Source organism: Alteromonas sp. MMG017 (assembly GCF_018100795.1).
Taxonomy (GTDB): domain Bacteria; phylum Pseudomonadota; class Gammaproteobacteria; order Enterobacterales; family Alteromonadaceae; genus Alteromonas.
Genome location: NZ_JAGJDY010000012.1, coordinates 115,343 through 157,225 on the forward strand (window position 1 = coordinate 115,343; position 41,883 = coordinate 157,225).

General features: G+C 42.7%; 38 protein-coding genes (1 of these 38 running past the window's edge). 20 read left to right on the forward strand and 18 right to left on the reverse strand.

Going from position 1 to position 41,883, the window contains the following annotated elements; genetic code table 11:
• On the forward strand, window positions 1-190 hold the end of the coding sequence (locus tag J8L84_RS17435; protein ID WP_211071808.1) for an SDR family NAD(P)-dependent oxidoreductase. Its footprint begins 620 nt before the window's first position; 190 of the gene's 810 nt are visible here — the last part of the coding sequence; the start codon falls outside the window, past its left edge; it ends in the stop codon at window positions 188-190.
• Between the two features lie 207 nt (window positions 191-397).
• Window positions 398-1,819, forward strand: coding sequence for a sodium-dependent transporter (locus J8L84_RS17440; protein ID WP_211071809.1), 1,422 nt, complete (start codon window positions 398-400; stop codon window positions 1,817-1,819).
• Window positions 1,820-2,022: 203 nt separating this feature from the next.
• On the opposite strand, the gene J8L84_RS17445 is transcribed toward J8L84_RS17440, so the two are convergent.
• The gene (locus J8L84_RS17445) at window positions 2,023-2,853 is read right to left on the reverse strand and encodes an NAD-dependent epimerase/dehydratase family protein (protein WP_211071810.1); all 831 of its coding nucleotides are present in this window, start codon (window positions 2,851-2,853) and stop codon (window positions 2,023-2,025) included.
• 237 nt (window positions 2,854-3,090) lie between these two features.
• Entirely contained in the window at window positions 3,091-3,891 is an 801-nt protein-coding gene (locus J8L84_RS17450; protein ID WP_211071811.1) for a DUF2884 family protein, read from the reverse strand.
• A 347-nt stretch (window positions 3,892-4,238) separates the two neighbouring features.
• On the opposite strand from J8L84_RS17450, the gene J8L84_RS17455 reads away from it, so the two are divergent.
• Window positions 4,239-4,430, forward strand: coding sequence for a hypothetical protein (locus tag J8L84_RS17455; RefSeq protein WP_013782633.1), 192 nt, complete (start codon window positions 4,239-4,241; stop codon window positions 4,428-4,430).
• A gap of 81 nt (window positions 4,431-4,511) precedes the next feature.
• Here the strand turns inward: J8L84_RS17455 and J8L84_RS17460 are convergent, their stop codons facing one another.
• Genes J8L84_RS17460 through J8L84_RS17470 form a run of 3 tightly spaced genes read right to left on the reverse strand, consistent with a single transcriptional unit; the run spans window position 4,512 to window position 7,605 of the window.
• On the reverse strand, window positions 4,512-5,798 hold the full coding sequence (locus tag J8L84_RS17460; protein WP_211071812.1) for a mechanosensitive ion channel domain-containing protein: 1,287 nt from the start codon (window positions 5,796-5,798) through the stop codon (window positions 4,512-4,514).
• Window positions 5,799-5,800: 2 nt separating this feature from the next.
• Window positions 5,801-6,694, reverse strand: coding sequence for an acyltransferase (locus tag J8L84_RS17465; protein ID WP_211071813.1), 894 nt, complete (start codon window positions 6,692-6,694; stop codon window positions 5,801-5,803).
• Window positions 6,691-7,605: an acyltransferase gene (locus J8L84_RS17470; RefSeq protein WP_211071814.1), complete on the reverse strand. Its 915-nt coding sequence runs from the start codon at window positions 7,603-7,605 to the stop codon at window positions 6,691-6,693. The genes J8L84_RS17465 and J8L84_RS17470 overlap by 4 nt, the downstream gene beginning before the upstream one ends.
• Window positions 7,606-7,729: 124 nt before the next feature.
• Between J8L84_RS17470 and fghA the strand changes: the two genes are divergently transcribed.
• Window positions 7,730-8,572, forward strand: coding sequence for an S-formylglutathione hydrolase (gene fghA, locus J8L84_RS17475; RefSeq protein WP_211071815.1), 843 nt, complete (start codon window positions 7,730-7,732; stop codon window positions 8,570-8,572).
• Between the two features lie 75 nt (window positions 8,573-8,647).
• On the opposite strand, the gene J8L84_RS17480 is transcribed toward fghA, so the two are convergent.
• The 4 genes from J8L84_RS17480 to J8L84_RS17495 are packed head-to-tail and all read right to left on the reverse strand — an operon-like array spanning window position 8,648 to window position 13,560.
• Complete coding sequence (locus J8L84_RS17480) at window positions 8,648-10,753, reverse strand: EAL domain-containing protein (RefSeq protein WP_211071816.1); 2,106 nt, start codon at window positions 10,751-10,753, stop codon at window positions 8,648-8,650.
• Window positions 10,754-10,762: 9 nt separating this feature from the next.
• Window positions 10,763-11,248, reverse strand: coding sequence for a Rab family GTPase (locus tag J8L84_RS17485; protein ID WP_211071817.1), 486 nt, complete (start codon window positions 11,246-11,248; stop codon window positions 10,763-10,765).
• Window positions 11,245-13,017: an OmpA family protein gene (locus J8L84_RS17490; protein WP_211071818.1), complete on the reverse strand. Its 1,773-nt coding sequence runs from the start codon at window positions 13,015-13,017 to the stop codon at window positions 11,245-11,247. The genes J8L84_RS17485 and J8L84_RS17490 overlap by 4 nt, the downstream gene beginning before the upstream one ends.
• A 6-nt stretch (window positions 13,018-13,023) precedes the next feature.
• Entirely contained in the window at window positions 13,024-13,560 is a 537-nt protein-coding gene (locus tag J8L84_RS17495) for a hypothetical protein (RefSeq protein ID WP_211071819.1), read from the reverse strand.
• A 321-nt stretch (window positions 13,561-13,881) separates the two neighbouring features.
• Between J8L84_RS17495 and dusA the strand changes: the two genes are divergently transcribed.
• The 7 genes from dusA (at window position 13,882) to J8L84_RS17530 (ending at window position 19,011) form a co-directional block, all read left to right on the forward strand.
• Entirely contained in the window at window positions 13,882-14,934 is a 1,053-nt protein-coding gene (gene dusA, locus J8L84_RS17500) for a tRNA dihydrouridine(20/20a) synthase DusA (protein WP_211071820.1), read from the forward strand.
• 228 nt (window positions 14,935-15,162) lie between these two features.
• Window positions 15,163-15,444 carry a hypothetical protein gene (locus J8L84_RS17505; RefSeq protein WP_211071821.1) on the forward strand — a complete coding sequence of 94 codons (282 nt, stop codon included), beginning with the start codon at window positions 15,163-15,165 and terminating at the stop codon, window positions 15,442-15,444.
• Window positions 15,445-15,797: 353 nt separating this feature from the next.
• Window positions 15,798-16,469, forward strand: coding sequence for a phage shock protein PspA (gene pspA / locus J8L84_RS17510; protein WP_063457797.1), 672 nt, complete (start codon window positions 15,798-15,800; stop codon window positions 16,467-16,469).
• An 88-nt stretch (window positions 16,470-16,557) separates the two neighbouring features.
• Window positions 16,558-16,758 carry a PspC domain-containing protein gene (locus J8L84_RS17515; RefSeq protein WP_211071822.1) on the forward strand — a complete coding sequence of 67 codons (201 nt, stop codon included), beginning with the start codon at window positions 16,558-16,560 and terminating at the stop codon, window positions 16,756-16,758.
• Complete coding sequence (locus J8L84_RS17520) at window positions 16,758-17,102, forward strand: hypothetical protein (RefSeq protein WP_211071823.1); 345 nt, start codon at window positions 16,758-16,760, stop codon at window positions 17,100-17,102. The genes J8L84_RS17515 and J8L84_RS17520 overlap by 1 nt, the downstream gene beginning before the upstream one ends.
• A 157-nt stretch (window positions 17,103-17,259) precedes the next feature.
• Entirely contained in the window at window positions 17,260-18,252 is a 993-nt protein-coding gene (locus tag J8L84_RS17525) for a DUF2333 family protein (RefSeq protein ID WP_211071824.1), read from the forward strand.
• Between the two features lie 3 nt (window positions 18,253-18,255).
• Window positions 18,256-19,011: a TIGR04219 family outer membrane beta-barrel protein gene (locus J8L84_RS17530; RefSeq protein ID WP_211071825.1), complete on the forward strand. Its 756-nt coding sequence runs from the start codon at window positions 18,256-18,258 to the stop codon at window positions 19,009-19,011.
• A 77-nt stretch (window positions 19,012-19,088) separates the two neighbouring features.
• Here the strand turns inward: J8L84_RS17530 and J8L84_RS17535 are convergent, their stop codons facing one another.
• Window positions 19,089-21,146: a TonB-dependent receptor gene (locus J8L84_RS17535; protein WP_211071826.1), complete on the reverse strand. Its 2,058-nt coding sequence runs from the start codon at window positions 21,144-21,146 to the stop codon at window positions 19,089-19,091.
• Window positions 21,147-21,508: 362 nt separating this feature from the next.
• Between J8L84_RS17535 and J8L84_RS17540 the strand changes: the two genes are divergently transcribed.
• Genes J8L84_RS17540 through J8L84_RS17550 form a run of 3 tightly spaced genes read left to right on the forward strand, consistent with a single transcriptional unit; the run spans window position 21,509 to window position 25,792 of the window.
• Window positions 21,509-23,335, forward strand: coding sequence for an assimilatory sulfite reductase (NADPH) flavoprotein subunit (locus J8L84_RS17540; RefSeq protein WP_211071827.1), 1,827 nt, complete (start codon window positions 21,509-21,511; stop codon window positions 23,333-23,335).
• A complete protein-coding gene (gene cysI / locus J8L84_RS17545) occupies window positions 23,335-25,053 on the forward strand; it encodes an assimilatory sulfite reductase (NADPH) hemoprotein subunit (RefSeq protein ID WP_211071828.1) in 1,719 nt (572 codons plus the stop codon). The genes J8L84_RS17540 and cysI overlap by 1 nt, the downstream gene beginning before the upstream one ends.
• Window positions 25,046-25,792 carry a phosphoadenylyl-sulfate reductase gene (locus tag J8L84_RS17550; RefSeq protein ID WP_211071829.1) on the forward strand — a complete coding sequence of 249 codons (747 nt, stop codon included), beginning with the start codon at window positions 25,046-25,048 and terminating at the stop codon, window positions 25,790-25,792. The genes cysI and J8L84_RS17550 overlap by 8 nt, the downstream gene beginning before the upstream one ends.
• An 89-nt stretch (window positions 25,793-25,881) precedes the next feature.
• On the opposite strand, the gene J8L84_RS17555 is transcribed toward J8L84_RS17550, so the two are convergent.
• Window positions 25,882-26,793: a TIGR03899 family protein gene (locus J8L84_RS17555; RefSeq protein ID WP_211071830.1), complete on the reverse strand. Its 912-nt coding sequence runs from the start codon at window positions 26,791-26,793 to the stop codon at window positions 25,882-25,884.
• Window positions 26,794-26,928: 135 nt separating this feature from the next.
• On the opposite strand from J8L84_RS17555, the gene J8L84_RS17560 reads away from it, so the two are divergent.
• On the forward strand, window positions 26,929-29,163 hold the full coding sequence (locus tag J8L84_RS17560; RefSeq protein ID WP_211071831.1) for an EAL domain-containing protein: 2,235 nt from the start codon (window positions 26,929-26,931) through the stop codon (window positions 29,161-29,163).
• 4 nt (window positions 29,164-29,167) lie between these two features.
• Here the strand turns inward: J8L84_RS17560 and J8L84_RS17565 are convergent, their stop codons facing one another.
• A complete protein-coding gene (locus J8L84_RS17565; RefSeq protein WP_211071832.1) occupies window positions 29,168-29,746 on the reverse strand; it encodes a uracil-DNA glycosylase family protein in 579 nt (192 codons plus the stop codon).
• Window positions 29,747-29,861: 115 nt separating this feature from the next.
• On the opposite strand from J8L84_RS17565, the gene J8L84_RS17570 reads away from it, so the two are divergent.
• Entirely contained in the window at window positions 29,862-30,176 is a 315-nt protein-coding gene (locus J8L84_RS17570; protein ID WP_057789421.1) for a hypothetical protein, read from the forward strand.
• A gap of 53 nt (window positions 30,177-30,229) precedes the next feature.
• On the opposite strand, the gene sthA is transcribed toward J8L84_RS17570, so the two are convergent.
• The 4 genes from sthA to J8L84_RS17590 all read right to left on the reverse strand — a co-directional run bounded on the left by sthA (window position 30,230) and on the right by J8L84_RS17590 (window position 35,382).
• Window positions 30,230-31,657, reverse strand: a complete 1,428-nt coding sequence (gene sthA / locus J8L84_RS17575) for a Si-specific NAD(P)(+) transhydrogenase (RefSeq protein ID WP_211071833.1) — start codon at window positions 31,655-31,657, stop codon at window positions 30,230-30,232.
• A gap of 167 nt (window positions 31,658-31,824) precedes the next feature.
• Window positions 31,825-32,952 (reverse strand): fatty acid desaturase, encoded by a 1,128-nt coding sequence (locus J8L84_RS17580; protein ID WP_211071834.1) that lies wholly within the window; start codon window positions 32,950-32,952, stop codon window positions 31,825-31,827.
• Window positions 32,953-33,086: 134 nt separating this feature from the next.
• A complete protein-coding gene (locus tag J8L84_RS17585) occupies window positions 33,087-34,004 on the reverse strand; it encodes an alpha/beta hydrolase (RefSeq protein WP_211071835.1) in 918 nt (305 codons plus the stop codon).
• Window positions 33,994-35,382, reverse strand: coding sequence for a DsbA family protein (locus J8L84_RS17590; protein WP_211071836.1), 1,389 nt, complete (start codon window positions 35,380-35,382; stop codon window positions 33,994-33,996). The genes J8L84_RS17585 and J8L84_RS17590 overlap by 11 nt, the downstream gene beginning before the upstream one ends.
• Before the next feature lie 90 nt (window positions 35,383-35,472).
• On the opposite strand from J8L84_RS17590, the gene J8L84_RS17595 reads away from it, so the two are divergent.
• From J8L84_RS17595 to fabR, 3 genes are all read left to right on the forward strand, one after another.
• The gene (locus J8L84_RS17595) at window positions 35,473-36,558 is read left to right on the forward strand and encodes an AraC family transcriptional regulator (protein WP_282100456.1); all 1,086 of its coding nucleotides are present in this window, start codon (window positions 35,473-35,475) and stop codon (window positions 36,556-36,558) included.
• Window positions 36,559-36,681: 123 nt separating this feature from the next.
• Complete coding sequence (locus J8L84_RS17600) at window positions 36,682-37,527, forward strand: SDR family oxidoreductase (RefSeq protein WP_211071838.1); 846 nt, start codon at window positions 36,682-36,684, stop codon at window positions 37,525-37,527.
• Window positions 37,528-37,613: 86 nt separating this feature from the next.
• Window positions 37,614-38,234 carry an HTH-type transcriptional repressor FabR gene (gene fabR / locus J8L84_RS17605; protein ID WP_211071839.1) on the forward strand — a complete coding sequence of 207 codons (621 nt, stop codon included), beginning with the start codon at window positions 37,614-37,616 and terminating at the stop codon, window positions 38,232-38,234.
• 64 nt (window positions 38,235-38,298) lie between these two features.
• On the opposite strand, the gene trmA is transcribed toward fabR, so the two are convergent.
• Entirely contained in the window at window positions 38,299-39,393 is a 1,095-nt protein-coding gene (gene trmA, locus J8L84_RS17610) for a tRNA (uridine(54)-C5)-methyltransferase TrmA (protein WP_211071840.1), read from the reverse strand.
• Window positions 39,394-39,550: 157 nt separating this feature from the next.
• On the opposite strand from trmA, the gene J8L84_RS17615 reads away from it, so the two are divergent.
• Window positions 39,551-40,828, forward strand: a complete 1,278-nt coding sequence (locus tag J8L84_RS17615; protein WP_211071841.1) for a DUF5610 domain-containing protein — start codon at window positions 39,551-39,553, stop codon at window positions 40,826-40,828.
• A 37-nt stretch (window positions 40,829-40,865) separates the two neighbouring features.
• Here the strand turns inward: J8L84_RS17615 and J8L84_RS17620 are convergent, their stop codons facing one another.
• Entirely contained in the window at window positions 40,866-41,330 is a 465-nt protein-coding gene (locus J8L84_RS17620) for an RNA-binding protein (protein ID WP_057789431.1), read from the reverse strand.
• Between the last annotated feature and the right edge of the window lie 553 nt (window positions 41,331-41,883).

The window sequence follows — 41,883 nt, forward strand, 5'->3', positions numbered from 1 at the left end:
CCCAGGCACTGTCGATACAGGGTTATCAGCACCGTTTCAGAAAAACGTAAAAGCAAAAAAGCTGTTTACGCCTGAATTTACGGCTAATCAACTGCTTACTCATTTGTCAAAATTGAGTGAATCTCGCCATCTAAACGGCAACGAAAGCTGCCACTTCATTGACTGGGACGGTAAAGTGGTAACTTGGTGATACGCCAATTGCCGCTTTCTGTAAGCCCAATATCAAGACTTTTTATTACACTGCTGTTACCATGCATTTCAGGGAATGGTGCAGTGTTTTGACTCGCTTAAAAAAGGCGAGCAATACGACGTAGTCGACGCCATTAGCACGATGAAATAATCATAAGTTATCGCCATCCCAGAAAACATAAAAATAAACTCAACAAGAGGAAGGGATATGAGCGGGGCCAGAGAACAGTTCGGATCGCGCATAGGTTTTATTCTAGCAGCGGCAGGATCGGCAGTAGGTATTGGTAACCTTGTTGGTTTTCCTGTGGGCGCAGCAAAAAATGGCGGTGGTGCATTCTTGTTAATGTACGCCATTTTTGTATTCGCTATTTGCTTACCTGTGATGTTAGCGGAAATGTCAGTGGGGCGTCATGCCAAAAAAGATCCATTAGGCGCATACAGTGCAATCAGTGGTAATTCTGGAAAGTGGAAAATCGCTGGCTGGTTAGCCATTGCTACGCCATTTATGATTGCCGTGTTCTACATGGTGATCACGGTGTGGATTTTCGGTTATCTATTTGAAACTGTCAGCGGTAATTTAGACATCTTAGCTAACCCAGATACCTTTGGGCTATTTATCAATTCATCGTCTATTTTTGCTTATATGGCTGTGGTTGTCGGTGTGGTTTATCTTATTCTGCAAGGTGGTGTTAAAGAGGGTATTGAGAAAGCCGCTAAGCTGCTAATGCCAGCCCTTTTTGTCATGCTAATTGGCCTTGTCGTATTTGTGCTTACTCGCGAAAACGCGATGGCAGGTGTGAAGTTTTATATTATTCCAGACTTCTCAAAGCTCACCGCAACTGTGGTTAATGGTGCGCTTGCACAAGCCTTTTTCTCCCTATCGCTAGGTATGGGGATATTGATTACCTACGGCAGTTATATCGACAAAAGAGCAGATGTACCTACGTCGGCAAAGTTAGTAGCCATAACCGATACCGCAGTGGCCTTCACGGCCGGCTTGATGATTCTACCGGCGATATTCTCATTCAACCCTGATATTAACCCTGATGAACTTAGTGAGTCATCGGTGAGCATGATCTTCACTTATTTACCTAACATATTTTTAGCGCTGCAAAGCTCTATTGGCTATGTTGGGGCATCTATCGTGGCAAGCCTGTTCTTCCTATTAGTGTTCTTTGCCGCAATTACGTCTTTAGTGTCTATCTTTGAAGTGCCAGTAGCGGCGTTAATGGACGAGAAGGGCGTAAGCAGAAAGTGGGCGTTAGCATCACTTGGCAGCGTAATGCTTGTGCTAGCGATATTGTGTACTTTGTCTTTTGGCAAAGTGGAAGCACTTACTCAGTTTGCCAGCTACGCGGGTGTCGATAAGTCGCTTTTCGACGTTATTATTGACGTATTTTACGAGACCATTTTGCCATTAAACGGCTTCTTGATTTGTATCTTCGTTATCTATCGTTGGAAGAGTGCAAACTTCAATGCATCCCTTGAAGAGGGAAGTTCAGGCTATCGCGGCGGATGGTTTGAAAAGTATGTTGATGTATCGCTTAAGACCTTTATCCCTGCCATCTTATTGGTTATTTTCATCAATACCGTGGCGGTTAAATACTTCGGCGTTAGCCTGTTTGGCTAGTCGTTATTCTCGGCTAATAGCTGTTCTCAGTTAGTCGTTAAACTAGGCTAATTGACGTAAAACGTATATCAATAATAAGGCGCTCAAATGTGAGCGCCTTATCTATTTATAACCCCCGCACCTTCTTTGCAAGCATGCATATTTCTTTGTAAGCCTGAACGTTCTTTATAAAACTAGTGTTTCTTTCACAACGTGCAATATGACTAAACCATGTCATCAGGGTTAGCATAGTCAGGGACTATTCCCAGTAAATCCCAACTCGCTTTTGCATCAATCACTTTGCCCGTAGGTGGTAATTCTGACTCACTAAACGTGGGTGCAGGTATCCCTTTTTTGTTTGCAGCTTGGGTATAGTATTCGCCTCTTTTCGGGTGCTGTAAGCTACATAAGTGATATAAGTTTGTGCTGTCAGCCTTGCTACTCGCGGAAAAAATAAGTGTCTTTAACGCGGCAACCACATCATGAATATGCACTAAGTTAATTCTTTTATTGCCTGCATTCAGGCTTCTGCCACTTAACGACTTCACAGGGTGACGATCTGGCCCTGTTAACCCCGCAAGGCGAACTATCTTAACGTCTGCCTTGGCATTCGTTTTTAAATCTAATAGGTGCTGTTCTATCGCGACATGGGCTTTTGCCGATGCGGTCTCAGGCTGGGTGCTGGCGTGCTCATTTAACTCTTCATTCCTAATGTCGCCGTATACCGAGGTGGTGCTGATAAAGATTATACGGGCTACGTTGGCCGCCACTGCCTTATCAATAAGGGCAAGCATGCTATTGGTAAAACCATCTAACTGGGTATTACGACGACCAGGTGGAATGTTTAGCACCAGTGTTGCGTCGCTAAGTTCATTACACAGCGCGGAGGTGTCGTTCCCCAGACTAAATACCAAACCTTGAATGTGTGTATTGCTAATTTGCTGCGCCTTTTCTTCGCTTCGCGTGGTGGCAATAATGGAGTGGGTAGCTGACATGGCTTCGCCTAGGTAGCGACCAAGCCAACCGTAACCGCATATAACGAGCTTATTATTCATAACGTCTTCTTAGATGAAAATGGGGCGTGAAAGTAAAGTATCAAAAATACGCGGTAAGGCGCAAAACGGATTGATTCAGGGGGCCAAAGCGAGGGCCCATAATTGATAAGGGTGAAAAGCGATTACAATGACATAAGTTAAAAAACAAAAACGCTAGCTGGAAAGCTAGCGTTGTAAGGCTATTAAACGTAATTGGAATGCAGTGGAGGGGGAGTCACTACACCAATAAAAACACACTTACATTTTCATTTCGCCACTGCGCATATCGATTAAGTCTAAGCCTCCTAACCCAGGAATGCTGGCTTGCATCTTGTTTTCTGCATAATTAGCTTCTTGCAATACCTCACACAGGGCATCGCCTTTTTCTTCAAGTGCTGCGGCTTGAGTTTCAACACGGTGTTCAATAGATTCACCAAAGCGTTCCATTTTTGCCTCGAACTCTTCCATGTCGCCACCGTTCCATAGCATTTGCGTACCAACAGCAATCAGAATGCGGCCAATTGATTCACTAACTAGCGACTCGAACTGCGCTTCAAATTCGTCTTCCCAGCTTTCGTCGAAAAAGCCTGGTTCGTCAAATTTAGTCGTATCCACTTTGATATTGCCGTTGTCGTCGTAAAAAGACGTTGCTAACTTTTCGTTAAGCGAAGTGAACATGGTATCGAAGTCTTCAGTAAGCTCATTATCGCCGCCAAGCAGTTCACCGAATACTTCAGAAACGGCAACACTCGCAATCTCTAACCCTTCACTTGCGATATTAAGGGTCATGGGGATGGCAGTATCGATACGGTCGTAATAGGTATTTACCCATTGTTGTTGCTCGTTGTTCAGCGTAACACTTTCGCCGTTAATGACTAAATGGTAAGTGTCATCAATCGACATGGTAGAACCATTTTGCATGTCGACAGTAATGAGGCCCTGGTGGTATTTAAGGTGGCCATCCAATTCGATGTCGCAGCTAGTCTCAAAAGCAAACGCTGGCACGCTAAGTAAAGAAGTAGTTACTAAGGCGAGTGGAAGAAATTGTTTGATTTTCATTTTTTGAAATCCTATTAACCATGATGCTGTCTGGAAGACTGTCTAGCGTGATGAGCTCACGCGGTTTTTATAACCTGTTATAACAACCCCAGTTGTAACCTCAGTGTTGCAACCTCAGTGCCATTTTAATAAATTATCATCATTTCAATGACTTAAGGTTTTGTGGGTAAGCTGTGGGATTCGCTATTTACCAAAAATTAGTAATTAGCTTAACTATTTGGCATTTTTGACTAAGATCAAAGAGGTAAGAAAAAGAGCGCATTACTCGTATTTAATGCTTTTTGAGGCATGTTCATCTAGATTGATTTCATGCATAATAACGCCAGAAAAATTAAAGGGTTTAGAGAATGACTGATTGGATTAACGCAATTGTATTTGGTGTTGCGCTAATTGCCTTCACTCTGGGGCTTAGCAGCATCGTAATGGGTTTCATGACAGCTGAAACTGGCGCAAAAGGCATGCAAGAAAAAATCGAGTATGGTTTCTTTGGTGTGTCTGGGTTAGTGGTTTGCTTGCTAATGGGTTATGCATTGGCTTAAGAAATGATTTCCATAAAAAAACCGGCTTAGGCCGGTTTTTTTATGTCTAGCGTTTAAATTTCGTTGCTACACGCGCAAGCGCTAGTCTTGTTCACTCTGGCTTATGTCCATAGCACTGGATAAGTAACCTAAGTGACCGTCACGCTGATAAGCAATTAGGTCAAACAATGATAGCATGGCCATCACATGGTCAAATATATCCGCTTGAACCTTTTCGTACTTCACCCAATCTTTTTCAATACTAAAACAATATAGCTCTAGTGGCAGTCCAATCTCATTCGGGGGAAGCTGGCGTACCATCAAGGTCATTTCTTGGTTCACACTGGGGTGTTTTCGCAAATAAGACTCTAAATACGCTCTGAATGTACCTATGTTAGTTAATTTGCGGCTATTCAATAAATCAGACTCATCAATAGAATAGTCTCTGTGGTAAGCACGCAGTTCATTAGTCTTCTTCTCGATATACTCGCTGATATAACGAATTTTAGAGAAACGTTCTAGCATTTCGTTGTCACATAATTTTATAGAATGAACATCGATATACACAGAGCGCTTTATTCTGCGGCCACCAGATTCTTGCATGCCTCGCCAGTTTTTAACTGCCTCGGTAGTCAAATTATAGGTTGGCAGCGTTGAAATGGTTTTATCCCAATTTTGTACTTTTACGTTGGTTAAACCTATCTCTTTAATTTCACCGTCTACTTCGTATTTCTGCATGGTGATCCAATCACCAGTATTAAACATGCGGTTAGCAGCAATTTGAATACCTGCCACAAAGCCTAATATGGTATCGCGGAAAATTAATAGCAGCACCGCGGCAATGGCAGTTAGCCCTGATACCAGCAGAAGCGGGCTTTTATCAACAATTAACGAGATGCTAAACAGTATGGTAAGAATGGCAAAGCCAAGCTTAGTGACTTGAATAAAACCCGTGATAGGCGCACGTTTAGATAACGCAGACGCGTTGTAAACATCTTCCACCGTACTTAAAATGGCATAAATACCCAGCAGCCCACTGTACAGCATGTACAACAAAGCACTTTTTATTAATAAGCCATACAACACAGAGGCTTCTTCAATAAGCACTGGGGTAGCAAGGAATATAAACAGGGCAGGGAATAAATGCATAAGACGGCGGAAGAAGCCGTGCTCCTGTAATGCGTTATCCCAAATGTTAGTAGTTTTTGATACCCACCTTGCTATTTCAGGGCGAACAATCAATCTTGCAAAGACATAAATAACAATTGCTATCGTTAAAATGGTGCCCAACGCTAGCGCATTGTATAGCGGGTCGTGCATGGTAAGTGATGGAAAAAAATCCTTCACTAAATGCATGAAGTTATCGCGTACAGTCGAACTTACTTCCACAATTACGACTCCAAAAGACGTTTAATACGGCTATCTTTATTTTTCCACATGGCATTAAGCCAACCTTGAAAAGTGGTGCGAAACTCAGGTTCACTCAATGTGGAGTGTTGCTGAAGTGCAGGCACTGGCATCACATTAACATCGATTATGATTTTGGTCATGGTGCCACTTAGCATAGCCATCATCGGGTGGCGCTTATTCTCTGGGTACAACAATGAAATATCGAGCACATTAGTAAACAACTCACCCATAGCTGCCAAAGTAAAAGACACGCCACCCGCTTTAGGCGGCAGTAAGGTTTCATAAGGACTTCGCTTTTGATGATGTTTTTGAGTGGTAAATCGCGTGCCTTCAACAAAGTTAATAACAGTGGTGGGCACCGTACGAAACTTTTCACAAGATGCTCTTGTCGTTTCTAAATCTTTGCCTTTTTTCTCGGGGTACTTTTCCAAATAGGCCTTAGTGTATCTGTGCATAAACGGCATATCTAACGCCCAAGCCCCTAACCCTACAAAAGGAAGCCAAATTAATTCCTTTTTAAGGAAGAATTTAGGTGCTGGTATGCGGTGAGTAGCAAATTCAATAAGCAACACAATATCAAGGTAGCTAAGATGGTTGGCGATAATTAAATACCATCTGTCTTTTGATAATTCACCATGCACTGCACACTCAATGTTTACACTATTAAACAGGCGAATGAGTAATACACTAACGCGGCCGAAACTAAACAAGCAAGCGTGCATCACGCTATTCCACGCCTCGGTAATTTTACCTGATGGGAGTATTAGTTTAACCACGCCGAACAAGATGATCAGTCCTCCCCACAGCGCCAAGTTAGCTATTTGAAGCGCGGTGTGAATCACGAAAGTTACAGGGGAAAACAAGGTACGGATCATAGTGGCTTCTGAGTTGCGTTAATCGATTCTAATTGGTCGTTTTTATCTTGCCAGCGGCTATTTAACCAACGCTGAAATTGGCTTCTAACTTTCGGGTCGTCAAAGTAATTATCATTAAAGTAGCCATTTTCGGTAATATCCTTAATGGGAGTGACTTTAATACTCACACGAATTTCACGTACTTTGCCGCTGACGAAATCCCAAAATGAGGGAACGCCACCAGGGTAATCAATCGTTACGTCAATTAGCTTGTGTAATTGTGAGCCCATAGCAGAAAGTACAAAGGCCACGCCGCCGGCTTTAGGCTTAAGCAGGTGGCTAAACGGAGAGTTCTGTCGATCATGTTTTTCTTGGGTAAAACGAGTGCCTTCCACAAAATTCATGATACTTACCGGCTTGGTTTGAAACTTTTCACATGCTTTACGGGTAGTTTCCATATCCTTCCCTTTTAAATGCGGGTTCTTTGCTAAGAAAGATTTTGAGTATCGACGCATAAAGGGAAAATCGAGAGCCCACCAGGCTAGGCCTAAAATAGGTACGTAAATCAGCTCTTTTTTAAGGAAAAACTTTAGAAATGGGATTTTTCGGTTGAATACGCGTTGTAAAACTAAGATGTCGACCCAAGATTGATGGTTGGCAATCACTAAGTACCAGTCATCGCGGGTAAGTTGATCAAGGCCGGTCACGTCCCATTTTGTTCTACTACTTACTCGCTGATTAAGATTATTAATCGTAATCCATGCGGTTGCGCAAGCGTCCAAAATGTACGATATAAATCGTCTCCATGGCGCAAGCGGAATAAGTTTGAAAAAAGACAAAATAATGATGGGCGTTGCCCATAAAACCGTATTTAAAAAATAAAAAATTACTGAAATGGTGCCAACCAGATGATGCATTAGGCTTCTTATCATCGTACTTACCTCAAAAATTAGGCACTTAGTGTAAACGAACTTGATTTAAAATCCGATAGACCCTTTACTGTTTGCTACAGCAAAGTGGTTATTTTTCTAAATTTATTAGTGTACAGGAGCCATTATGGAGCTTATTAGTGAAAATCGAGCGTTTGGCGGTAGGCATTTACGCTACAGTCACGATGCAAAGAGCACCAAATGCAGTATGACATTTGCAATCTATCTACCACCGTTTGCCTCCGCTGAAAAGCCAGTGCCGGTTTTATATTGGCTGTCAGGGCTTACCTGTAACGACCAAAACTTTATGCAAAAAGCGGGAGCGATGAAGTTAGCCGCAGAGCTTGGAATGGCAATTGTTGCGCCAGATACAAGCCCTCGGGGTGAAGGTGTTCCTGATGACGAAAACGGTGCTTATGATTTTGGGCTAGGTGCTGGTTTTTATGTTGATGCAACACAAGCACCATGGAAAGAGCACTATCAGATGTATAGCTATGTCACTGAAGAGCTGCCTAGCGTTGTAGAGGAACACTTCCCTGTGACAAAAGAGCGTGCAATTAGCGGTCATTCAATGGGCGGTCATGGCGCGCTTGTCGCTGGTTTACGTAATCCGAATCGTTATGTCTCTGTTTCTGCGTTTAGCCCAGTGGCGAACCCTTCTGATTGTCCATGGGGTCAAAAAGCATTGGGCCAGTATTTAGGTGATGATAAATCAGCATGGGATGAATACGATGCTGCAAAGATTATTGCGAGTAAAAATCATACCATTCCATTATTAGTTGAGCAGGGTAATAGTGATGAGTTTTTGTCAGAACAATTAAAACCACTAGCGCTCGTGCAAGCGGCTCAGCAAACAGATACGCAATTAACGCTGAATATGCATGAAGGCTACGATCATAGTTACTTCTTTATAGCGTCGTTTATTGAAGATCACTTAGAATTTCACGCTGGGCATTTAGGCCTAATTTAAGCGCCAGCGTCCCGTATAAGTGCGTTAGTTAGCTGCGTGGCTAAGCGTTATATCGCAGCTCTCTAATGCAGTTTTCTAGCGCAGCTTTTCTACGAAGTCCCCAATCGACATTGGTTTGTCAAAGTAGTAACCCTGGGCATAAGTACATGCGTTATCTACCAAAAATGCTTGTTGATCTTGCGTCTCAACACCCTCTGCAATAATGCTAATATTTAAATTTTTGGCCAAGCCTAAAATAGCTTGAATAATAGCTTGATCGTCGGTGTTCGCTTCTAAATCGCTCACAAAAGAACGGTCTATCTTTAGTTCATCAATAGGAAGCTTTTTAAGGTAAACCAAAGAGCTGAAACCGGTTCCAAAATCATCAATTGATATGGTAATACCCATAGCTCTAAGTTCGTTCAGCAGCACAGACACTGTATCCAAACTGTCAATAAACACACTCTCGGTGAGCTCTATCGATAAATGCCTTGGGTCAATAGCGCGGCGCTTCAATGATGACTGTATTTGGTGAAGCAGCACAAGGTCGGTGACCTGTCGGCCAGAGATATTAATCGCTAGGCGAATGTCTAAATTAGCTTCAGTAAGCTTATCAATAGCATTACACGCTTCTTCTACTAACCATTCACCAAATGGGAATATCAGTTCAGTACGTTCAGCTATCGGAATAAAAACATCCGGTGGAATGTAGCTTCCGTCTTCTGTTTTCCAGCGCGCTAATGCTTCGCACTTAACAATTTTACCGGTTTCCAAATCAACGATAGGTTGTAAGAAAAGCGCTAATTGATTGTTTTCAATGGCGGTGCGAAGTTTGCTTTCCAACTCAGACATACTCTGATGCTGGCGTTGCAGCATTTCACTGTATTCAAGAATAACGTTTTTACCTTGAAACTTCGCAATCTGGAGGGCGATATCCGCATGACGCAATAATATATTCCCTTGATCCCCGTGTTGGGGATAACTCGCAATGCCAATGTTGATCCCAAGGTTCGATTCAGCGCCATGAAGCGAGGTATAGGTAGTCACCAGCTTCTTCTTCATATCCTGCGCATAATCTAATGAGTTAACGCCACTGAAAGTATCGGTGCGTTTTACAATGGAAAACTCGTTGCTCCCTATTCTGGCGATAAACCCACTATTGCCAACAAAACCTTGCAATCTTGATGCAAAAGACTTGAGTATTTCATCACCTGAATGGTAACCAAGTTTTTCGTTAATCTTCTTAAACTCTCGTATATCTATAATAAATAGAGCAAATTTAACGTCTTCTTGAACCAACTTCTGAACATAGCTATTGAAAAAATTACGGTTGGCAATTTTAGTCAACGAGTCCATGCCCGTAGCAGAGAGTACGCTTTCTTCTTTATTTCGAATGTGACTGATATCGGTAAGAAGATATACCCAATGGGTGAGTTCATTATCGTGAATAACAGGATGAATGGTGACCTGTAACCATACTTCATAATTTTGCGTGGGTTGCCAATAGAGCTCACCTTGCCATGCTGAACGCTTTTCGATGAGCGTTGGGAGGAAAGTGTCTGGCACGCTCACGTCTTCAAGTAAATGTTCAAGCCTATTGGCACTGTCATTGGAACGGCTGCAAGAAAGGAGTTGCCTAGCGGACTTATTATCTAACACCGTTTCACGGTCTTTATCTAAAATAACCACCCCAGTTTCTAAGTGGTGGATAGCTTGTTTTATGGGGGGAACCAGCTTTTCGTAATTTTTGTTTTTAAGCAGTGTTTTATCTAGACGTTGACGGATGTATTCATGCTGACCAACAATTTCGTGATGGCTTAAAAGGAGCTCTCTGGCAGCTTGTAGTGTTTTTTGTTTTTCTTCGTATTGGGTTTCTACATTCTTTATAACTAAGAAGTGTTCGCCTTTGCCACTATTAATAGCAAGCGCTTCTAGATGGATCGATTCATTCTCTGTCTCTTCAGTCCAAAACCCTGAGGATAGCGTGAAAACGGTGTCGTTTTGCCAAATATCATTGGCATCTGTCATAAAGTCGTCTAGAAAAATGGAGGAGAAATTGTCTGGATTAACCTTGTTATCATCATCTAGGGTGGCAATCTTATGTAGCCACGAAACATCAGGCGTGAGGCATTGAAGGCTCGTTGTGCTTTTAAAGATAACGCAGTCTGTTATTCCTAGCGCATTAAGAAGGTGTATATCCATACGTAGCTCCTACCAAAACGCAATTGTACTAAAGAGGTTTTCGACATTCTCTCCGGTCTTTGCACTGGTTTTTGTTAGTGATTCAAACTTTTTTGCATAGGAATCAAGTTCTTCTTCACTCCAGTGCCAGCTTGAAGGCAGGTCGGTTTTATTGACCACGAAAAAAGCCGGAATATCTGGGTAATGCTCCTTTGCCATCTCGAGTATTTCAATACCTTCTAAAAGTGATTGAGAACGAGTCTGATCAACGACAATGATATATGCACTAGCACCACGCAAGTAGCGAGGGTTGAACCCACAGTATCTGTCGATACCTTCTAGGTCCCACAGCAATAACTGAACGCCGCGGCCCTCTTTATTGACTTGTTTTTTATCTATTTTTACACCGATTGTCGTTTTATATTTTTCAGAGAAAATACTTTCGACAAACTGTTTAACCAAGCTCGTCTTCCCAACACCGGTAGGGCCTAAGATGCATACCTTTTTTTGAATCACTGTGTATTTACCTCTGATGTTTTCGACTCAGATAGCAAAACATTTATAAATACAGTTCGTCCCATTGAACCCTCACTTAAAGATAACTGGCCAAGCCCTATTGGAAAAAGAATGCTAGGGTCAACCTTCATGGGTATCAGCGCTTCTTTCACGTTGTTAGCTCTTAATTTGCTTAAGGCAAGATTGCGTGTAGAACTACCTGAATTATCACTTGCGCCCAAAATAAAGACTGCAACTGACAGATTAAGCTGCTTCGCAAGTACCTGCAACTGCTGCAACTCTTGGCCTAATCGTTCTAGTACTTCCAATTGCTCAGAATCTAGGTTCTCTTGTGCAATTGCAAACGCTAAATGTGTTGAAGAAATTCTCGCGACAAGGTCGTTTATAACCGCAGTGTTAAGTTCTTCTGTATTAGCACGCACCCCATCGACAATATCAATACCAGACAGGTCAGGTTTCAACTGAGAAATACCGGGTATTGCACGAAGTTCCCTTGTGAATGTGCGTAATGCATCAATCGTCATCTCGCCGCTCAGAAACAATGCATCATTTTCATCATAAATGGCTGTCAGTTCGTTGTTCGTTGTTGCTACTAAGGATAAAACTTTATCGATAACGACATTTTTCTGTAGCGACACAAAGGGTTCTTCGAGAATAATCACTTTGTTGGTGTTAATGTCTTGGCTTTCTAACCATGTAATAGATGATTGCATATGAGGATCGCGCAGCAAGCGCACTTGCACCTTACCATCTTTTACGGCGGTATCAGTAAGCACAATACCAGCTGGAGGAGGTAAATCTCTTATCGTGCTTTGTAGTATCGATAAATCTATTCGTAAAAATGCAAGATAAGCTAAAAGCAGTAGTACGATGGCGATAACAACACCACCGAACAGCCTTTTTTTCTTACCCTTTGCTTCATCTTTCTTTGCGCTAATTAAACAGTCGTTCAACAAGGTTTCGCAACCCGCAAAAGGCGCACTGTCGCCCTGATACTCTTGTAATGGAACCTGGTAAAACTGATGGAATTCTTCTAGTGCTTGTTGTAGTCGGCTTCTAATATCCGGAGGAACACTGCCAACAACCGCGGCAACCAAGATGGCCTGCGGACCTATTTTTATAAGCAGAGTGAAATCACCGGTTTTAATTTCACCTAATTCGTTTTCGGCCTCATTCTCTTGCGACTGAAATGCATCAGCAACAAAATCATTAATGGCAACCAGCATTGAAGAAATAAGATCGGCATCTTTGCTGCGTTCAGGATCAGAAGAAATAGTATGTAGCAGCGTACCGGTTTCTCGGTGAATGACAAAAAGCTGTTGAACTTGGTATTGATAGACTTGAGAAGCAACGTAATCAGAATACCTAATACCAGATTGCCACGCTTTAAAACGCCACGATACGCTTTTAGGGCTAAGACTGTTTTCGATAAGTGCGTTGGTTCTTTCAACGAAATCGACTAAAAATGACGATACTGCTTTACGAACCAAGGTGCCAACAAGAGGGTATAGTGTACCTACGATTTTATCGCTATTTGCTTCAATAGAGCGATGCAGCGACTTCTCGACCAAGGGCACCAGCACTTTATTAACCGAGCCATCTTTGTTTTCTCTGTCATGCAATGCTTCAGAAATAATACCGCCTACCACTTCTTTGGCATCGCGTTTTAATATTTCTTGAACATATTTTTCGTCTCGGCCAAGTATTAATGCTCTGATTTGATGCAGAGAATTATCTTTTGACTCAGGAGAAAGCCCTTTGTCGTCCATTTATGGCTACTGGTCAGTTGCTAAGTTCGAAGCCATAGTGGAAAGCAGGTTAGCCAGCGTTTTTCTATCAGTTTTTGTTTCTGATAGTTCACTTGTCACCTGCTGCAGACGCTCAAGTAGTTCTTGATGACGTTTACTAAATACCCTTTCCAAAGAATCTAGTTCTTTAACCACGTGTGCTTCTAAGGCATCGTTATCATTTTTGGCAGAGGTTTCAGCTATTTCAAGTTCTGATTGCAATTTATCTGTCGTGGCTTGAAGCTGATTTTGAACATTGCTGTTTGAGCTATTCGCCCCTTCAAGTCGATGTGATAAATCTTGAACCTGGTTATCGATGAGTTTTCTAATGTCGTTGAACTGAACTTCTAACTGATTATTTAATGTGGCGAAGTTGTCATTTATGCGAGATTCCAAGCTGGCTAAATCTGCCTTGAATGCTCGATTAGTTTGACCAAAAAGTATTTCTCTTAACTGAGTGAGCTCGTCACCCGCTTGTGTAACATCGGGTTTGGCTTCCACGTTTTTAGACGGTTTATTTGCCATGCAAAAAATCTCCCTTAGGCATAAACATAACTGCGTTCACATCAAACCTCTGAAATGGGCGTATCAAATAAACCCATTAAATTGAAAAATAGGATGTTTATTATTCTTTTTCCTACCATAGCGCGTAAAGGCGAGATTGGAAATAACACATTAGTTCTAAATGTGTTATTTACTTTCACACCAAAGCGCGTCGCTAATATGAGCGAACAGCTTTAACCTTTACACTTACAGTAGTAAAATAAGGCCATTCAGCGAAGTGTTTATAGACTTAAGTATTAGTCTTAAAAACAAGGAAACGCTACTTATCTATTTAATTTTGAGGTGACTTTTTTGTCTATCGCTCCGCTAAATCGCAAATTCTCCATCGCTCCAATGCTGGATTGGACCGATCGTCATTGCCGTTATTTTCTTCGGCTGCTCTCTAAGCATTCTTTGCTTTATACCGAAATGGTCACCACAGGTGCGATTATTTATGGGAAAGGCGACTACCTTGGGTTTAATCAAGAAGAGCATCCTGTAGCCTTGCAACTAGGTGGCAGTAACCCAGACCACATGGCGAAATGTGCGGTACTTGCTCAAGAACGCGGCTACGATGAAGTGAATATTAACGTGGGTTGCCCATCTGATAGGGTGAAAAATGGCAGTTTTGGTGCTTGCTTGATGGCGCAGCCAGAAATTGTGGCTGATAACGTTAGGGCTATGCAAGCGGTAGTGGACATTCCGGTTACGGTGAAATGCCGAATTGGTATTGACGATATGGATGAATATGAAGACTTCGCGCGGTTTGTAGATATTGTTGCCGACGCTGGTTGCGATACTTTTATTGTTCACGCGCGCAAAGCTTGGCTGCAAGGGTTGAGCCCAAAAGAGAACAGAGATATTCCGCCGCTGAATTACCCTAGAGTCCATATGCTAAAAGAGGCTCACCCAGGACTTTCTATTAGTATTAATGGCGGTGTTAAAACACTGGCCGATACTCAAGAGCAGTTGAAATATGTTGATGGCGTAATGATGGGCAGGGAAGTGTATGCCAACCCTTATATTCTGGCCAATGTAGATGCTGAGATTTTTGGTGATGAATCAGTTCAACCTATTAGTCGCCGTGATGTAGTACTTAAAATGCAGCAATACATAGAAGCGTGTATTGCGCGCCAAGATGACCCTTATTTCAAGCCTTGGCACGTTGCTAGGCATATGCTTGGCTTATATCAAGGACAAGCTGGCGGCCGAATTTGGCGTCGCTATTTAAGTCAAAATGGTACAGGAAAATCGCCAGATCCGGATTTGTTAATGAATGCACTGCACGCAGTGGAGTCAGCACAGCAAGAAATCAATGACTACAACGCGCAAAAAGCGGCGAATAATATTTCTTAAATCAATAATAAGGCGCCAAGTGGTCAAATACACTAAACCAGTTAACGAATTTGACTAAACCTTGGCGTTGTTCGAAATTTGCTCGAAATGTTGTGAGCGCAATGCTTTATGCTATTTTCTTTAATTTCAATTGTTTAAATGTAATTTTCCTAGGTGGCACGAGTTTAGCTATCTATTAATCAAAGCAATAGCGAAGGGCTGTTGCAGTGATTACCATCAAGGGAAATTATGAAAACTTCACTTTTAGCAGCATCAATCGTTTCTATCACTTTATTTAGCGCTGGCGCAAATGCGCAAGAATCAATCCTTCAGTCAATATTGACGAATATGGTTGATCACGCCGTGAGTATCACTACCAACGAAGTAAAAGCAAATGTGTACCAAACGGTGGCAAATACGGCATATCACTTTGAATTAGAAGGTGAAGTTACAATGGGTAAAGTACAAGTTACCGATATTGCATCAACATCATCTGCGGATACTGAAGAAGTATCTCCACGTGCCGAGTAAGCTATCAGCGGCTCAACCTTATTTATGAAAAGCGACCTAATTAGGTCGTTTTTTTTTGCCTTAATTTTTTAAAACGTAACGCTGATTTTGTCACTGGTTAAATTGACGAATAGTGAGTGGTTAAATTTGCTAAAAAGTTGGTTTATAGGAAAGTGGCGGAGCACCAATTATTTTTATTTTTTAGTTTTAATCAGTAAAAACAGTGCCTTACTGATTTGGCATGCCAATTGTAATGTATTTAATAAGCAAAGAGATGTAAGCGACAAGATTGGCGTCAGCATAGTTAATCGCCAACCGTAGCATGGCCACTGCCTAGTCTACGTTATTAATCACACTGAAACGGAGCAATAACAATGGGTATGTTTTCAAGAATAAATGACATCGTGCAATCAAACTTAAACGCCATGCTAGATAAGGCTGAAGATCCAGAAAAAATCATTCGCCTTATTATCCAAGAAATGGAAGAGACCTTGGTTGAAGTGCGCACTGATGCAGCACGTTACCTAGCCGACCAGAAAACCTTAGCTCGCCATATGGCATCAGCAGAAAAGGATATCAACGGTTGGCAGGATAAAGCACAGCTTGCCATGAATAACGACAAAGAAGGTTTGGCTAAGGCCGCGTTGGTTGAAAAGCAGAAGTATGTTGCCAAGCTAAGCCAATTAGAGCAGCAGCAGGTACAGCTGGCTGAAATTATCGAAAAGATCCAAGTTGATACTGGGCGTTTAAATAGCAAGCTAAATGAAGCGAAGCAAAAGCAAAAGTCGCTTGTTAGCCGCAAACAAACGTTAGAAACGCGCCTTAAAGTAAAAAGCGTGGATAACAGCAACAAAATCGATGATGCCATGATGCGTTTTGAGCATTACGAGCAGCGCATCGACACACTCGAAGCGCAGGTTGATGCTTACGACCTAACGAAGGATAGCGGCAGCGCTACCTCTTTAGCCGCTGAGTTCGACGCCCTAGAAGCAGATGAAACGATAGAGAATGAACTCGCTGCGCTTAAGAAAAAAAAGGTAGCGTAAATATCGCGTAGAGCGTGGGGTAGGTCATTACCTGCGCGCTCTTACCGTACAACCCTAAGCAATCTGAAATGAATTTGAGGAAATGAAAATGAAAATGCCATCACAAAAACGTATTTATAGAGATTTAGACAGCGCGGTTATTTCAGGTGTTTGCGCAGGCGTTGCACGGCACTTAGAGGTAGATCCAATTTGGGTTCGCGTAGGTGCAGCGGCAGGCCTTATCTGTATGCCAGCTATCGCCGTTATCGGTTATTTTGCAGCTGTCATGTTACTACCAAGGGCTTTGTAATGAAAAATTTTCTTATCGCCATTGTATTGGCAGTGATCTTGGTCAATTGTTTAGGAAGTGTTGTTGACGACTGGTTTGATATGCATATCGTGATGTCAGACGAATTACTTAGTCCTTGGGAAAACCTTGCTGCGCTATCTGTTATTGGTGTTCTGTTAGCGGTAGTGGGTTTTGTAGTGGCAGTGAGTGTTCTTGGCACACTGTTGTTGGTTGCTGGCGCAGTATTCTTCGCACTACTCGCTGCAGGTATAGGTGCTTTCTGGCCAATCGTCATTCTTGCTATACTTATCTATGCATTTAAGGACAAATCTAAGCGCGATCAACACCTAAATCGCCCTGTATGATGATTATAAGTTTATTTAAGTTGTGTTATTAGACCGTTAAATGGTGATATAACTGCAACCGTCATAAAGGTTTAGTCATTCTCGCGTATTTATAATTAGTTATACATTGCCGGTTAAGTCCGGCTTTGTGTCATTTGAAAGGAAGGTTGGCATTGATATGAGAAAATCAATTAGCACAAAACGAGTAGCCCTTGTCATTGCAGTGTTGTTTCTAATTTTTTGGTTAATAGGCCTGTATTGGAGCATGGCACCAGACGCCTACGACGTTAAAAATCGGGTCGCGCAACAAGCACAAAATATAAATCCAGAAGACGTGGCCGGCTATACGCTTACTGCAACCATGATTGATGTCTCTGAAACCTTATTAGATAAGCCTGGTGGTTACCTGTCGAACGATGTGATGCCGCCGGGTGTTTTCTTAGACAATATGCCTTCTTTTGAATTTGGCGCGCTGGAAATGATTCGTGACCTTGCGCTTTCTATGCGTAAAGACTTTAGCCGTTCACAATCTCAATCGTTAGAAAACCCTTATCTCACTAAAGCGCATCCTAAATTTAACATGGATCATAAAAGCTGGATGTTTCCGTCGTCTGAGTCCAGTTACCGAGACGGCATTGCGCTTCTTAAGCTTTATCGCGATCAGCTTGCGAACCCGCAAAACTCTGACAGCCAATTTTATACCCGTGCTGATAATTTACGTGAGTGGTTAAAACAAGTTGAAAAGCGTTTAGGCAGCTATTCTCAGCGTTTAAGTGCCAGTGTTGGTTCTGCAAGAATTAATACAGATTTAGCCGGCGATTCGAAAGCGAAGCAGTCTACGTCGGTAGCGCAGCAGCGCACCGTTAAAACCAGTTGGTTCAAGTTAGACAATAATTTTCATGAAGCGCGCGGAGCGACGTGGGCGCTACTGCATTTTCTTAAAGCGGTTGAAGTTGAATTCTACGATGTATTAGAAGATAAAAACGCATTGGTTAGCTTACAGCAGATTATTCGAGAGCTTGAAGCAACTCAGCAGTCTGTGTTCAGTCCTGTTATTCTAAATGGCAGTGGCTTTGGTATGCTGGCTAACCATTCTTTAGTGATGGCGAACTATATTTCTCGCGCTAACGCTGCTTTAATTGAACTTTCAGAACTTCTCAGTCAAGGATAACAAATGAAAAAGTGTCTATTGGCAACCTTAGTAGGTTGTGCTCTTTTCTCCGCATCTTCACATGCAGACACAATTGCAGGGGTGTACGCAGGTGCACAAGTTTGGCAAACCGATACCAGTGGTGGGTTTGCAGACAATTCATCTACCGCCGACTTTAATTTCGAAGATGAAACAAACACGGCACTTTATGTCGCGTTCGAGCATCCATTACCGTTTGTGCCTAACGTTAAGATAGGACATACCACCTTAGATAACTCTGGCACCACTACGCTGAATACTAACTTCACTTTCGACGGTGATTTGTATACTGCAGAGAGCCAGATAGATACTATCGTTGAGTTAGATGCTACAGACATTATTTTGTATTACGAGCTGTTCGATAACGACTTAATTAGTTTCGATGTGGGCTTGAATGCTAAATATATCGATGGCGCGTTCTCAGTTTACGATACCGCTAGCGACACGCAGGGCTCGGGCGATTTCTCTGGTGTGATACCCATGGTGTATTCGAAAGTACAAGTTGGCTTGCCGTTTACGGGCTTAGCGGCGTATGCAGAAGGTAGCTATTTGTCATTTGACGATCACGAACTTAGTGATTACCAAGTGGCTGTGACCTACTCATTTATAGAAAGTCTTGCGGTTGATATGACCCTTCAGGTTGGTTATCGCAAAGTGACTGTGGATATTGAAGATCTTGATGATATCTATGCAGACATGGAATTTGATGGTGCGTTTGCAGGGTTAGAAGTCCACTTCTAATTAGTGCTAACTTTATCTGGTAAATAAAAAAACCGACGCATGTCGGTTTTTTGTTTTTTGATATAGGCACTGCTGGGTTAGTGGCCGAATTTAACTCTTATCCCTGCGTTGGCAATGAAGCCGTCGTTGCGAGACCATATATCAGTTGTCCACTGTCCGCTGGCAGCTCGACTAGGTAAAAGCAGCGGGTGTTCGTCAGTTTGGCGCACGTTTAAGAGGTTTTCTAAGTTAATGAAGTAACTGATGCGTCCAAGCGTAATTTCTCCCATTAAACCTAAATGCCAGTAAGGTTTGGTTTCATTAATATAGGGGTTGTCATTCAAACGCTGTACGCCGGTGTAATAGGCTTCGAAACCGGTTCTAAAACTGCCATGTTGTTCCCACATGGCAACAAAGCCTGCAGAGTGACGAGGTGTAAGTGCAATTTCTTGTCTGCCATCACTTGTCTGAGATACTTCACTTGCATCAACGTATAGGTAGCTTGCAGTTAGCTTTATGTCATGCCAGTAATAACGTACTAGAAACTCAGAACCCCTAATTTTACTTTCACCCTCAGCGTTCACCAACCTAACTCGGTCTAGCTCACTTGTTCCGTTGCTTGAAAAAGCCTCGAGCTCTGTAACATTATCAACGTTTGAGCCAAACAAGGTTAAGCTGGTTTCAACGTTGCCTAACGTGTAAGTGACATCAAGAGAAGCGGTTTCTGCCTTTTCTTCTTCTAAATCGTCAATACTGGCTAAGCGAGATAATCCCGCTGCTTCTATTTCTTCAACGAAGGGCGTTGGGGCGAAGTAACCCTGTCCATATGAGCCTCTCACCGTGATGTCGCCTGGACGGTAAAGCAAGGACACTCGTGGACTAAACTGAGTACCAAACTCGTTATGATCATCTACACGGGCACTCAATGAACTGGTGAGTATGTCGGAAAGTTCGTAGTCAAATTGAGTGAAAATTCCAGGTACTTTGTAATCATAATCAAACTCTGGATAGGTGTGTGAAGTGAAGGCTTCTGACTGATAGGCAAGACCAACCACCCAATCACTTTTATCCGTGTAACCAGATAAACTGGTTTCGGCTAAATAGCTTTCATGTTCATCGTCGTCAAAATCGTTACCATAAACATGCTCATGATCTTGCAACATGGCCGAGGCGCGAGCATTGAAGGTTAGGGTATTGAATAGCGGCTTTTTGAATACAAATCCACCATCGATTCGCTCAGAATCCTGCGTTTGTGCGAACGCTTCTCCATTGGCTACGGTTGCACCTAATACTGTGCCGCCTTCACGCTGCTCTGTCATGAAGCCAGTAGTGACATAAAGGGTTTCACCGTCTTCCCCTTCCCAAAAAAGACGAGGGCGAGCGGTGTAGCGTTCATAACCAGCCAAATCAATCCAGCCGTCGCCATCGATATCTTGCTCGTGCTGGTAGTGTGCACCCGCGGTGAGAGACGCTTTTATAGAATCGTTTATCGGTGTTTCAAAATAGGTAGTGAGATCTTGACCGTCTCGCGTAGTGGCATTAAGCAGGGTTTCGCCACTAAATTCATCGCCAGGTTGACGTGATACTAAATTAATAACGCCGCCAAGCGCTGAGCCACCATAAAGAGAAGACGCTGAGCCTTTGATAATTTCGATTCGGCCTAAATCAGTTGGCGGTATTTGAAGCAATCCGATAGAAGCAGCTTGGTTACCGTATAAAGGCAGGCCGTCGGCTAATAACTGGGTATACCGACCATACAAACCTTGCAGTCTAATATTAGCACTACCTAACGCTGGAGAGGTGGTTTGCATTCTTACGCCGCCTGTTTCCGCAACCAGCATCGAGATGTTTCCTGGTCGCATAGCCGCTTTTTCTTCAATTTCTTCGCGATTAATAAGTTCAACGCGAATAGGTTGTTCATCAGCTATACGGCCAGAACGAGACGCTTGAATCAGAATTTTTTCAACCTCGTCGTGATGGTCTTCATGAGCTTGATGTTCATCAATACTTTGCTTATTGTCTTCATCTTTATGCGCCTCTTGATTTAATTGAGATTCTGAATGCTCAAAAGAGTCAGCGTGACTAGATGAAATTGCGCTAAGAAAGAACAGAATGATAAACGAGGGGGTTGATCTAAAAAAAGAAAATTGAGACATAATGTAGCGGTTAAAGAATTTGTGTAATTACAACATATTTTAGCGTATTAGTCTTTATGGTTTGATTCTTAAACCTCTATATTTATTAGATGCTTAAGCTTTTTTTACGTAAACTGAAGTTACTTTGAATTATTCTTAAAACACCTTCGTTTTACGCTTAATTTTACGTTTTTACCTAAAGAAGGAATCACAATATGAAGCAGAAATACCATTTATTAGTTGCTTAACTTTAGAAATACCACCTGTTTATAATTCAATACTTACTCTTAATCACTTTCAGTAATAAAAAAGTCTCATTTATTCTTTTCTCTTCTGTAAGAAAGTCGTTAGCCTTATGCCCATCGAATTAAGGCTAAAGAATTATGTCACAACAATCGAACAATCCATCGGCTACTGGTGCCGTATTAAATGAACAACAGTTCAATGCAATTACCCAAGCAATTTCTGGGTTAAACCGTGATCAACTGACTTGGATCAGTGGGTATGCTGCCGGTATGGCCGCTGCACAAGGCGGCGCCGTTGCGGCAACGGCTGACAGTGCAGTAGCACCTGCGCAGACTGATGCCCCTACGCTTACTATTTTATTCGGTTCACAAACCGGTAATGCGAAAGGCGTGGCACAGCAATGTCAGGCTAAAGCGGAAGAAGCGGGCTTTAACTCTACGTTAGTTAGCATGGCAGATTACAAACCTCGTTCGCTTAAAGCTGAAACCCACGTGGCGCTATTTGTTAGTACCCATGGTGAAGGCGATGCGCCAGATGATGCAATCGAGTTGCATGAATTTGTTAACGGCAAGAAAGCACCTAAATTGAATAACACTAAATATGCGGTGTTAGGACTAGGTGATAGCAGCTACGAATTCTTCTGCCAAACGGGCAAAGACTTCGATGAACGCCTAGGCAAACTGGGTGGTACCGAGTTGGTTGCGCGTGCCGATTGCGATGTTGACTATGAAGCTCAAGCTGAAAGTTGGTTGAACGATTTAATTGCATCCCTTAAGGATGACTTTAGTGCAGCAGCGCCTGCTGCCCAAGCGGTTCAAACCGGTTCGGCGGTTCAAGGTGCACCTGAGCAAGCGTATACCAAAAAAGCGCCTTTCACCGCGACCTTGCTTGATGCTCAAAAAATTACCGGCCGTGATTCAGTAAAAGACATTCGTCATATTGAAATTAGCCTAGAAGACTCTGGTATCACCTATAAAGCTGGTGATGCATTAGGCGTGTGGTTTAAAAATGCGCCAAGCCTTGTTGAAGCGTTCATAGACACGCTTTCTCTTGATGGCGATGCAGAAGTGACGGTTGCTGATGCAACGCTCACGTTGCGTGAAGCACTAAGTAGCAAGCTTGAGCTTACGCTGAGCTACCCTAACTTCATTAAAGCCTATCAAGCAGCTACAGGTTCAGAAAGCTTAGCTGCGATGATGGAAGATAAAGCGAAACTACGTACCTACATGGCAGAGCGTCAATTGATTGATATTGTGCGTGACCATCCGGGCAGCTTAACTGCGCAACAACTTGTTGAAGCATTTCGACCGCTCACACCACGCTTGTACTCTATTGCATCTAGCCAAACCGAAGTTGAAGATGAAGTTCATCTAACGGTCGCTCACGTAGACTATGAGGCCTTTGGTCATCGTCACCAAGGCGGTGCGTCTGGTTTCTTGTGTGAGTATTTAGAAGAAAACGGTGAAGTAGACGTGTTTGTTGAAAACAACGATCACTTCCGCTTACCTGATGATGCCAATACACCAGTTATTATGGTTGGCCCAGGTACCGGTATCGCGCCATTCAGAGCATTCATGCAAGAGCGTGATGCACAAGATGCTGAAGGCAAAAACTGGTTGTTCTTCGGTAACCCACATTTCACGCAAGACTTCTTGTATCAAGTGGAATGGCAAGGCTACGTGAAAGACGGCCTATTAGATAAAATCACATTGGCTTTCTCTCGCGACCAAGAAGAGAAAGTGTATGTGCAGCACCGTTTGCTAGAGCATGGTAAAGAAGTGTACGAATGGCTTCAGCAAGGCGCACATTTTTATGTGTGTGGCGATGCAATGTACATGGCGAAAGATGTAGAAAACGCACTTATCAGTATTGTGCAACAGTACGGCGAAAAATCAGAAGCCGATGCTAAAGCGTACTTAGTTGAATTACGCAAAGCGAAACGTTACCAGAAGGATGTCTATTAATGAGCAATGAAAAATCACCATTTATCGTTGAGGGCAAACTGGCTGACAACGAGCGCTTAAAGCGTGAAAGTAATAACTTACGCGGCACTATTGAAACCGATTTAAAAGACGATTTAACCGGTGGGTTCACGGCGGATAACTTCCAACTTATTCGCTTCCACGGAATGTACCAGCAAGACGATCGTGATATTCGCGCCGAGCGTGCTAAGCAAAAACTAGAGCCATTGCACAATGTAATGCTACGTGCCCGTTTACCGGGTGGTGTAATTACCCCTGACCAATGGTTAGCTATCGACAAGTTTGCCGCTGATCACACCATGTACGGCAGCATTCGTCTTACTACCCGTCAAACCTTCCAGTTTCATGGTGTATTAAAGCCAAAAATCAAGTCGATGCACCAAATGCTTAATAAAGCGGGTATCGACTCTATTGCTACAGCCGGTGACGTAAACCGAAACGTACTTTGTACGTCTAACCCGGTTGAGTCTGCTTTGCATGTTGAAGCATATGCCTGGGCTAAGAAGATAAGCGAGCACTTACTTCCTAAAACCCGTGCTTATGCTGAAATTTGGCTAGATGGCGAAAGAGTGGAAACCACTGAAAAGCCAGTAGAACCAATTTTAGGTGACAATTACTTACCTCGTAAGTTTAAAACCACCGTAGTTATTCCACCGCAAAACGATGTAGATGTTCACGCGAACGATCTTAACTTTGTGGCCATTGCTGAAAACGGCAAGCTGATTGGTTTTAACGTACTAGTGGGCGGCGGCCTAGCCATGACTCATGGCGATAAGAGCACCTTCCCACGGAAAGCCAGTGACTTTGGTTTTATTGGTTTGGATGACACATTAGCCGTTGCAGCAGCAGTGGTGACTACCCAGCGCGATTGGGGTAACCGTGTTAACCGCAAAAACGCCAAAACCAAATACACACTAGAACGTGTAGGCGTAGATAACTTTAAGGCCGAAGTAGAGAAACGTGCAGGCGTGACCTTTGGCGAAACCCGTCCTTATGAATTTACAACCCGTGGCGATAGCTTCGGCTGGGTTGAAGGCATAGACGGCAAATACCACTTAACGCTATTTATCGAAAACGGCCGAATTTTAGATTATCCGGGCAAAACCTTAAAAACAGGGTGTGCTGAGATTGCAAAAATTCATACTGGCGACTTCCGCTTAACCGCGAATCAGAACCTGATTGTGGCGGGTGTACCAGCAGAAGATAAAGAAAAGATTGAAGCTTTGGCCCGAGAGCATGGCCTTATTGCGCCAGAGATTTCAAACCAACGTCTTGATTCTATGGCTTGTGTTGCATTGCCTACCTGCCCGTTAGCGATGGCCGAAGCTGAGCGCTACTTGCCTGATGCGGTGACTGAGCTTGAAGGTTTACTAATTAAGCATGGCTTAGCGGATGACAGTATTATTTTCCGTGTAACAGGCTGCCCGAATGGGTGTGGTCGCGCCATGTTGGCCGAAGTCGGTTTAGTGGGTAAAGGCCCAGGTAAATATAATTTCCACTTAGGTGGCGATCGTGAAGGAACGCGTATTCCTAAGATGTATCGTGAAAACATCAGTGAACAAGAAATTATGGCCGAACTTGATTCATTAATTGGCAAGTGGGCGAAAGAGCGTAACGGTAACGAATCGTTCGGTGATTATGTTATTCGCGCTGAAATTGTCGCACCCGTTGTCGATTCAGCTAGAGACTTTTATGAGTAATTCGACGCTACTTAATAGCAGTCCGCTAACACTTGATATCAGCAAGGAAGCCCTTGCCGATATCAATGTTGAACTGGAAGAGATGAGTGCTCAGGCCCGCGTGGCGTGGGCGCTTGAAAACTTACCTGACAGTCACATTGTGTCATCAAGCTTTGGTGCCCAATCTGCGGTTATGCTACATATGCTTACCCAAGCTAAGCCAGATATTCCCGTGGTATTGACGGATACGGGCTATTTGTTTCCTGAAACCTACAAGTTTATTGATGAGTTGAAAGACGCATTGAATTTGAACTTGCACGTGTATAACGCAGATATTTCATCTGCGTGGCAAGAAGCCCGCTTTGGTCGATTATGGGAGCAGGGAGTTGAAGGCATTGAGCAGTACAACCGAATGAACAAGGTTGAACCTATGCAACGTGCTTTGAAAGAACTTAACGCAGGTACGTGGTTTGCCGGTTTGCGCCGTAGCCAATCTGATACCCGCGGTAAGTTACCTGTGCTTCAAAAGGTAGGCAGTCAGTTTAAGCTCTATCCTATTATTGATTGGAGCAACAAAGACCTGCACTACTATTTGAAAGAGCATGGTTTGTCGTACCATCCTTTGTGGGATGAAGGCTATGTGTCTATTGGCGATTGGCATACCACGCAATCATTGCAAGAAGGCATGAGTGAACAAGATACGCGTTTCTTCGGGCTTAAGCGTGAATGTGGGTTGCACGAGTTTGGTGACGGTATTTAACCTGTCACTCCGTTCGCCTAGCTCACCGAAACAGTGAGACTGGCGAAGCGGGTCTAAATTGGCTGGTCTAAAAAGGCCGATCTAAAAAATTAATGAATATTAAAGACTTCGCTTAATACGCTCTTGAGTGCCGATAAATAAGCTGGGTTTTGTTTTCGTGGTACAAGCTTATAAAGCTCGCTACCTACTGCGGTAAATTTAAAATACACCAAGGCCACACCTGGCTGCTTACTTTCTAGTGTGAATTGTTCTGCACCACAGCGCCATCTTGTTTGTTGGCCTTCTGCATATTCACCGCTTTCTATCTCGCTAGCATAAAGTAGCTTCATATCTTGAAGCGCCAGTAAATCAGGATAGGAAAGGCCCACAGAGGCTAAATTTAGTTGTTCTGGAACGGCACGTTTAAAAAACGAGAGTATGCCTTTTTTCCTATGGAAACCGACTAATATACGAGGGATGGTATCGTGTTGCCGTCTACTGGCTATACTGACGGCCTTCGCAAAGACTTTCGCGTCTCTGTGAGTAAGCAATTTTAGCAATTGTAAACTGCGAAGAGAAAAGCTGCCGGGTTTACTTACCTCAACGGCAAAAATCTTGCCCCAAAGCTCCTGCATTCCTGGACTGTGGATCTCTTCTGCCATGTTGCTAAAGGCAAAAAACCAATCTGGATCAAGTCCATCGCTTTCCGATTCGGTTATAGTTACATTTAGTGCTATATTTAAGACAGCTTGAAGGTTTGCAGCTTTTTGTAATTCAATTATCTGCTTTCTTCGTTCTAACGTGTTTCGTTGGCTTTTCGGATCTTTCGCCATTGAAGGAGAAATGCCGACACGAGAGAACCAAGAGAGTATCTTTTGCCGTACAAAGTGTGTCGGTGTATCTTGTTGCACGTTTTGAGTCGCACTTTGGTTTGGATTATCGGTACGGTTAGCCGGCGATGGTTCAGTAGGGCGCTTGGTCTTAGGAAGTGAACTGGTATAAGGATCAGGGGTTATCTTCATTTTAATATGTAGATTGCCATTAAAAGCATAAACAATAGGTTACCACTATTGCATTGCAGTATCGATTTAGCAATTCTGATAAGCAGCGTACAGTCAAAAAGTATGTGTTAGTCAGTGACGAGGGTTTAAGCAGTTATGTCGGCAACGGATTACGATAATGATGAACTTATCTTCTTAGATGATGATGGAAGTTCTGAGATCGACACTACAATCTACAAGGAATGGAATATTCTCATCGTTGATGACGACGAGGAGATCCATACCGTTACGCGACTCGCGCTCTCAGATCTTATTGTTAACGATAGAAAACTTAATTTCCTTCATGCTTATTCGGCTAAAGAAGCCAAAACACTTCTGCACGATTACGGTAAAACCATAGCTATTATTCTACTGGATGTTGTCATGGAAACTGACGATGCCGGTTTCGATGTTGTGCGTTATATTCGCGAATCTATGGGGCTAACCGAGCCACGTATTGTCTTAAGAACAGGGCAACCTGGTTACGCACCTGAAGAAGAGGTGATTAAGCTTTACGATATTAACGATTACAAAACAAAGACTGAACTTACCCGCGCTAAACTGATGACCACGGTTATCTCTTCTCTGCGCTCTTATCAGCAAATAATGACAATCAATCAAAACCGTGTTGGTTTAGAAAAAATCATCACCTCGTCAGCCAACTTATTTGAAGAGCATTCGGTAAAAGGGTTTTGCGAAGGGGTTGTCACTCAAATTAGTTCGTTGATTGGATTAGATGCTGAAGGGCTTGTTTGCGCTAGGGCGGGTTCGGTTTTAGATAAAGACGACAACGGTGTGTATGTCTTAGGAGCAGCTGGCGAATATGCTTCTTTCATTAATGAGTCTATTGAAAACATTAACAACAGTGAAATTTCCGAGCAAGTAGGTCGTTGCCTTCGCCTTAAACGTCATATTTTCGAATCTGATTCATCTGTGCTGTATATAAACCGTTCCGGCTTTGAAGCGGCAGTATACGTGAATATGGTAAGTGAGATTACTAACCTAGATAAAAGCTTGTTAGAAGTGTTTTTAACCAGCATTTCGGTAGGCTACGAAAATGTAAACTTGTTTCACCAGTTAAGAAATGCGGCCTTTAGGGATTGGCTTACGCGACTTCCTAACCGTAATGAATTTATTAATATGCTCGATAAACCGCATATTTTTGCCTGCGAGAACTGTTCGGTCGCGCTTATTGATGTAAACCACTTTTCAGACATTAACGATGGGTTAGGCCAAGAGGCTGGAAACGAGCTATTGTGTGCTATCAGTGATAGGTTTCAAGCTTGCTTCGATGAATCAGTTAAAATCGGGCGCATTGGTGCGGATGTGTTTGGGCTTATTGGGCCTTCCAATGTGGTTAACCCAGACAATATCAATTCATTGTTTCAATCGTCGTTTAAAGTTAGCGACCATACCTTGCCGGTCAGTGTGACGATTGGGCTATGTCAGCTTGATGACAAACGAAATATTGGCTTAGAAATTTTAAAACGCATTAATATTGCGTTAAATCGCGCGAAAAAGAACATCAGCGATAACTTCGAATATTTTGCGAAAGACATTGAAGACAAAACGACGTGGCGCCTTGAAATGATCCGTCGCTTACGTAGCGACTTCATGGCACGTAAGCTGGAGTTATGGTTTCAACCGCAAGTAGACTTAGTCAGTGAAAAAGTGGTTGGCATGGAAGGTTTGCTGCGTTGGCCTGATGGCAATAATGGCTATATTTCTCCTGCGGTGTTTGTGCCTCTGGCTGAGTATTCAGGTTTAATTGTCGATATTGGTGAGTGGGTGCTAGAAGAAGCGTGCCATCGTTTAAAAGATTTAAAAGAGGCAAATTTCGGCGATTTACGAGTTGCGGTAAATATATCAATGCCTCAATTCAGAGATAGATCTTTTGTGAATAAAGTACTTGGCACTATTAGCTCATCTGAATGCGATCCAAGTCTACTTGAGTTAGAAATAACAGAAAGTGTAGTGATGGACGAACCGCAGATTGTAATAGATGCCCTTAGAACGTTAAAAGAACATGGCGTAGCCATAGCAATAGACGACTTCGGTACAGGGTTTTCGTCTATGAGTTACTTGCAGCAACTTCCGCTAGATCGTTTAAAAGTCGACCGCTCGTTTATCCGAGACATTGAACCGGGTAAAAGTGCAGTGCTTGCCGAGACCATTGTGACCTTAGGAAACAAATTAGGACTACTCACTATTGCTGAAGGAATTGAAACCAAAGAGCAAGCTGAGTATATGATTGAATTGGGTTGTAACGAAGCGCAAGGTTTCTTCTACGCTAAACCCATGCCATTTAGTGAATTGATGGATTACCTTGTGTCCCACAAAGACGCGAACTAACGATTTACTTTAGTAGTGGAGTTAAGCGCTCTACCACGTGAGGTAAATACTCAGATTCAAACCAAGGGTGCTGTGCAAGCCAGCGGTTGTTTCTTCCAGACGGGTGGGGCAGCACAGCAAACCTCTCATCACAATTGTTCTTTATAGCGTCTGTTAATGTTCGGTACTCAGGTAAGTAATATTGCTGGGCATATCTACCGACAAGTAAGATTAATTCTGGTTGTATGGCGTTTAACATCCTATTGTGCCAAGTGGGGGCGCATTCTTTTCTAGGTGGTGCATCAGCCCCATTTTTGTAGCCAGGAAAGCAAAATCCCATAGGCATAATGGCTAATTTGCTTTCATCGTAAAACGTTGTAGTATCAATATGTAGCCACTGCCTCAGCCTTTCACCACTTTTATCGCTGAAGGCTTTCGTGTTTTGATGTGCGATCAAGCCAGGCGCTTGACCAATTAGCACAACCTTTGCCTGTAACCCAATAGAGAAAATTGGGTTTACGCCATAGGGAAGGTGTTCAATACACAACGAACACTGTTTCGCCTCTTGTACTAAATTATCAAAAATAATCGCCGAATTAGTCATATTATTTCACTTTGTAATATTGCTGTCATATTCCCATGATCCGATTTGACATTAAAACGTATATACATTATGATTTGATCATCGCAGTAATGAACTGCAGAACAGGAGATAAACCATGCGTAAAGTAGTACTAGGATTAACCTTAATGTCCGTCTTTGGTATTGCGCATGCGGGCTCTGGCGAAAACCAGCTTTTCGATTGTATGGACGCAAAATCGTTCGAATTGAATAATGAATGTATAGCTGAAAACATCAATAACAACATTCATTTCCGTGATGCACAAACTGAATTGGTAAATGTTGCCAGCGAAAGTCTTGGAGACTACGCAACTGCAACAATGACATTTGACCAAGAAAAGATGCAGATCGATATCGTAGCACATAGAGATGCGCTTTCAGCGCTAAATACTCTGGCTGCAAACCGAGATTAATTGCACTAAAAAAAACCGGCACTAGGTGCCGGTTTTTTTGTGCCCAAATTTCCTTAAAATATTCTATTTAGCCCATTAATTGCTGCTACACGATAAGCTTCGGCCATAGTTGGATAATTAAAGGTCGTATTCACAAAGTAGTCGATAGTATTTCCTTCGCCCTTTTGCTGCATAATTGCTTGTCCAATGTGCACAATTTCAGATGCACGCTCTCCAAAACAATGAATACCTAACACTTTCTTAGTTTCTCTATGAAATAGAATTTTTAAACTACCAACCTGTGTTGACGCAATCTGCGCGCGCGCCAAATGTTTAAACTGGGCTCTACCCACTTCGTAAGGTATTTTTGCGGCGGTAAGCTCTTGTTCGGTTTTTCCAACCGAACTAATCTCTGGAATGGTATAAATACCAGTGGGAATATCAGCCACCAATGCGGTGTGTGTCGTGGCCCCTAACATGGCTTCAGCGGCAAATCGGCCTTGATTATAGGCTGCAGAGGCTAAGCTTGGGTATCCGATAACGTCGCCTACGGCGAAGATGTTATCTACTTGAGTTTGGTATTTCTCATTGACGCTGAGTTGACCTCGATTATCTGCTTTTAGGCCAATGGTCTCTAAACCTAGCATGTCAGTATTACCGGTACGGCCGTTGGCAAACAATAAGCAATCAGCTTTCATTCGTTTACCTGACTCTAGGTTTAATACTACGCTGTCTTCTTTACCTTCCACCGACTTATAGGTTTCGTTATGTCTAATAAGTACGCCGTTGTTCCATAGGTGGTAACTTAGCGCATCTGAAATTTCGGTATCAAGGAAAGAAAGAAGTCTGTCTCGCATATTTACGAGGTCGACTTTTACGCCCATGCCGCGAAAGATGCTGGCGTATTCTGACCCAATAACACCTGCACCGTAGATAATGATGGATTTAGGATCGTGATCAAGAGACAAAATAGTGTCTGAGTTATAAATTCTCGGATGATCAAAATCGATATCGGGTGGCGTGTAAGGGCGCGAACCCGTAGCAATAGCAATTTGCGCTGCCGTTAAAATATCTTTCGAACCATCATCACGGACTATCTGTAAGGTATTGGCATCAAGGAAGCTAGCTTCACCGTGGTACAAGTTAACGCGGTTTCTATCATAAAACGACGATCTAAGACGAGTCTGACTTTTTACCACACCACTGGCGTGATGCATAATTTCTGCAAAAGTGAGACTTCGGCTTAAATGATTGTCTGCAAAAAGGGGGGAGTTGTTATATTCAATTAAGCGGCTAACGGAGTGCCTTAACGCTTTAGACGGAATAGTCCCCCAATGCGTACATCCACCTCCCACCGCTTCATACCTTTCTACTACGGCGACTTTCTTGCCAGCTTTAGCCAACTGCATGGCTACACCTTCGCCCCCAGGTCCTGTACCTATAACAATGGCATCGTATTGGTAAGAAGGGGTTACTGGTTTATCTTTTTGCTTTGTCGCCATAACTACATCCTATTTTTGAGTGGCCGCTTATGTCGTAAAATAACTATTACTTATATTCTACGTTACTGGGTTTGTAACACTAACTCTAGTGCTAATCGCCAAATAAACAAAACCCACATGTGCAAAGCGCATGTGGGTTTTTAAATAAAGCGGGTGGAGCCAATAATCTACGCGGTATGAAGCGATAGACTTTGTAATTGTAGCCACTTTTCTTTTTGAACGGCTAACGCATGCTTAAGCTCTTTGTACTTGTAGGTAAGCTCTAAACCCTCTATTGAGCGTTTGAGTGATTTTTGCTTTACCTTCATCAAACGCTTTTTCGCCGCATAGTAATCAGACATACGTTGCATAAGTAGCTCGTACTCTTGCTCAATAGTGTGCATAAGCTCTTCTGCGTTGGGCAATACAGAGACTTGTTCGCTAGCGCGTTGCAATTGCATTGCCGCTCTTGCTTTTTCAATACGCTCTTCAGGTACGCGACGCAGATTATATGTTAAGCCCACGTAAGACAGTCCACGGATTAACCATTTTGTTGGATCGAACTGATACCAACGAATACCGTTGCGATAGTCATATTCAAAGATATGATGGTAATTGTGATAGCCCTCACCAAAAGTGAAGAATGCTAGCACGCCGTTATCTCTGGCCGTGTTTGAATCAGTGTACGGCTGGTTTCCCCAGAAATGTGCTAAGGAATTAATAAAGAAAGTGACGTGATGAACAAGCACCAAGCGCAATACGCCAGCCACTAAAATCATGCCCAGGATGTCGCCATTCAACCAACCTAAAAAGCCAGTAACGCCAAAGTTAGCAGCAAGAACGATAGGCAGGTAGTAGTTGTGTTGCCACATAACAACCTTATCTTTCTGCAAGTCTTTGCAGTTTCTATAGTCGTCATATCGCTTTTCTTGATACTCGCGGAGCATCCAACCAATGTGTGCAAACCACAAACCGCGTTTTGCTGAATAAGGATCTTTTTCGTTGTCATCTACATGACGGTGATGAATTCTGTGATCTGAACTCCAGTGCAAAATGCTATTTTGCAGTGCCATTGCGCCGCCGATAGCAAGTATTACGCGCACGACAATATTCGCATCATAGGTTTTATGTGACCACAGACGATGGTAACCGGCAGTAATTGACATACCAGTGAAATAAAATAAGAAAATCGCAGTGCCTATTTCCGCCCAATCAATTCCATGATTGATAACCCATACAGGTACGCCAATAAAGGCGATGGCGCCGGTAATTATGAACACTAAGACATTCGTCAGGATAAGAGGTGGTTTATTCATTTTCTACAACTCAGCTTACAACTGTGCGCTAATTTATCGTTTTATTGCTCATCAGGCAAGCAGAATGGACAGAAGTTCTGCTTACGTGTGTAAACTTTAATTATAGTAAGCTTCAAAAAATTGCCTACTACACTTTATGCTAAGGGCGTTTCAATGTTGTTTATAAAGGAAATTATTGAATTACTTACATCGATAGGCGCTTCTAGCTGAGGGTAGTGACCAATATTAGGCAGTTTTACAATATGCTGCCTGGTGATAATTTCTTCATATCTTTGAACCATATGTTCACCAGAGATAGCATCCGCACTCCCATTGATTATTTGAATCGGGCAGGGGCTATGTTTTAGAGCATCAACCCATCTTTCTCTGTGTGTAATTCGCTCGTTCATATAGCGAATTAGCTTATGGAAAACCTGCCGTCCTCCTCGACCATTTATTAATTGCCAAAAGTCTTCTAAGTCTTGTTCACTAGGTTGAGTGCGCTCACCAAATACATCGCACATGCTGCGAGCGATACTTTTTTTACTCATGCATAAGCCAATAATCTTACCTAACGGGCTATTTAAAAGCTTTTGTATGCGTTTCGCCCTATGGGTTTCGGGAAAGAGCCCTCCGTTAAGCAGGGTGACTGAGTTAAAACGTAAAACAGATGAACCGCTTCTTTCCCTCTGACGTGCTAACATCTCTTGGGCTACAGTGTCGCCATAATCGTGAGCAACGACATGGCACAGTGTTATATTCAAGTAAGCCAACAAAGCTTCGAATAACGACGCTTGTTCGGCAATACTGTATTCGTAGCGCACCGGCTTGCTAGAAAAACCAAACCCCATCATATCTAACGTGATAACTCGATAACGTTCGCACAGCGCTGGCCATATTTTATGCCAATCCCAACTTGCGGTTGGAAACCCATGTATAAGCAGCACTGTGAGTTTGTCGGTAGGGTGACTATTTAACGGGTCACTGTCTTGATAAAAAATATCATAACCGTGATGCATAAATGTTTGACCGCTTTTGTGCCAGTTGGTCAAGTTGTCCGTTTCATTCGCCATTTAAATTACCTACTGCTTTGTGAGTGCTATGTAGTGCTCCATCACGAGAGGCACTTTTATGCGGGTTAAGATTATGCGGGTTAAGGTTTTGCCGAATGGCATCTTCCATAACAAACAATCTATCTTGGCCCCATACCTGAATATCTTTATATCTGAAAACAGGTACACCCCAGCTGCCTTTTTGGTATATATCCGCTTGGTTTGCACTGACCTCTTCTTTCCAGTCAGTATTGGTTAGATGCAACTTCGCTTCCTGCCAAGACAAACCTGCTCCTTCTACTATTTTTCTCATTCCACTATCAGTATCTGCTCTAACACCATGAGCATTTACCAACTTCGCGAACGACAGCAAATAGTCTGCGTATTTATTGTTCGCTCGGGCATAGGCTAGTAATGCGTAGCATCGCTCTACACCTTCACCTAACGGGTCAGCAAGAAATCCATAATCGATCCCGAATTTCTGCGCTTCGCGCTTTGTGTCTAGAAAAATATAAATGGCTTTTTTAGGAGGGACATATAACCCACGCATCATCATCGGTAGTACCGGCTTTACTTCAAGGGGAATACCGTAGTGGCTGGTTAGTTTTACCGCCTGTAACAACGCAATATAAGAATAGGGACTACGGGCAGACCAAAAAAGCGTTAAGGGTTCAGCGCATTTTTTTGTATCTATCGAAACGTTGAAAGACTGAAGTAACGATGCGTAGGTTTTATTAAATTCAATTTGCGTGTTGGTTTGATTTGCATAGCCTTCATCGATAAGTCGACGTTCTAGGTGATCGAGCCTATCTACACCCCAATACCATTCGCCATCGTAAAAAATCGTGGCGGGCAGATAGTGACCTTTCGAGGAAAGCTGGTGTAGGTGTGCTTCAAAGCGTTTTTCTAATGCCGCCTCATTAACGCTCGTCGAGGCATTAATATGATCTCCGTTCCAATAGGCGAGTAGCAATTCAGCAATGCCTGTCCATGAAGCGCCTTCATCTATTTTTTGCTGAATTGCATAGGACGCAGTAAAAACTGAGCCAGCTTGGCGAGTAACCCCAGTAGCCGAGCACGGAAACTCAAGGCGGTAGACGTTTGCTAAATGCATCGCATCGTTAACTGAGTGTTGGTTCCACATAGCCAATTCGGGAAACATTACTGGATCTGAATTGATAACGACGCGAGCTGTTATTGTGACGCGATACTTTTCTTCTAGTGTAGGTAAAGCTTGAACAAGTAGAAGTGAGTAAGGGTCATCTACTTTAATGAAAACCTCTAATTTAGGTACATCGCGAGTAAAAAGGCGCGCACAAGTATAATAGGCACGTTTAATACTTCGTAGCGTGTCACTCGAAATTAACCGTAGCACGTAAGGCTGAATACTTTTTTTCATTATTAGATCAGTTTATTTTGTAGGTGTAGGTCGATATTTACACAGAGTGATAGGACATTTCCGGCCAAGAATCGGTGATATCTGGCCACAATGGTTAACAGGTTGTTAATAGTTAGGTATACATTAACAACAGTCACTGTAAAACGCTACGGAGAAGATATTGAGGAAGAGCTATTTCACCTACGAGCAATCAGCATTGCCAATTTATTTTCCCAGAACGCTTTTCAAAATGCTTCTGCAGCGGGGTATTCGTCAAAGTCCCTCTTGAATGGATGTATGCTTAAAGATACTGACTTCAATAATAGCCATTGCAAGATGAGTTTTAACGATCATCAAAGGTTAGTTACTAATGCATTAGCAGTGACGGCAAACGAGAATCTTGGATGGGAGTTTGGTGAGCAAATTCAACTTACGACATTGGGCTCACTAGGTTATGCGGCGCTAAGTTGTGCAACACTTGGTGGTTTCTTGAATGTTATCGCGCGCTTCCTACATTTACGTACTCTACTTTTTAAGATAAATGTTGAAGTAAATGAAGCTGAAGCATACTTAACCTTCGAAGATATTTTACCCTTAAGTGATACCCGCTATTTTTTGTTGTCTGCAGCTGTTAATGGCGCAGTGCAAGTTATTCGTTTGTGCTTTTCAGAACCGCTAGCAATAAAAAGAATAGAAATGGCATGCAGTGAACCTGATCATTGGAGTCATGTTATTGCGGGGGGAAAGTACCCAGTAGTGTTCGAAAGTAAGAGAACGCGGGTGGTTATAGACTCGGTGTTTTTGTCCTATTCATTAGCTACTGCCGACCCTATTACACAGAAAGAAATGTATGCCTTATGTATAAAGCAAGATGCCTTGCACCTTAATCAAAAGGACTTAATAGCCCGTACTAGAGATTTTATTCACACACATCCAAGACTATCTCCTTCATTGGATGATGCTTCGGCTCACTTTTTTATGTCATCGCGCACTTATCGACGAGAGTTAAATCGCTGTGATACCAGCTATCAAAAAGTACTAGACGAAGAGCGGGCTAAAACAGCGAAAAAATTTCTCGCGCAAGGTTACACCAGTGTTTCCGTTATCGCGGATAAATTAGGGTTCAATGACCCATCTAATTTTAGTAAAGCTTTTAAAAAATGGACCGGTATTTCTCCGGCTCAATGGCGGGCCTAGTGCTTTAGCGAAAATTGAAACACAACTAATATTAGCCTACAAAAATTTGGCCATTATTAACCATAGATTTGGCCTATCTAACCCTGTGTATTGGTATAGCTCAGTCGTAAAGTATATACCTTCATGAATTTCAACTATACAGGTTTAGAAATGGATTTAGGTATTAAAGGCAAAACGGCAATTGTTGCCGGCGGCAGTGCGGGTATGGGTAAAGCTACTGCATTGGCGTTGGCAGAAGCGGGTGTAAATTTAGTTATCTCGGCTAGAAGAGCGCAAAGATTATTTACTGCAGCAGATGAAATACGAGCCCGTTTTAAGGTAAGTGTTACGCCAGTGGTTGCTGATCACGCTACCCAAAAAGGGCGCGATAAACTTTTTGAGTGCTGCGATACTCCGGATATTTTAGTTATTACCATTTCACCACCTTCACTAGTTTGGAATTATAACGATATCACCGAACAAGATTGGATTACGTCAGTTGAGTCAGGCCTAATTGGACCAGTGGAACTCATGAAACGCTTCAGTCAAAGTATGGTTGATAAAAAGTGGGGTAGGATCGTGAATATTGCTACTGTTGCGGCCAAGTACCCCCTTGATATGCGCTTAATGTCCGGCCCAGCACGATCTGCATTAGCAAATTATACGTCTGTGGTGTCTAGAGATTTAGCAAAACACAACGTGGTAATGAACAATGTATTGCCAGGGATGTATGCTACAGAGGGCATGCTCGAGCTCGCGAAGCCGCATGAAGCGATGATAGAGGCTCGTTATGGAAAAGAAGCTGTTGAAAACTTAACGCCAGAGCTTGTTCACAAAATGACGTTGGACTTATTTGATATCCCTACTCAAACTTTGGGTGAACCTAATGACCTCGCGCAGTTTGTTGCTTTGCTTTGTTCAGAAGCGGCAAAGTTCACGGTAGGACAGAATATTGTGCTGGATGGGGGAATGGCGCGAGGGTTATTTTAGCCTCGTTCTAACGCAGAATAAATTTAAGCTTCTCCCTATAGGTACTCATGCGATAGACTAGTGAAGACTAACAAACTGGTATTATTGTGACTCGTCAGGAACAAAAGCTTAAAACCCGCCAAAATATCATTCATGCGGCATTCCTATTACTGGATGAAAACCGTAGTTTGTCTGCTATTAGCTTACGTGAAGTAGCACGAGAAGCTGGCATTGCACCAACGTCTTTCTATCGACACTTTAAAGACATGGATGAATTAGGGTTAACGCTGGTGGATGAAGCTGGATTAGCTCTTCGTCAATTAATGCGCCAGGCTCGCCGTCGAATTGCTTCAGGTGGCGGGGTAATCCACACGTCAGTTGAAACTTTTATGGAGTTCATTTCTGCAAACAAGAATGTATTTAGATTATTGTTGCGGGAACATACAGGCACATCAGCTGCATACCGAATGGCGGTTTTTCGCGAAATTCAACATTTTATTGAAGAGCTAACCGATTACATCATCGAGCAACAAAGCGTAGAGTACAATATTGCGCAGCTCCAAGCGGATGCTATGGTTAGGTTGGTTTTTAGTGCAGGGGCAGAAGCACTAGAAGCTGATACTAAGTTGAAGATTGAAATTGGCGAAAGGGTTAAAGCCCAATTACGTTTCGTGCAATTGGGCGCAATGTCGAAGCTTTCATCAGAGACATCTTCCGACGCATCTTAAACTTTAAAATCTAAACCTGCTGCGAATTCATTCACAACATGCGACATTCACAATATACAGAGCATTACTTTTTGGTGAGTAACACACCTGCTTCTATATGGTGGGTGAACGGGAATTGATCGAACAGCGCCGCATTCGCTACTTCGTGAGTTTCACAAAGCAGGCTTAAGTTTTCAGCTAAGGTTTCAGGGTTACAAGAAATATAGATAATATTATCGTACCCTTGAATCATCTTTAATGAATCTACGTCTAACCCTGCTCGAGGTGGGTCGACCAATACAGTAGTAAAATTGTATTCAGTTAAGTTGATACCTTCTAAACGAGAGAAGGTTCTTTCCCCTTTCATTGCTTCAGTAAACTCTTCTGCAGAAAGCCTAACAATTTTCACGTTATCTAAGTGGTTTGCCGCAATATTGTATTGCGCCGCTTGTACCGAAGGCTTTGCTATTTCGGTTCCTATCACGTTGTCAAAATGAACTGCCAATGGCATTGAGAAGTTCCCTGCACCACAATACATTTCGAGTAAATCGCCAGTTAGGGAAGCAGAGCATTCAAGTGACCACTCAATCATGCTGCAATTTACTTCTGCGTTAGGTTGAGTAAAGCTATTTTCGATATGTTTGAATTCAAACTCACGGCCATTAATAGGTAAACGTTCTATAATAAAATCGTTACCCACAATGCGTTTTTGCTTTCTAGCCCGCCCAATAATGCTTACCGCGGTAAATTGCGTAGCTAAAAAGGTACGAAGCAGTTCAGCTTGCGCTTCCCATTCATCATCAAGCGTCTTGTGATAAAGAAGGCTAATAACCAGTTCGCCGGATAGCCCAGTTAAATAATCAATTTGGAAAAGCTTTTTGCGCAGCAGTTCATTTGGCTTTAAATATTCTATTAACTGCTGCATTGCACTGTTGATGGTTTCACTTGCTGGTGGAAATGTATCTACGCGGTATTTCTCTTTAGACCCCTGATCGAACATGATGTGATAAAGATCGTCACCGTCATGCCATACGCGAAATTCAGCTCGCATGCGGTAGTTCTCAGGTTTAGACGGATACACCGACAGGGTAGGGGCGTTAAATGGCGCAAGGAGAGTACCTAACCGATCCACTTTCTCATCGAGTTGAGCTTGATAGTTTTTTGCAGTGGTGGTTGTCATGTGGTTCTCCGAACATCATTTAAATAAGGCTGCGAATTGTAGTGCCTTATATTATATGTGCAACGGATAAAACTCACAGAAGCAAAAATTTCGTATTAAAATTAAACAATACGTGATTGGTGCCGATAACTTGATTGAGGATAGTGAGGATCAAATTATGAACGTGAGTCAAATTAAGGCTTTCATGGGCGACCAGAAAGTGGATGAAAAGGCATCGGTTCACCCGAATGAAGCTATAAAGAAGCAGCTTCAACAGGAAGGCTTACAACAAGCAGCCGAGTTTACCAAGCAGCATTCAGCGACGGTCACCGTGAATAGCACGCAAACTAGTATTGGCTTAAAGGTCTTCAGTGGTAGCTTAAGTCAAAATGTGGTTGTTGATGGCAAGCGCCCGAATGAAAGCAAACAGTCAGATGACGGCGAAGAAAATAAAAGCTTATTCGATTTCGAGAAAGTCGCACGTAATGTACTTGGGTTCGTGACCGGAGTTATTCAAGGTGCGGCTGATGGAGGTGCGGATGATGATACCTTGAAAGGGTTGTTTGGTCAGGCCCGTGAAGGGGTAAGTCGTGGATTCGCTATGGCTGAAAAGGATCTCGCTGGCTTTATGAATGACGAGATTGAAGAAGGTGTTACCCGTAGTCGCGAGATGATAGACGGCGGCATCAATGATCTGGAACAGAATATCTTCAATCCTAATCCAGTGAGTGTGAGCGAGCTTAACGCGGTATCTGCATCTGATGCTAAATCAGGTAGTTTGCTTATTCGAACCAAAGATGGGGATGAAGTAAACCTTAGCTTTGAAAGTATCAGACAATTTAGTGCGGCGAGTCAGGCTTCGCTGTATATATCCGCAAATGACGATACTGAAGAATCTAGTTCGAATACAGGTTCAATTGTGGCGCAGCAGTCATCTCAATATGAATACTTTGAACGAAGTGGCATTAGCTTCTCGTTAAAGGGTGAAATAGACGAAGATGAAATGACAGCTATTGCAAACCTTGTGGGTGAAGCACAAGATTTAGCTGATACCTTCTATAGCGGCGACATGGATAAGGCGTTCGAACAAGCGTTGAATTTAGGTTTCGATAATAAAGAGTTAGTTGGGTATGCGTTGCAGTTAAACCGTACTACACAAACCGAAATGGTAAAGGCTTATGAGAACGTAAAGCATTATAGTGAAGAAGGTGAAGCAGAAAACCAATACGGTAATGTTGTAAGCCCAATAGCACAGTATTTAGAGAAGATGATGTCTACATTTGGCAATGCTGAGAATACGTTAGGCTCTGGCGATGACTACAATACATTGCTTGCAGGTATTATCAGTGAAATGAAAGATGTACAAATACCAGATTTAGTATCGGCGATAAATCGCTTCCATACGTTTAATCAAAACTTATTAAACGCGATGCCACAGCAAGCGGCTTCAGAATAGAGTAAAAAAAACCTGGGTCATGCCCAGGTTTTTTAATTTATGCTTGTTCTACTTTGTCTTTAGCTGGCCTAACTTTTAATGTTCGCTCTTGGAACACTGAGTCGTTAGTCTTCGCTATTACTGGGTCAAGGTCGCTCGTTATCACTTCAATAAAGCCATAACCTTTTCGCTTGCCAGTTTTCCTATCCTTCATGAGTCGGACAGATTGTACTTCGACAAAACTACCAAAATACTCTTTAACCGCAGATTCGTTTGCACGATACGGTAGATTACCCACATAGAGTGTTTCAGTGGTTGTGCTGCTGGTGGAGGGCGCAGCTGTTTCAGAGGGTGAATTGTTAAGGAGTGAAGCTAGCCACGGCGTTAATATACCGCTTATTAATAAAGACGCTGAAACCGTTAACGGAACGTGCGCTTCTATACTAGCTGATGAAAACAACAGATATCCTGCGATTGCAAAGATAGCACTAATAACAGTGCATTGAATAAAGCCTACTTTCATATACCTACCTTTCTAGTGTTTATTATCATAATGAAGGCTGGTCATAGTTTACTCATTTGTAACAATTAGAACAATAAAATGTGAAAGAACTATCCTAAAGACCAATGGAATACACCCAAATGATGTAAAAATGAGCGTTTGAAGGTGGAAATGGTATTAAATACAAATAAGTGTCAAATAACGGTTGATCTTTTACGCCACCTATCTATAATGCGCTCCACGTTTTGAGGGGGCTTCAGGCACTCACAAGACATAGTGCTTAACCCTGCTTTATGACTGATTAAAAAGTTTAAAAACAAGGTTGACATCGGTACTTAACGATGTAGAATGCGCGCCTCGCTTCAAGGAGTTAGTAACAACGCCGGAAAAGCAGTTTTCATTAACTCTTAGGAGTTAACAACGGTTCGAAAAGAAATTTGCGAAAAACGTTGACACTGAAAACGAACGGCGTATTATACGCCTCCCGCTTCGAGAGAAGCGAAGCAAGAAAGGCGCTAGCAACTATATGTAGTCACCGTCCTCCTTGCGCAGAAGTCACGACCAAAAGCGTCGC

What these genes read in the sequence shown, in the direction of transcription:
- J8L84_RS17615 (WP_211071841.1), top strand. Translation starts at nt 39,551, where the DNA reads ATGAACGTGAGTCAAATTAAGGCTTTCATGGGCGACCAGAAAGTGGAT.
- J8L84_RS17550 (WP_211071829.1), top strand. Translation starts at nt 25,046, where the DNA reads ATGAGTAATTCGACGCTACTTAATAGCAGTCCGCTAACACTTGATATC.
- J8L84_RS17495 (WP_211071819.1), bottom strand. Translation starts at nt 13,560, where the DNA reads ATGGCAAATAAACCGTCTAAAAACGTGGAAGCCAAACCCGATGTTACA.
- J8L84_RS17530 (WP_211071825.1), top strand. Translation starts at nt 18,256, where the DNA reads ATGAAAAAGTGTCTATTGGCAACCTTAGTAGGTTGTGCTCTTTTCTCC.
- fghA (WP_211071815.1), top strand. Translation starts at nt 7,730, where the DNA reads ATGGAGCTTATTAGTGAAAATCGAGCGTTTGGCGGTAGGCATTTACGC.
- cysI (WP_211071828.1), top strand. Translation starts at nt 23,335, where the DNA reads ATGAGCAATGAAAAATCACCATTTATCGTTGAGGGCAAACTGGCTGAC.
- J8L84_RS17535 (WP_211071826.1), bottom strand. Translation starts at nt 21,146, where the DNA reads ATGTCTCAATTTTCTTTTTTTAGATCAACCCCCTCGTTTATCATTCTG.
- J8L84_RS17525 (WP_211071824.1), top strand. Translation starts at nt 17,260, where the DNA reads ATGAGAAAATCAATTAGCACAAAACGAGTAGCCCTTGTCATTGCAGTG.
- J8L84_RS17490 (WP_211071818.1), bottom strand. Translation starts at nt 13,017, where the DNA reads ATGGACGACAAAGGGCTTTCTCCTGAGTCAAAAGATAATTCTCTGCAT.
- J8L84_RS17520 (WP_211071823.1), top strand. Translation starts at nt 16,758, where the DNA reads ATGAAAAATTTTCTTATCGCCATTGTATTGGCAGTGATCTTGGTCAAT.
- J8L84_RS17515 (WP_211071822.1), top strand. Translation starts at nt 16,558, where the DNA reads ATGAAAATGCCATCACAAAAACGTATTTATAGAGATTTAGACAGCGCG.
- J8L84_RS17540 (WP_211071827.1), top strand. Translation starts at nt 21,509, where the DNA reads ATGTCACAACAATCGAACAATCCATCGGCTACTGGTGCCGTATTAAAT.
- sthA (WP_211071833.1), bottom strand. Translation starts at nt 31,657, where the DNA reads ATGGCGACAAAGCAAAAAGATAAACCAGTAACCCCTTCTTACCAATAC.
- J8L84_RS17560 (WP_211071831.1), top strand. Translation starts at nt 26,929, where the DNA reads ATGTCGGCAACGGATTACGATAATGATGAACTTATCTTCTTAGATGAT.
- J8L84_RS17620 (WP_057789431.1), bottom strand. Translation starts at nt 41,330, where the DNA reads ATGAAAGTAGGCTTTATTCAATGCACTGTTATTAGTGCTATCTTTGCA.
- pspA (WP_063457797.1), top strand. Translation starts at nt 15,798, where the DNA reads ATGGGTATGTTTTCAAGAATAAATGACATCGTGCAATCAAACTTAAAC.
- J8L84_RS17600 (WP_211071838.1), top strand. Translation starts at nt 36,682, where the DNA reads ATGAATTTCAACTATACAGGTTTAGAAATGGATTTAGGTATTAAAGGC.
- J8L84_RS17555 (WP_211071830.1), bottom strand. Translation starts at nt 26,793, where the DNA reads ATGAAGATAACCCCTGATCCTTATACCAGTTCACTTCCTAAGACCAAG.
- J8L84_RS17480 (WP_211071816.1), bottom strand. Translation starts at nt 10,753, where the DNA reads ATGGATATACACCTTCTTAATGCGCTAGGAATAACAGACTGCGTTATC.
- J8L84_RS17585 (WP_211071835.1), bottom strand. Translation starts at nt 34,004, where the DNA reads ATGGCGAATGAAACGGACAACTTGACCAACTGGCACAAAAGCGGTCAA.
- J8L84_RS17570 (WP_057789421.1), top strand. Translation starts at nt 29,862, where the DNA reads ATGCGTAAAGTAGTACTAGGATTAACCTTAATGTCCGTCTTTGGTATT.
- J8L84_RS17450 (WP_211071811.1), bottom strand. Translation starts at nt 3,891, where the DNA reads ATGAAAATCAAACAATTTCTTCCACTCGCCTTAGTAACTACTTCTTTA.
- J8L84_RS17565 (WP_211071832.1), bottom strand. Translation starts at nt 29,746, where the DNA reads ATGACTAATTCGGCGATTATTTTTGATAATTTAGTACAAGAGGCGAAA.
- J8L84_RS17455 (WP_013782633.1), top strand. Translation starts at nt 4,239, where the DNA reads ATGACTGATTGGATTAACGCAATTGTATTTGGTGTTGCGCTAATTGCC.
- J8L84_RS17470 (WP_211071814.1), bottom strand. Translation starts at nt 7,605, where the DNA reads ATGATAAGAAGCCTAATGCATCATCTGGTTGGCACCATTTCAGTAATT.
- J8L84_RS17590 (WP_211071836.1), bottom strand. Translation starts at nt 35,382, where the DNA reads ATGAAAAAAAGTATTCAGCCTTACGTGCTACGGTTAATTTCGAGTGAC.
- J8L84_RS17440 (WP_211071809.1), top strand. Translation starts at nt 398, where the DNA reads ATGAGCGGGGCCAGAGAACAGTTCGGATCGCGCATAGGTTTTATTCTA.
- J8L84_RS17580 (WP_211071834.1), bottom strand. Translation starts at nt 32,952, where the DNA reads ATGAATAAACCACCTCTTATCCTGACGAATGTCTTAGTGTTCATAATT.
- J8L84_RS17595 (WP_282100456.1), top strand. Translation starts at nt 35,473, where the DNA reads ATGGTTAACAGGTTGTTAATAGTTAGGTATACATTAACAACAGTCACT.
- J8L84_RS17445 (WP_211071810.1), bottom strand. Translation starts at nt 2,853, where the DNA reads ATGAATAATAAGCTCGTTATATGCGGTTACGGTTGGCTTGGTCGCTAC.
- J8L84_RS17505 (WP_211071821.1), top strand. Translation starts at nt 15,163, where the DNA reads ATGAAAACTTCACTTTTAGCAGCATCAATCGTTTCTATCACTTTATTT.
- trmA (WP_211071840.1), bottom strand. Translation starts at nt 39,393, where the DNA reads ATGACAACCACCACTGCAAAAAACTATCAAGCTCAACTCGATGAGAAA.
- J8L84_RS17465 (WP_211071813.1), bottom strand. Translation starts at nt 6,694, where the DNA reads ATGATCCGTACCTTGTTTTCCCCTGTAACTTTCGTGATTCACACCGCG.